This is a genomic window from Bacillus sp. REN16 (assembly GCF_020731355.1).
GTDB lineage: Bacteria > Bacillota > Bacilli > Bacillales > Bacillaceae_L > Ferdinandcohnia.
The window spans coordinates 57,672-115,342 of the sequence record NZ_JAJFZK010000012.1; the positions used below are offsets into that span (position 1 = coordinate 57,672).

56 protein-coding genes, 1 pseudogene and 2 riboswitches (2 of these 59 cut by a window edge) are annotated in these 57,671 nt (G+C 38.6%); of the genes and pseudogenes, 19 read left to right on the top strand and 38 right to left on the bottom strand.

Translation table 11 applies throughout. The features are described 5' to 3' along the window. The 6 genes from LKW28_RS16945 to LKW28_RS16970 form a co-directional block, all read right to left on the bottom strand. On the bottom strand, window positions 1–2,838 hold the 5' portion of the coding sequence (locus LKW28_RS16945) for a PD-(D/E)XK nuclease family protein (RefSeq protein WP_229141564.1). It extends 99 nt beyond the left edge of the window; 2,838 of the gene's 2,937 nt are visible here — the first part of the coding sequence; its start codon is at window positions 2,836–2,838; the stop codon falls past the left edge of the window. An 82-nt stretch (window positions 2,839–2,920) separates the two neighbouring features. Further along, the gene (locus tag LKW28_RS16950; protein WP_229141566.1) at window positions 2,921–3,613 is read right to left on the bottom strand and encodes a copper homeostasis protein CutC; all 693 of its coding nucleotides are present in this window, start codon (window positions 3,611–3,613) and stop codon (window positions 2,921–2,923) included. 13 nt (window positions 3,614–3,626) lie between these two features. Continuing rightward, window positions 3,627–4,127, bottom strand: coding sequence for a DUF1648 domain-containing protein (locus tag LKW28_RS16955; protein WP_229141568.1), 501 nt, complete (start codon window positions 4,125–4,127; stop codon window positions 3,627–3,629). A gap of 78 nt (window positions 4,128–4,205) precedes the next feature. Next, window positions 4,206–5,273, bottom strand: coding sequence for an ABC transporter permease subunit (locus LKW28_RS16960; protein ID WP_229141569.1), 1,068 nt, complete (start codon window positions 5,271–5,273; stop codon window positions 4,206–4,208). Continuing rightward, window positions 5,266–6,150 (bottom strand): ABC transporter ATP-binding protein, encoded by an 885-nt coding sequence (locus tag LKW28_RS16965; RefSeq protein WP_229141571.1) that lies wholly within the window; start codon window positions 6,148–6,150, stop codon window positions 5,266–5,268. Before LKW28_RS16965 ends, LKW28_RS16960 begins: the two co-directional genes overlap by 8 nt. Next, a complete protein-coding gene (locus LKW28_RS16970) occupies window positions 6,143–6,538 on the bottom strand; it encodes a GntR family transcriptional regulator (protein ID WP_229141573.1) in 396 nt (131 codons plus the stop codon). Before LKW28_RS16970 ends, LKW28_RS16965 begins: the two co-directional genes overlap by 8 nt. Before the next feature lie 194 nt (window positions 6,539–6,732). Here LKW28_RS16970 and LKW28_RS16975 point away from each other — a divergent pair, with 194 nt between their 5' ends. From LKW28_RS16975 to LKW28_RS16990, 4 genes are all read left to right on the top strand, one after another. Beyond that, window positions 6,733–7,965 carry an aminopeptidase gene (locus LKW28_RS16975; RefSeq protein WP_229141575.1) on the top strand — a complete coding sequence of 411 codons (1,233 nt, stop codon included), beginning with the start codon at window positions 6,733–6,735 and terminating at the stop codon, window positions 7,963–7,965. Window positions 7,966–8,392: 427 nt separating this feature from the next. After that, window positions 8,393–9,253 (top strand): carboxylating nicotinate-nucleotide diphosphorylase, encoded by an 861-nt coding sequence (nadC, locus tag LKW28_RS16980; RefSeq protein WP_229141576.1) that lies wholly within the window; start codon window positions 8,393–8,395, stop codon window positions 9,251–9,253. Between the two features lie 82 nt (window positions 9,254–9,335). Beyond that, window positions 9,336–10,349 (top strand): TAXI family TRAP transporter solute-binding subunit, encoded by a 1,014-nt coding sequence (locus tag LKW28_RS16985; protein ID WP_229141578.1) that lies wholly within the window; start codon window positions 9,336–9,338, stop codon window positions 10,347–10,349. A gap of 18 nt (window positions 10,350–10,367) precedes the next feature. Then, window positions 10,368–12,296, top strand: coding sequence for a TRAP transporter permease (locus tag LKW28_RS16990; RefSeq protein ID WP_229141579.1), 1,929 nt, complete (start codon window positions 10,368–10,370; stop codon window positions 12,294–12,296). Between the two features lie 54 nt (window positions 12,297–12,350). On the opposite strand, the gene abc-f is transcribed toward LKW28_RS16990, so the two are convergent. Beyond that, window positions 12,351–14,039, bottom strand: coding sequence for a ribosomal protection-like ABC-F family protein (abc-f, locus tag LKW28_RS16995; RefSeq protein WP_229141580.1), 1,689 nt, complete (start codon window positions 14,037–14,039; stop codon window positions 12,351–12,353). Window positions 14,040–14,514: 475 nt separating this feature from the next. Between abc-f and LKW28_RS17000 the strand changes: the two genes are divergently transcribed. Together LKW28_RS17000 and LKW28_RS17005 are read left to right on the top strand one after the other, a co-directional pair. Further along, complete coding sequence (locus tag LKW28_RS17000) at window positions 14,515–15,447, top strand: CobW family GTP-binding protein (RefSeq protein WP_229141581.1); 933 nt, start codon at window positions 14,515–14,517, stop codon at window positions 15,445–15,447. Between the two features lie 101 nt (window positions 15,448–15,548). Next, window positions 15,549–15,743: an alpha/beta-type small acid-soluble spore protein gene (locus LKW28_RS17005; RefSeq protein WP_057996587.1), complete on the top strand. Its 195-nt coding sequence runs from the start codon at window positions 15,549–15,551 to the stop codon at window positions 15,741–15,743. A 74-nt stretch (window positions 15,744–15,817) separates the two neighbouring features. Here LKW28_RS17005 and LKW28_RS17010 read toward each other — a convergent pair whose 3' ends face one another. Next, entirely contained in the window at window positions 15,818–15,973 is a 156-nt protein-coding gene (locus tag LKW28_RS17010) for a hypothetical protein (protein WP_229141583.1), read from the bottom strand. Window positions 15,974–16,145: 172 nt separating this feature from the next. Between LKW28_RS17010 and LKW28_RS17015 the strand changes: the two genes are divergently transcribed. Both LKW28_RS17015 and LKW28_RS17020 read left to right on the top strand, forming a co-directional pair. Then, window positions 16,146–16,331, top strand: coding sequence for a hypothetical protein (locus LKW28_RS17015; protein WP_229141584.1), 186 nt, complete (start codon window positions 16,146–16,148; stop codon window positions 16,329–16,331). 113 nt (window positions 16,332–16,444) lie between these two features. Then, window positions 16,445–16,651, top strand: coding sequence for a spore germination protein (locus LKW28_RS17020; protein ID WP_229141585.1), 207 nt, complete (start codon window positions 16,445–16,447; stop codon window positions 16,649–16,651). 45 nt (window positions 16,652–16,696) lie between these two features. Here the strand turns inward: LKW28_RS17020 and LKW28_RS17025 are convergent, their stop codons facing one another. From LKW28_RS17025 to LKW28_RS17060, 8 genes and pseudogenes are all read right to left on the bottom strand, one after another. Then, window positions 16,697–18,316 carry an ABC-F family ATP-binding cassette domain-containing protein gene (locus tag LKW28_RS17025; protein WP_229141587.1) on the bottom strand — a complete coding sequence of 540 codons (1,620 nt, stop codon included), beginning with the start codon at window positions 18,314–18,316 and terminating at the stop codon, window positions 16,697–16,699. A 200-nt stretch (window positions 18,317–18,516) separates the two neighbouring features. Further along, window positions 18,517–18,861: a DUF4257 domain-containing protein gene (locus LKW28_RS17030; protein WP_229141588.1), complete on the bottom strand. Its 345-nt coding sequence runs from the start codon at window positions 18,859–18,861 to the stop codon at window positions 18,517–18,519. Window positions 18,862–19,098: 237 nt separating this feature from the next. Then, window positions 19,099–20,059 (bottom strand): annotated as a pseudogene (locus LKW28_RS17035) (nucleoside hydrolase). 97 nt (window positions 20,060–20,156) lie between these two features. Further along, window positions 20,157–20,747, bottom strand: coding sequence for a cell wall hydrolase (locus LKW28_RS17040; protein WP_229141590.1), 591 nt, complete (start codon window positions 20,745–20,747; stop codon window positions 20,157–20,159). 243 nt (window positions 20,748–20,990) lie between these two features. Then, complete coding sequence (locus LKW28_RS17045) at window positions 20,991–22,364, bottom strand: aldehyde dehydrogenase (protein ID WP_229141591.1); 1,374 nt, start codon at window positions 22,362–22,364, stop codon at window positions 20,991–20,993. Window positions 22,365–22,514: 150 nt separating this feature from the next. Further along, complete coding sequence (locus tag LKW28_RS17050) at window positions 22,515–23,258, bottom strand: GTP cyclohydrolase II (protein WP_229141592.1); 744 nt, start codon at window positions 23,256–23,258, stop codon at window positions 22,515–22,517. 112 nt (window positions 23,259–23,370) lie between these two features. Next, on the bottom strand, window positions 23,371–23,826 hold the full coding sequence (locus LKW28_RS17055; RefSeq protein WP_229141593.1) for a MarR family winged helix-turn-helix transcriptional regulator: 456 nt from the start codon (window positions 23,824–23,826) through the stop codon (window positions 23,371–23,373). A 90-nt stretch (window positions 23,827–23,916) separates the two neighbouring features. Beyond that, window positions 23,917–24,111 (bottom strand): hypothetical protein, encoded by a 195-nt coding sequence (locus LKW28_RS17060; protein ID WP_229141595.1) that lies wholly within the window; start codon window positions 24,109–24,111, stop codon window positions 23,917–23,919. A 216-nt stretch (window positions 24,112–24,327) separates the two neighbouring features. On the opposite strand from LKW28_RS17060, the gene LKW28_RS23175 reads away from it, so the two are divergent. Beyond that, window positions 24,328–25,005 carry a hypothetical protein gene (locus LKW28_RS23175; protein WP_324255044.1) on the top strand — a complete coding sequence of 226 codons (678 nt, stop codon included), beginning with the start codon at window positions 24,328–24,330 and terminating at the stop codon, window positions 25,003–25,005. A gap of 35 nt (window positions 25,006–25,040) precedes the next feature. On the opposite strand, the gene LKW28_RS17070 is transcribed toward LKW28_RS23175, so the two are convergent. Further along, window positions 25,041–25,895 carry a patatin-like phospholipase family protein gene (locus LKW28_RS17070; RefSeq protein ID WP_229141657.1) on the bottom strand — a complete coding sequence of 285 codons (855 nt, stop codon included), beginning with the start codon at window positions 25,893–25,895 and terminating at the stop codon, window positions 25,041–25,043. Window positions 25,896–26,108: 213 nt separating this feature from the next. Here LKW28_RS17070 and LKW28_RS17075 point away from each other — a divergent pair, with 213 nt between their 5' ends. Further along, window positions 26,109–26,291: a YkvS family protein gene (locus LKW28_RS17075; RefSeq protein ID WP_229141596.1), complete on the top strand. Its 183-nt coding sequence runs from the start codon at window positions 26,109–26,111 to the stop codon at window positions 26,289–26,291. Window positions 26,292–26,332: 41 nt separating this feature from the next. On the opposite strand, the gene rarD is transcribed toward LKW28_RS17075, so the two are convergent. Continuing rightward, window positions 26,333–27,274: an EamA family transporter RarD gene (rarD, locus tag LKW28_RS17080; protein WP_229141598.1), complete on the bottom strand. Its 942-nt coding sequence runs from the start codon at window positions 27,272–27,274 to the stop codon at window positions 26,333–26,335. Between the two features lie 403 nt (window positions 27,275–27,677). Further along, the gene (locus LKW28_RS17085) at window positions 27,678–27,806 is read right to left on the bottom strand and encodes a DUF6254 family protein (RefSeq protein WP_229141599.1); all 129 of its coding nucleotides are present in this window, start codon (window positions 27,804–27,806) and stop codon (window positions 27,678–27,680) included. A 245-nt stretch (window positions 27,807–28,051) separates the two neighbouring features. On the opposite strand from LKW28_RS17085, the gene LKW28_RS17090 reads away from it, so the two are divergent. Then, a complete protein-coding gene (locus LKW28_RS17090; protein ID WP_229141600.1) occupies window positions 28,052–28,651 on the top strand; it encodes a CPBP family intramembrane glutamic endopeptidase in 600 nt (199 codons plus the stop codon). A gap of 179 nt (window positions 28,652–28,830) precedes the next feature. On the opposite strand, the gene LKW28_RS17095 is transcribed toward LKW28_RS17090, so the two are convergent. Further along, entirely contained in the window at window positions 28,831–29,862 is a 1,032-nt protein-coding gene (locus LKW28_RS17095) for a hypothetical protein (RefSeq protein ID WP_229141602.1), read from the bottom strand. A 238-nt stretch (window positions 29,863–30,100) separates the two neighbouring features. Between LKW28_RS17095 and LKW28_RS17100 the strand changes: the two genes are divergently transcribed. After that, entirely contained in the window at window positions 30,101–32,239 is a 2,139-nt protein-coding gene (locus LKW28_RS17100) for an ATP-dependent Clp protease ATP-binding subunit (RefSeq protein ID WP_229141603.1), read from the top strand. A gap of 41 nt (window positions 32,240–32,280) precedes the next feature. On the opposite strand, the gene LKW28_RS17105 is transcribed toward LKW28_RS17100, so the two are convergent. The 3 genes from LKW28_RS17105 to LKW28_RS17115 are packed head-to-tail and all read right to left on the bottom strand — an operon-like array spanning window position 32,281 to window position 34,665. Continuing rightward, window positions 32,281–33,261, bottom strand: coding sequence for a multidrug resistance efflux transporter family protein (locus tag LKW28_RS17105; protein WP_229141605.1), 981 nt, complete (start codon window positions 33,259–33,261; stop codon window positions 32,281–32,283). Window positions 33,262–33,278: 17 nt separating this feature from the next. Further along, a complete protein-coding gene (locus LKW28_RS17110) occupies window positions 33,279–33,743 on the bottom strand; it encodes a GNAT family N-acetyltransferase (protein WP_229141606.1) in 465 nt (154 codons plus the stop codon). A 49-nt stretch (window positions 33,744–33,792) separates the two neighbouring features. Beyond that, window positions 33,793–34,665 (bottom strand): GNAT family N-acetyltransferase, encoded by an 873-nt coding sequence (locus LKW28_RS17115; RefSeq protein ID WP_229141608.1) that lies wholly within the window; start codon window positions 34,663–34,665, stop codon window positions 33,793–33,795. A gap of 134 nt (window positions 34,666–34,799) precedes the next feature. Here LKW28_RS17115 and LKW28_RS17120 point away from each other — a divergent pair, with 134 nt between their 5' ends. Next, a complete protein-coding gene (locus LKW28_RS17120) occupies window positions 34,800–35,099 on the top strand; it encodes a hypothetical protein (protein WP_229141610.1) in 300 nt (99 codons plus the stop codon). Between the two features lie 39 nt (window positions 35,100–35,138). On the opposite strand, the gene map is transcribed toward LKW28_RS17120, so the two are convergent. Together map and LKW28_RS17130 are read right to left on the bottom strand one after the other, a co-directional pair. Next, window positions 35,139–35,891: a type I methionyl aminopeptidase gene (gene map, locus LKW28_RS17125; protein ID WP_229141611.1), complete on the bottom strand. Its 753-nt coding sequence runs from the start codon at window positions 35,889–35,891 to the stop codon at window positions 35,139–35,141. A 120-nt stretch (window positions 35,892–36,011) separates the two neighbouring features. Beyond that, a complete protein-coding gene (locus LKW28_RS17130; protein WP_229141658.1) occupies window positions 36,012–37,706 on the bottom strand; it encodes a M3 family oligoendopeptidase in 1,695 nt (564 codons plus the stop codon). Window positions 37,707–38,061: 355 nt separating this feature from the next. Here LKW28_RS17130 and motA point away from each other — a divergent pair, with 355 nt between their 5' ends. Together motA and motB are read left to right on the top strand one after the other, a co-directional pair. Beyond that, window positions 38,062–38,853, top strand: a complete 792-nt coding sequence (gene motA / locus LKW28_RS17135) for a flagellar motor stator protein MotA (protein WP_229141613.1) — start codon at window positions 38,062–38,064, stop codon at window positions 38,851–38,853. Continuing rightward, a complete protein-coding gene (gene motB, locus LKW28_RS17140; protein ID WP_229141615.1) occupies window positions 38,846–39,592 on the top strand; it encodes a flagellar motor protein MotB in 747 nt (248 codons plus the stop codon). The genes motA and motB overlap by 8 nt, the downstream gene beginning before the upstream one ends. Before the next feature lie 49 nt (window positions 39,593–39,641). Here motB and LKW28_RS17145 read toward each other — a convergent pair whose 3' ends face one another. From LKW28_RS17145 to LKW28_RS17160, 4 genes are all read right to left on the bottom strand, one after another. Further along, window positions 39,642–41,351, bottom strand: a complete 1,710-nt coding sequence (locus LKW28_RS17145; RefSeq protein WP_229141616.1) for a putative ABC transporter permease subunit — start codon at window positions 41,349–41,351, stop codon at window positions 39,642–39,644. After that, entirely contained in the window at window positions 41,348–42,133 is a 786-nt protein-coding gene (locus tag LKW28_RS17150; protein WP_229141618.1) for an ABC transporter ATP-binding protein, read from the bottom strand. The genes LKW28_RS17145 and LKW28_RS17150 overlap by 4 nt, the downstream gene beginning before the upstream one ends. 76 nt (window positions 42,134–42,209) lie before the next feature. After that, window positions 42,210–43,775 (bottom strand): bifunctional metallophosphatase/5'-nucleotidase, encoded by a 1,566-nt coding sequence (locus tag LKW28_RS17155; RefSeq protein ID WP_229141619.1) that lies wholly within the window; start codon window positions 43,773–43,775, stop codon window positions 42,210–42,212. Window positions 43,776–43,935: 160 nt separating this feature from the next. Beyond that, entirely contained in the window at window positions 43,936–44,883 is a 948-nt protein-coding gene (locus LKW28_RS17160) for an aldo/keto reductase family protein (RefSeq protein WP_229141621.1), read from the bottom strand. Between the two features lie 223 nt (window positions 44,884–45,106). On the opposite strand from LKW28_RS17160, the gene LKW28_RS17165 reads away from it, so the two are divergent. Continuing rightward, window positions 45,107–46,339 (top strand): MFS transporter, encoded by a 1,233-nt coding sequence (locus tag LKW28_RS17165; protein WP_229141622.1) that lies wholly within the window; start codon window positions 45,107–45,109, stop codon window positions 46,337–46,339. A gap of 44 nt (window positions 46,340–46,383) precedes the next feature. On the opposite strand, the gene LKW28_RS17170 is transcribed toward LKW28_RS17165, so the two are convergent. From LKW28_RS17170 to LKW28_RS17200, 7 genes are all read right to left on the bottom strand, one after another. Then, window positions 46,384–46,638: an aspartyl-phosphate phosphatase Spo0E family protein gene (locus tag LKW28_RS17170; RefSeq protein ID WP_267498046.1), complete on the bottom strand. Its 255-nt coding sequence runs from the start codon at window positions 46,636–46,638 to the stop codon at window positions 46,384–46,386. A gap of 304 nt (window positions 46,639–46,942) precedes the next feature. After that, window positions 46,943–47,572, bottom strand: a complete 630-nt coding sequence (gene cbpA / locus LKW28_RS17175; RefSeq protein ID WP_229141623.1) for a cyclic di-AMP binding protein CbpA — start codon at window positions 47,570–47,572, stop codon at window positions 46,943–46,945. A 181-nt stretch (window positions 47,573–47,753) separates the two neighbouring features. Beyond that, complete coding sequence (locus tag LKW28_RS17180; RefSeq protein ID WP_229141625.1) at window positions 47,754–48,296, bottom strand: 1,2-dihydroxy-3-keto-5-methylthiopentene dioxygenase; 543 nt, start codon at window positions 48,294–48,296, stop codon at window positions 47,754–47,756. 31 nt (window positions 48,297–48,327) lie between these two features. Beyond that, complete coding sequence (locus tag LKW28_RS17185) at window positions 48,328–48,954, bottom strand: methylthioribulose 1-phosphate dehydratase (RefSeq protein WP_229141627.1); 627 nt, start codon at window positions 48,952–48,954, stop codon at window positions 48,328–48,330. Continuing rightward, the gene (locus LKW28_RS17190) at window positions 48,947–49,609 is read right to left on the bottom strand and encodes a 2-hydroxy-3-keto-5-methylthiopentenyl-1-phosphate phosphatase (RefSeq protein WP_229141629.1); all 663 of its coding nucleotides are present in this window, start codon (window positions 49,607–49,609) and stop codon (window positions 48,947–48,949) included. Before LKW28_RS17190 ends, LKW28_RS17185 begins: the two co-directional genes overlap by 8 nt. Window positions 49,610–49,611: 2 nt before the next feature. Continuing rightward, entirely contained in the window at window positions 49,612–50,850 is a 1,239-nt protein-coding gene (mtnW, locus tag LKW28_RS17195) for a 2,3-diketo-5-methylthiopentyl-1-phosphate enolase (protein ID WP_229141630.1), read from the bottom strand. A gap of 190 nt (window positions 50,851–51,040) precedes the next feature. Continuing rightward, window positions 51,041–51,147, bottom strand: a riboswitch (SAM riboswitch). Between the two features lie 117 nt (window positions 51,148–51,264). Further along, window positions 51,265–52,443: a pyridoxal phosphate-dependent aminotransferase gene (locus tag LKW28_RS17200; RefSeq protein ID WP_229141631.1), complete on the bottom strand. Its 1,179-nt coding sequence runs from the start codon at window positions 52,441–52,443 to the stop codon at window positions 51,265–51,267. Between the two features lie 309 nt (window positions 52,444–52,752). Between LKW28_RS17200 and LKW28_RS17205 the strand changes: the two genes are divergently transcribed. The 3 genes from LKW28_RS17205 (at window position 52,753) to mtnA (ending at window position 56,144) form a co-directional block, all read left to right on the top strand. Next, window positions 52,753–53,541: a carbon-nitrogen family hydrolase gene (locus tag LKW28_RS17205; RefSeq protein WP_229141633.1), complete on the top strand. Its 789-nt coding sequence runs from the start codon at window positions 52,753–52,755 to the stop codon at window positions 53,539–53,541. A 90-nt stretch (window positions 53,542–53,631) separates the two neighbouring features. Next, a riboswitch (SAM riboswitch) is annotated at window positions 53,632–53,789 on the top strand. 104 nt (window positions 53,790–53,893) lie between these two features. Beyond that, a complete protein-coding gene (mtnK, locus tag LKW28_RS17210) occupies window positions 53,894–55,081 on the top strand; it encodes an S-methyl-5-thioribose kinase (protein WP_229141634.1) in 1,188 nt (395 codons plus the stop codon). A gap of 13 nt (window positions 55,082–55,094) precedes the next feature. Further along, entirely contained in the window at window positions 55,095–56,144 is a 1,050-nt protein-coding gene (gene mtnA, locus LKW28_RS17215; protein WP_229141636.1) for an S-methyl-5-thioribose-1-phosphate isomerase, read from the top strand. A gap of 85 nt (window positions 56,145–56,229) precedes the next feature. Here the strand turns inward: mtnA and LKW28_RS17220 are convergent, their stop codons facing one another. Continuing rightward, entirely contained in the window at window positions 56,230–56,718 is a 489-nt protein-coding gene (locus tag LKW28_RS17220; protein WP_229141637.1) for a methylated-DNA--[protein]-cysteine S-methyltransferase, read from the bottom strand. Window positions 56,719–56,830: 112 nt separating this feature from the next. After that, window positions 56,831–57,671: the 3' portion of a methyl-accepting chemotaxis protein gene (locus tag LKW28_RS23270; RefSeq protein ID WP_420708900.1), read on the bottom strand. The gene runs 107 nt beyond the window's last position; 841 of the gene's 948 nt are visible here — the last part of the coding sequence; its start codon lies off the right edge, out of view — the gene reads right to left on this strand; its stop codon occupies window positions 56,831–56,833.

The following is a 57,671-nucleotide window of genomic DNA, read 5'->3' on the forward strand; positions in this document are numbered from 1 at the left end:
GCAAACTTTTTTAAAGTCACAAAATTTACATTCATTTTCATCATCTGTCATGGTAAAATGCCCATGCCCCACAATGGAAAGGAGCTTGTCTAAAATATCTATACCATTAGTTCGTGTTGTTTCCTCTTGCTCCCGTACAAAACGTTTCCCAGCTCCTTTTCGAGTCGGGAATAAATACGAACTCTTTTTTACGGATCCACCATCTATTCCCAAATGGGCCTCAATCGCAAGGGTGTAGAGGAGGTGCTGGAGCTGCCTCCCGCCTTTAAAAAATTCCTTTGTATGATAGCCCCAACTGCTTCCCGTTTTATAATCAATGATATGGAAGGAACCATCTGACAGCTGGTCGACCCGATCAATAATTCCCCTTACATGAACTGTTCCAGAAGGAAGCACGATCACAGCTGGTGCGTCTTCCCCAAAGGAATATTCAAAATACAATGGTTCACCAAGCTCACTATTTTCCTCTTCAACTTTCAAAAAGGTTTCACACGATTCGATAATTTCCTCTGTTTCCAGTCTTTCCGTTCGGGCATTTGGTGCTGGAACCACCGTTTTTACATTGTCCATCCTTTTGTTCGCAATCTTTGTAAGAAGATCAATATGCTTTGTATAGGAAGGCTTTTCACAACGTATTTTGATTTCCTGATAAAATTTTTCGAAAATTTCGTGCAATAATGTACCCCTCGTTTTTGCGTCTAACCACTTCGTAGGATCATAGGATACATCCTCAACCACTCTTAATCGCAACACATTTTCTAAGAAATAGGCATAGGGACATTTCGCGATTTTCTCAAGTTTCCCTGCTGAAATTGTGATATCCGGTTTTTTTCGAGGGTCAAACATGGTCGTATCACTTTCAACTTTTCCCTCGTATACAGTAAACCCGGGTTCCTGCCTCATTTTTTCCGCATAAAGCCCTCTCGTAATATTTGAAAAATCCGCTAAAAAAGCTTCGTCAAGCCGCCCATTTTGAGAGTTTGTGATTTTCTCATACCACCAGTCTTCGTTTTCAAGAGTACCGGCTCGGTTTGCAATTGGCGCTTTCTTTTGTACAGTATTAAAATCGGCGGAATGTTCACCTGTTTGAATTCGATAGCATTGCAAAAATAAGTACGAAGGTGAAATAGCCCGATTTTCATTCATATCGTATCTACAATAACTTACGGTAATTTCATTGTCCGCTGCAGAGGCAAAAAGCTGCGCCATCGCATAAATATCCCTTTTTGATTTTTCTTTTTCAAAAGGCAGAAGTCTCCCTAACCTTTCTCTTTCAGTATCAAGGAGAAGCGGATCCTCCCCTGACTTCCCCGGAAACCGTCCATTGTCCAAACCTACAATAAATAAATGCTTTCGATTCAAATAAAGCCCATTTTTATAACTCGAAATATGTAAATATCCGGGCTTAGGGCGCGATTGGCCAATATGGATGGAGAGAAAATCCTCCTCAAATTTTTGCCATGCATGAGAAACTGCTTCGTTTCCATATGGAAGCAAATCCTCAATCCGTTCAAGTAAAACTTCTTTTGCCGCTTGGTCAAACCCAGATGAAATTTTACAGTAATTCATTAGAAAATACTTGATTGTTTTTAACAGGTCCCCATATAGGATAGTCCCGTCACCTTGGGCAGTTGGCATATGTTTAAACGTGGTGGAAAACCACTGAAAAAGCCAATGATAATCACCGATTCGGTTCTCTGGTTCGGATGCATCATTCATTTTAGCTTGGATTTGTGATAGATAACGTTCTTTTCCCCAGCTAATGTTCGCTCTCCGAAGCAGAGTTGCCCATTTTCTTTTTGAAGGTGCGTCTTCTTCCAAGTCAAGTAAATTTTCCTGAAGAAGCTTTAAAAAGGCCTGTACACTATAATAATCCTTTATCCAATCAAGGATTCCAGCCACCATTTTTCCTGGTTTTGTGAATCCAATCGGTATCCCTTCCCCAAAGGTCACTGGCACTTGTAAGCGCTCTGCAATGTGATACATGGCCGTAGCATATTTGGCGCTTGATGTATAAAAAATGGCAGCCTCATCAAATCGAATGTCTTTTTCCTTGATTCGAAAGAGTACTTCCTTCAACTCCGTTTCTTCCGTTTTTGCTGAAAAAAGGAATAGGCTTGGAACTGTATTTGGCGAATTCTCTACATCAAACAAATAGCTTAATGGCGTTTCGGCACCGAAAACAATCTTTGAAAATGCTGAACTTTCAGGTACTGCAATTCCATGTACTGCTTCTAATGGCAGATGAAAGCAGGTTGTTGGAAGAGCAACTTTTAAAAATTCCATTTGTACATACGTGAGTCTGAGGTTGCTTTGCAGAATGAAGATATGATTTCTAGAATGATATTTTCCTAGGGCATTCTGATAAAAGTCCGCCTCATCGGAAAGTTTATTTTTGTGTAGAAGCTGTTCGTAAGTCTCTAAAATGAGAATCATGTCTTCACCTTTACTAGGTGAGACAAATTGTTCTTTAACAAGTGTGCTGCTTCTGTATCCCGCAAGACGCAGTTTCTTGACTGTTTGATACATGCTTCGGCTAAAGGTTGGTGTGATTTCGACCTCGTGAAAATAGTTTAGGTTATCTTTAAGTTCCGTTAGGAGGGTAAACATTAAATGAGTACCAAGTGCGTCGCTCATGTGGTTATTTTGCAGGTTTGCTGTCGTATCTAGCGCAAGATCCTTGATTGTTTTGATTTTTATATTGATGGCATGATTGTTCTTTTGAGTAAACTGCCTTAAAATTTGCTCGCCAATCATATATGAATCCACAAGTAGAATTTTTTCGGTAAAAAAATGCTGTTTGCATATGGTTTCGAGGTGTTTAATTAGAACTTCCATTGGCTTCACTCTCCTATTTCATAAACACAATTTAGTCAAAATAAAAGGACGCCCAAATTTACATTCAGACATCCTTGTTGTGTTAGCTTATAATCTCTCTTATCTTCTTTATAGTATTCCCATTTATTGGTTCGCTAAACTTCCCATTTACACGTACGGCTGATCCGAAATGGTATTCGGTTGCGTGAACTTTCTCATGAAGCTCTGAAATATTATCTGGTGAGAGGCCGGATCCTAGCATAATCGCCGGTGATTGCATTTCACTTGATAGGGCTAGCATTGCTTTAAGGTTTTCTACACCATCTAATGCCTTTGGTGCTCCTCCAGAGGTTAACACGGTTTGAATGGACTCGCTGTATTTTTGAAGAGTTTTATAAGCTTCAATAATATCATTCGCCTCATCAATCGCACGATGGAAGGTGATCTTCATTCCACCAGCCGTCTTTAGCACTTTTTTCAGAAATGCTTCATCTATTTCCCCATTTTCAGTCAAGGATCCAAACACAATTCCAGCTGCCCCAAGCTCCTTGCATACCTTCACATCCTCTAAAATAACCCGCTTGTCATCTTCGGAATATGTAAATGAATAGCCATGAGGACGAACCATAACATGAACAGGTATAGAGACCGCTTGGACAACATCTTTAATAACACCATAGGATGGTGTTAAACCCCCTTCCATCATCGCGGTTACTAGTTCTAAACGGTTTGCGCCATGTTCCTCAGCTATTTTTGCATCTTCAGCATGTTGAACAATAATTTCGATTAACATCATTTACGTCCTACTTTCATTTTTTACGTAATTTGATCATCCTGTACATATAATAACCCATTGTTCCAAAAATAGACACGAAGAACCCAATCATTGACCACATGCCAAAACCTTCATTTCCTTTGGCGACATTGATCATTTCCCAAGCTCCAATCGTCAAAAAGAAAGTAAGAAAGAAATTCATTGTAATGAGCATTTTTCGTGAGTTTCTGTAAATGCCTTCAGCGTTTTCAGGTGTGACTTCAATAGGATAATTATGAATATGTGGAAATTTACTTAAGATAAACATCATCTTAAATAAAAAAGTGGCGATAATCGGCAGAATCAGGACACTTGCCTTTCCACCCCAACCATCTGGCTCCCCAGCAAAGTTAAAATGTGTTGGTACTCGATCTGGAATTTCGCCCCAATTCACAATGATAAATACATATATTCCTAGTAAAAATAAAATTGAGAGTGACTCTAACATTTTTTCATATAGCGTTTTCGGCAGCTTCAATACCGGTTTTTCAGACATAAAAACCACTCCTTATCATATTTTTTATACGAATAAGGAGCGGTAAAAGTTTCATTTTTGGAACATCCTCGTTGATATTTACTTCTTTCCGAATTGCATTCGAGCTCCTGCTAATTTTGTGAGGACGAAATAAGCAATGATGCCGAATCCAAGTCCTCCCAAGTGATAGGATAAGAGGCTTGGAAGTTCCTTGTACGCAAGAGACGAACCAATTACCATTCCACCTAAGAGGTAGAAACAGATGAAGACACCTGCTTTTAGGTACGGAAAGAGCTCCTCATAAGCCAAGACTTTCCCGTTATTCTCACTTTTGAATCGAGGCGATAATCGCTTAATCAAATATAACGAGATGAAAGTTACAATTATCGGAATGATGATTACAGATAATGAACTTAAAAAACCAGCTTGTTTCCAAACAAAAATTTCATTAATATCACGTTCAAAATCCATTAATAGCAATGGAAATGATAGACTTTCAACAAAGTTATCAAACTTTTGGATTCCGAAGTTTTCCTTAATAAATGAGTTTCCTGTGATCGCGATATAGTGCTGCGCAATACCCTTGATGACTAGGTTATATAGTCCATATGGCAAAAATAGAAAGATCAAACTGAATGCAAGTTGTGAAACATAGCTTGCTCCAATTAAGCCAATAAACAAACTAAACGTATATACGCCAGTTAAAGTTGCAAGTGCAAGTAAAAAGTAATATCCGAGTGCACCTAATGATAGATACTCATTCAGCACAGAATTCCCCAGGATAATCATTGAAATTACCACACTTACACCCAATGCCAATGCTAAATGAAAAACGCCAAAAATCCACTTTGAGAAAAAGATGTCACTTCTTTTATATGGTAATGCCAGCGTAAAATCCAGGCTTTGATTTGTTCGTTCTAAACCGATTAAGGATGTGGCCAATAGAATAGCTGCCAACACTTGAAATAATCCTACTTCTAAAAAGTTTCCAAAGTATAATGCATATGGGTCTGAATTGCCCCATTCGTCCCAGTGTAAAAGCGAATACTCCTCAATGCTTAAAAAATTATTCAGTTTATATGGAAAGTAAAGACAAACCAACCAAAGTGCCCACACTACAAACTTTGACTGCTTATAATTTCTAAGCCAAAGTGCTTTATTAAACAATGTCATCCCCTCCTAATGCCGACACAAACATGTCTTCTAACGACATATGCAATTCCTCCAAAAGTAATGGTTGTTGATCTTTTAAACTTGATATTATTTCTTCGGAATTTCCTTTTATTAAAAAGGTGTTTACACGTCCAATTTGGGACAGAATTTCTATGTTTGGAAATTGCTTGATTTCTTCAGGGATGCCATTTTCTTTAAAAACCACCTGAACTTTTTTATAATGAAGTCTCGCATCATCCATTGTGACGATTGATTCTACCTCGCCATCCTTTAATATAATGAGTGTATCTGCGATTTTTTCCAGTTCATCCAAATGGTGGCTTGAAATTAGAAGTGAAATCCTTGATTCAGACACTTCCTCTAAAAGAAACTGGAGAATTTTTCTTTTTACAATCGCATCAAGCCCATTTGTTGGTTCATCTAAAATAATCAGTTTTGCTCGAGTAGAAATAGCCAAAACGATAAATAACAAGGCCTTCATTCCACGTGAGAAGTTTCGAATTTTCCGCTTTTCCGGAAGATTGAAACGCTGTAAAAGCTGATAAAAATAATCTTTATCGAAATTCAGATAAATCGCTTCATATAAACTCACTAGCTCTTTGATACTGTACCCATTAAATGTTGAATTTGAATCAGGAACAAATACCATTTCCCCTTTAACCTCAGGGTTTCCTACAATATTTTTCCCTTGAAACAGAACCTCCCCTTGATCCGCATCTAAAATGCCAACGAGACTCCGTAAAAGTGTTGTTTTTCCCACTCCATTTCGTCCGACCAAGCCGACAATTGAGCCTTCACCAATTGAAAAGGAAATATTTTTTAAAATCCTTTCTCCCTCAATGCTTTTTGAAAGATTGTTAACATTAAGCATCCCTGTCCTTCCCCCCTAATTCATCGACATATTTCTCAATCCATTCTACAAAGGTTTCTTTATTTATCCCAAGATAAGAAGCTTCTACGAGTAAAAGCTTTAATGATTGTTTGATTTCCTCCACTTTTTCATCATCTACCCTTTTTGGAAGTTGTTTGGAAACAAATGTACCCTTTCCTCTTCTCGTTTCGATAATTCCTTGTCGTTCAAGCTCTTGATATGCTTTACTGACGGTGTTCGGGTTTATAAGTAAGGTCGAGGAAAGCTCACGAACACTTAATAATTTGTCATTCGGCTGAAGGACCTCCTTTAATATGAGTTCCTTGACTTGGTTTACAATTTGTTCCCAAATTGGTGTATTACTGCGTTCATCCAACTGAAAATACAAGCAAAACACCCCTTTCCGTTAACTTATTGTGTTTCAGGTGTATCATATCATGTAGTACACATATTACATTAAACGACATCTACTCTTACGTCAATATACATCTGCCTATTTTTAAAAAAATTGTATTTCGTATGTCGAAGTGCATCTGTTACACTAGAAAGGAAACACTTACATTCGTTTAAAGGAGAATACATATGTCTAAGTTCGAACAAATGCTTGAAAAATATGCTGATTTAGCTGTTCATGTCGGTGTTAACGTCCAAAATGGACAGAATCTTCTTATTAACGCACCTATTTCAGCTGCAGAATATGTTAGAAAAGTCGTCAAAAAAGCCTATGAGGCGGGAGCAAGAAATGTATATATAGAGTGGAATGATGACGCAATTACACGCACACGCTTTGACCTTGCACCAGATGAAGCGTTTCTGGATTATCCCATGTGGAAGGCAAAAGGAATGGAAGAACTTGCGGAAAACGGAGCAGCCTTTTTATCCATCATTTCGTCCAATCCTGATTTATTAAAAGGAGTTAATCCCGAACGTATTGCCAATGCGAATAAAACAGCAGGAAAAGCATTGGAAAAATACCGAAATTATTCCCAAGCAGATAAAGTAAGCTGGTCTGTCATTGCTGTCCCTTCTGAGAGCTGGGCTGAAAAGGTATTCCCAGACCTATCAGCTGAAGAACAGGTCGAAAAATTATGGGATGCCATTTTTCAAGCTACTCGTGTTAATGTGGAAGATCCTGTTCAAGCATGGAAAGAACATAATGCAAATTTACATGCCAAGGTTGAATATTTGAATAAGAAAAAATATCAAAAATTACATTATAAGGCTCCTGGAACTGATTTAGTTGTCGAACTGCCTGAAAGCCATGTGTGGATTGGCGGCGGTGGTGAAAACGAACAAAACATTGAGTTTGTTGCGAATATGCCGACTGAAGAAGTCTTTACAGTACCTAAAAAAGACGGAGTAAATGGATTCGTCAGCAGCACAAAACCTCTTAATTACGGAGGAAGTTTGATTGATCAATTTACAATCACCTTTGAAAATGGCCGAATTGTAAATGTGAAGGCCGAAACAGGTGAAGATATGTTAAAACGTCTTGTTGAGACGGATGAAGGCAGCCATTATTTAGGTGAGGTTGCGCTCGTTCCGCATAGCTCACCCATTTCTCAATCAAAAATTCTTTTTTACAACACACTTTTTGATGAAAATGCGTCCAATCATTTCGCGATTGGTAATGCATATGCCTTTTGCATTGAAGGGGGTAAAACGATGTCACGAGAGGAACTTGCTAAAAAGGGAGCTAACTCAAGTATCACTCATGTCGACTTCATGGTTGGCTCAGGTGAAATGGACATAGATGGCATCACTGCTGACGGCACTGCCGAACCATTATTCCGTAACGGAAACTGGGCATTTTAACATAATTGGCACCACTAGGACGCCGCTCCTTGTGGTGCCTATTTCTTATATTCCATATTTTGGGATGTCGGTGGGGATCCAAGCCCTCTAGGGATGAAATTTTTCCCAGCATTTAGGAAGTTAATGTTCTTAATGCCATCACTTTTGGATAACACTGGAAAAAACCCATTCATAAATCCCGTTTATCCCAACGTTTCTGGATACACCTGGAAAAACCCCATCCATAAAAAACGCACACACCCCAATATCCATCAAAATCAACCAAAAATTTTCTATCTGATTCTATTGATATTGTTTCAAGTTTGTGTAAATATAGATGACAAGACACTTGTAATTACACTCACCTAATTTCATCTATTTTTTATCAAATAATTCTACCTAAGTTTGTGAAATTTTTATCAAACTTATTTTTCTCAGGAGGCAAACTATGAATCAATTAAAATTACGAAAAATGTTACAGGACTTTCTACTAGAAGATATTGGTGAACAAGACTTAACAAGTCAATCCATTTTTCCGCTTGAACAAACGAGCCAAGGTGTGTTCATTGCCAAAGAAAATGGAATCATTTCCGGTCTGGCCATTATTAAAGAAGCGTATCACCTTTTAGATTCAACCATTCAAGTTGAGCTTCGTCTTTCTGACGGAGATCGTGTCTCAGCTGGAGATACAATAGCAACTGTAAGTGGTCCGACCACTCATTTACTTACTGGAGAAAGAGTCATTCTAAATCTCCTTCAACGTATGAGTGGGATTGCAACGGTCACACATCAATGTGTGGAAGCATTAAATGATCCTTCAATCCAAATTTGTGATACCCGAAAAACCATTCCAGGACTGCGAATGCTTGATAAATATGCGGTTGTATCTGGCGGCGGTAAAAACCATCGATTTGGTCTATATGATGGTGTGATGATTAAAGATAACCATATTGCCTATTGTGGCTCCATTACGAAAGCAGTTCAATCCGTACGTGAAAAAGTCGGCCATATGGTGAAAATTGAAGTTGAAACGGAAAGTGCGGAAGAAGTATTGGAAGCAGTGAATGCTGGGGCAAATGTCATAATGTTTGATAATCGCAGCCCAGAAGTGGTAAAGGAATTTGGACAGTTAGTCCCTAAGGGCATTATCACCGAGGCCTCCGGGGGAATTACCTTAGAAAATTTAGCAACCTACTCAGGAACAGGTGTCCACTATATTTCATTAGGATTTTTAACTCATTCCGTTAATGCTTTAGATATTAGTTTACAGGTAAAAGAAGGAAATAAAAAAATGTCTTCTACCAAATGAAGTCATGATTTCCTACTATAAGTCGGTGTCCAAATTCGCCAAGCCAATTTGATCATTAATATAACCTATGGGGGTAAAAGTGATGTCTCGTAGAAATTGGACTTTATCTCTCCTTTTTATACTTACTAGTGTACTGCTAGCTGGTTGCATGTATAAGGCAGAAGCCGGTTCTGTCGATACTTCGGATAAAATCCGTACAACTATTATCGGTGGAAGAACAGGTGGTGCATGGTCTGTTTTTACAGAAGGCATTGCTGAGTCGATTCGTCGAGAAAATAAAGGTTCATTGATTACAGTAGAACCTGGCGGAATCGTTGAGAATCCGGCAAGTGTAGGGATAAATAAAGTGCCATATGGAATCTCATATGCTATGACAGCCTTTTCAGCATACAGTGGAACAGAACCTTATAAACAAGCCTATCCGGATATACGCGCAATCAGTGTTGTGATACCAACTAACTATTACCAACTAATTGCACGCGGGGATGTGGAATTTGAATCATTAGATGAAGTGGTTGCAAAAAAAGCACCAATACGCCTTGCTGTTGACCAAAGGGGTTCTGCTGGTGAAATCATAACACGAGCGATTTTAGAAGAATACGGTGTAACATATCAAGATCTTGTTTCTTGGGGTGGTTCTGTTGATCATTTAAGTGGATCAACAACCTTTGAATTGATGGCGGATAAACGAATCGATACGACGGGAGATGCATTATCCGTTCCCTCTAGTGATATTCTTGAAGCAGCTGCGACAAATGATATGAAATTTATTACAATGGATCAAGATATTCTTCATGCCGCTGCGGAAAAATTAGGATTGGAACTAGGAACCATTCCCAAAGGAAGTTATGATTTCCTAAATCAAGATGTGAATACCGTGTATACTCCTGCAATTTTGATAGTTCACAAGAATGTACCCGAAGAAGAAGTGTACCGAATCACAAAAGCCATATATGAAAATTTTGAATACTTAAGCACAGTTCATAAAGAATTTAAAAATCTATCAGACGAAAACTTTAGTAAAGTTGGGAAGATCCCTCTTCATCCAGGTGCAAAGAAATTTCTACAAGAAAAAGGATTAATTCACGAATTTTAGAAGGGAGTTCCTAACGTGATGGACTTTAAAAAATATATAACAAGTGCCTTCACAGAAGGTGAAAAGCGCCACTTAACAGGACCCCCTTTAAAAATATTTGTATGTTTCGCATTTATTCTATCGGTATTCCAAATTGGGTCCGTTATTTGGGGGAAATTAGATCAGATTCAGTTACTGTCGGCGCACTTATCTTTTATCCTTATCTTATCTTTTATGTTTTATAGTTTTTCAAAAAATAATGGAAAAAGCATTTCGCCAACAATTGTAGATTATATCTGTTCTTTTTTAGCTTTTGGGGCGGGAATTTACTTTAACATCCATGCCGAACGGATTGCCGAACGGATTCCGATTGTTGATCCATTAACATCAATGGATATTTTAGCCGGTTTTGTATTTGTCATATTAAGTATTGAAGCTGCACGCCGGACGATTGGAATTCCGATTGTCATCATCGTATTCATTGGGGTCGGGTACGCTCTTTGGGGCCATCATTTAGGTGGGCTCATGTGGCATCGGGAATTTTCCTTTTCAGAAGTAGTTGAGGATTTAGCTTATAGTTTTAATGGTTTATGGGGTTCACCGATTGCAGTAGCGGCAACATTCGTGTACATGTTCTTATTGTTTGGGTCCTTTTTACAAAAAGCAGGTGCGGGTGAGTTCTTCTTTAAGCTGTCATCTGCTTTGGCAGGTCGATCCCGAGGTGGTGCTGCGAAGGTAGCTGTATTGGCGAGTGCATTTTTTGGAATGATTTCAGGCAGCCCAACAGCGAATGTCGTGACGACAGGCTCGTTTACCATTCCGGTTAGTAAACGCTCTGGTTATAAACCTTCCTTTGCCGCTGCTGTTGAAGCTGCTGCATCAACAGGAGGCAGCATCCTGCCTCCAATTATGGGATCCTCTGCTTTTTTAATGGCAGCTATTACCCAGATCCCTTATATTTCAATCGTTATAGCAGCGATTCTTCCGGGAATTTTATACTATCTCTCCTTACTTGCGATGGTTCATTTTGAGGCAGTACGATTAGATTTACCAAAAGCGAAAAAAGAGGATATCCCTAAACTCTCGGACGTGTTAAAAGAAGGCTGGTACTACTTTATTCCACTCGTTGTCTTGCTCGTTTTTCTTTTAAATGGGTATAGCGCATCAAGAACTGGCTTTTATGGTGTATTGGCGATTGTCATGGTAAGCTGGTTTCGTAAAAAAACGCGAATGGGTTTTAAGCAAATTTTCGAGGCATTGGTTGATGGTGCAAAATCCTCCATTCCAGTTGCAACCGCATGTGCAGCCGCTGGTTTAGTCATTTCCGGGATCATGTCAACAGGTCTCGGCGGAAAGTTAACGAGTGTTGTACTTGGCTTAACAGAAGGTATGCTCCTTCCTACTTTACTTCTAGTTATGTTGATATGTATTATTTTAGGAATGGGAATGCCTGTGGCGGCTGCTTATATTCTAACCGCAATGTTAGCTGCTCCCGCATTGATGGAGTTAGGTGTATCCCTAATGTCAGCGCATTTATTTATTGTTTATTTCTCAATATTTTCTGCAATTACACCACCCGTTGCCGTAGCCGCCTATGCAGCAGCTGGTATTGCCGATAGCAACCCAAATCAAGTAGGGCTGGAAGCGGTTCGTCTCGGAATAGTGGGCTTCATCGTTCCATTTATGTTCGTGCTAGAACCAGCATTATTGCTTGATGGTTCACCACTTGAAATCATCGCTGCGTTCCTTACCGCTATTATAGGAGTTGTTTCATTAAGCGCGGGAGTCATCGGCAGATTTCAAACCAAAGCGACCATACTGGATCGCATTCTCTTGATCACAAGTGGTCTATTGCTCATTTATCCTCATATCCTATTCAGCGGTTTGGGTATTATCTTATTTATTTTCATTTTTGTTTTTCAGAAAAAGCGTCAAACTCCATACACCCCTATCCAAAAAGGGGCCTAACATAGGAAAGTTCAGTGTTTGGTTGACACTGAACTATTTCTCATTTACGGCTTCTTACAGTTCTCTTTTCTTTTTCATTAAGTCTAGTAGTTTTTTGTCTAATTCATTGTATTTGGGGTCATCACGGGTTAACAATGACAATTGCCCAATCGTCGCACTAATCTCATTGTCGATTAAAAGCTTTTCTTCTTCCTTGTTTTGTTCAGCGACCGGTTCTATCTGAACCCTTTGTTGGTACTCCCCTAATCCCATTTCAACCCTTTTAATTTTATGGTTTTCAAACACAAGAAGTTTGTCACACATTTTTTCAAGAAAATAATAATCATGGGAAACGGTTAGAATTGTACCATCAAAGGACTGTAGCATTTTTTCAAATGATTCCCGACTTGCAAGATCGAGATGGTTGGTCGGCTCATCTAATAGTAATAAATCGACTTCATCCAATAACAATTTAACAAGTTTGACCCTTGTTCGTTCACCTAAGCTTAATGATGAAATGGGCTGATTGATTTTATCGGCATTAAACCCAATGTTGGCGAAAATGGTTCTTGCTCCACTAATCTCGTTTTTCACGGTGAGCCCAAGGTATCCAAGAGTGGTCATCGTTTCATCCAAGTCAGTAACATCCTGAGACAAATAACCAATTTTCAAGGAATGACTTTTCCAAAGCTCTCCAGCAGAAAGTTCAGATTCTCCCGTCAGTACTCGAAGCAATGTAGTCTTCCCACAACCATTTTCACCAAGAATGCCAATCCGCTCTCCAAACGTCACATAAAAATGGCTTTTATGAAACAATAGCCTCTCACCAAAACTGATCCCTCCATTTTTCACTTCAACAATTCGTTTCCCTCGCTTTTTAATCGGCTTAAAATGAAATTGGGGTTCTTCCTTTTCCTTTGGCTTTTCGACTTTATTTTTTTCGAGTTCTTTTTCAAGGCGCTTCATTTTAGACTTAATTTGTTTATCCATTTTCTTTGCCTTCACTCGGTAGAATTCCTTAAAGCCCTCTTGCTTTGTCGATTGGCGATGCGCTTTGTCTGACCAATTTTGTAAATTACTCATTTGGTTTTCTATCTTATCTTTATGCTTTTGTTGCATGTCATAGTGATGGAGCTGGCTTTGATACAGCCTTTCCTTTTCCTTATAAAAATGGGTATAGTTGCCTTGGTAAATGAACGATTCACCGTCCTCAATTTCAATGATCTGACTCACTGTTTGATCAAGAAAATATCGGTCATGGGAGATGACAATAATCGCACCCGGGAAAACTTTCATTTCCTCAATCAGCCACTCTACTCCTTTAAAATCAAGATGATTTGTCGGTTCATCAAGCAATAAAAGATCTGATTTTGATGCCCAAACCTTCGCAAGTGATAGCTTTGTTTTCTCCCCACCGCTTAAATGTGCTCCGCGATTATCATCCCAGGATTGAACCTTCGTTAACCCAAGCTGACTGGTTTGCTCTAAAATATCTCCTGCAATCATAGCATTTTCAAGATCAAGCAGCGCATCTTCAGCAGACTGTTTTACATAGCCAATTGAAATCGGTCCATTTGGCATCTCAATATTTCCTTTATCCATCTCTATTTTTCCTGTTAGGATGTTTGCAATTGTCGTTTTCCCGGCTCCATTATTCCCAACAATCCCGATTCGGTCTCCCCGTTGGACATCAAATTCAATATGATTCAAGATAACCTTATCACCGTAAATTTTGTGGATTCCGCTCAATTTTAAAATCGTCATAAAAAAACCTCCCTAGATTGTATCTAGAGAGGACGTATTTTTCCCAATGCAAAATACACCAAATGTATTGAATACAAATGGACATGGAAAAGGGCATACGAATCCTATTCTCTAGATACAAATTTTTCTTTAGAGGATGTTCAAAAAGTCTGGCGAAAATGACACATCGAATTTCTGCGTTGGCTTGCTTCTCCGTTCCTCAAGTATTAACTGCATACGCTCCGGTACTCAAAGCTGCACCGCCTTGAAATTCTTGGTCCTTTTCACCCTCCTTTTGAACACTCATTTTGTTGAAAAATCGGTACGAAAATAAGATTAGTTATCCATTGCCCCTTACCATTCCTTTCGAGTTTTGTTAGTTCTAGTATATGTGCACGGAAATAAACTGTCAAATCTATATGATACTTACTTCTTTTCGTTATCCACCATTATTCGTTATAATAGGAATAGTCATATTAAAGAATGAGGAGTTTTTATGGAAAAAGTTGAGGTATTTATTTTATCTGGATTTTTAGGAAGCGGGAAGACCACTTTATTACAAAATATACTTACACAGGAAAAAGAATTAGGTCGTAATGTTGCTGTTGTGATGAATGAGTTGGGGCAAGTTTCCATTGATTCAAACGCAGTTTCGGAAAATACGCCCCTTAAAGAATTATTAAATGGCTGTGTCTGCTGTACAATTCAAGGCCAGCTTGAGGTCCATCTGCAAGGGCTTTTACAAGAACATGATCTTGATGCCATTTATATCGAAACAACGGGGGTTGCTCACCCAATTGAAGTATTAGATGCGTGCATGTCCCCCTTATTTGCTGAACAATTATTTGTCCAATCGATTGTGACCCTTCTTGATGTGAATCGTTGGAAGGAAAGAGACCATTTAAGTGCTCAGCTGCAAATGCTCTTACGCGAGCAGATTCGTCATGCGGATGTGCTTTTACTCAATAAAATTGACCAGCTGTCAGAGATGGAACAAGGACAAATGCTCTTTGAAATCCAGTCGATCAATCGTGATGCAAAATGTTTGTTAACGAAATATGCTGCCGTAAAGCTTGATGATCTTCGCACATTTAAAAAGGCTGTACGAAAGCCGCATGAGCGTGCCCATGTTCATCTTGATTTAAAGCTAAAAACATATGTGCACACATTTACAAATCCACTTGACCTTGATATATTCGAGGATTGGCTTAGAAGGATGCCAGATACGATATACCGGATTAAGGGCTATTTAAAGTTTACCCATTCAAGTAACACTTATCTGTTTCAATACTCATATGGAACACCCATTTACTTAAAAGAGCTCATGAATTACAAGCCAACATTGGTATTTATTGGTGAAAAATTAGATCCACAATGGATGAAGGCAGAAATGAAGAACCTTGAAATTGACAGCTTAAAGGCTGAATAACCGATGGTCCTTATTCCCAAGCATCATTTCCACAAATCGTGGAAACTTAAAAATGAGTAATCATATGGTTACTCAAAAAACTTTGTAGGGAGTGATGTATCATGGCAAGAAACAAACTATTGGTTCCAGGTGCTGAAAATGCTCTAGATCAAATGAAAGAAGAAATCGCCAATGAGTTTGGAGTTCAGCTTGGTGCAGATACGACCGCACGTGCTAACGGCTCCGTTGGAGGCGAAATGACGAAACGTCTCGTTGCAATGGCACAGCAACAACTTAAAAATGGTTCGCAACAATAACCATAACAACGGGGGGCCCTTATACGAGGGCTCCTTTTCGATTTATTAATCCACAAAAAAAACCGTCACTTTACCTAAAAGTGAACGGTTTTTTGATCATCTATAATCTTTGTCGGCATCATCACAGTTGGATTTTCCTTTGCCTCAATGGACCTTACTCCAAATAAAATCATTCCCACAACTAAAAGTGCAAACAACAACACAATGATACAATTTTTTACTAATGCCATCTGTCCCACCCTATCCTTTTTAACCCTATACTTTATTTGCTTTTTTCCAACAAAACTATTCTATTCACGATTATCGTTTTTATTCCCGAATATTAAAAAATGATTAAATCATTTTAGATTTCCTCACTTTCCCATTAGTGGGACATATAGTGAAATAAAGGGGGGAAATCACTTGGATAAATTTGTATTATTATTTGTAGCGTGTATTTTAGCAGGCTTTGCTCTTATTAAAGTAACTGCATATGACACTGTTCTAACTAGTTTACATTCCGTATTCACCTTAGTTGGCGCCATTACAATTATTGTCTTTTCATTCGTTCTTATTTTCAAAGGAATTTTAGCTTTATTAGGGAAGTGATAAGCCATCTAGGGCTTATCCTTTTTAGTTTTTTAGGGGTTTGTACCTTTCACATTTCCACAGGTGCCATATGCTAGTACTAAGACGATTTTTATAGGGCAGGTGTAAAGCATATGGCTTCTATCTTTTTAGGACCGATTGAAATTAATAGCAACGAGGGTATTATTATTACCGGAAATTCCTTTTATGTCTCACCTACATCAAGTAGTAAAACATATACTGGCTCGGGGTCATTTAATACGGGTATCTACATTACAAATCATAATGGTGTGAGCACTTCGAACACCTCTGACCCAGATGTTATCGACTCGAATATTTGAGACACATAAAAACCGTCCTCCACCAGGGGAAGACGGTTTTTCATTTTATGCATACATCGCTTCTACTTGTTTTTGAAGTTCAGCATTTTCAAGGTATTCGTCATATGTCATTTGCTTATCAACAAGACCATTTGGTGTAATCTCAATAATACGGTTTGCAATTGTTTGAACAAACTGATGGTCATGTGAAGTAAATAAAATAGATCCTTTAAATGCAATTAAGCCATTATTTAATGCAGTAATAGACTCAAGGTCTAAGTGGTTTGTCGGGTCATCCAGCAATAATACGTTTGAGCCACTTAGCATCATTTTTGAAAGCATACAGCGTACTTTTTCTCCTCCGGAAAGAACACTAGGCTTTTTCAATACTTCTTCACCAGAGAAAAGCATTCTTCCTAAGAATCCACGTAGAAAGCTTTCACTTTGGTCATTTGGCGAGAACTGTCGTAGCCAATCCACTAAAGATGGCTCATCTCCCGCGAAATACTTAGAGTTGTCCTTAGGGAAATATGCTTGTGAAGTAGTTATTCCCCATTTGAAGGTACCACTATCTGCTTCCATTTCGCCCATTAGGATTTTAAACAATGTAGTAATTGCAATTTCACTTTTTCCCACAAATGCAAGCTTGTCGCCTTTGTTTATAATAAAGCTTACATTATCAAGCACCTTCACACCATCGATTGTCTTTGTTAAACCTTCAACGCGTAAAAGGTCATTTCCAATTTCACGCTCAGGTGTGAATCCAACGAATGGATAACGACGTGACGATGGTCTGATATCATCAAGTGATATTTTATCTAATAATTTTTTTCGAGACGTTGCTTGTTTAGATTTTGATGCATTTGCACTAAAGCGCGCGATAAAGGCTTGAAGTTCTTTAATTTTTTCTTCTTTTTTCCGGTTTGCATCTGACGCCATTCTTGAAGCGAGCTGGCTTGATTCATACCAGAAATCATAGTTTCCTACATAGATTTGAATTTTTCCATAATCAAGGTCGGCCATATGCGTACATACTTTATTCAAGAAATGACGGTCATGGGATACGACAATTACGGTATTTTCAAAGTTAATTAAAAATTCCTCTAACCATTGGATCGCTTTTAAATCCAAGTTGTTGGTAGGCTCATCAAGTAATAGTACATCTGGCTTTCCAAATAAGGCTTGCGCTAGTAACACTTTTACTTTCTCAGAGCCAGTTAGTTCTGCCATTTTTTTCGTGTGAAGGTCCTCTGAAATACCTAACCCTTTTAAAAGGATAGCAGCTTCTGATTCAGCTTCCCAACCATTTAACTCTGCAAATTCTCCTTCAAGTTCAGCCGCTCTCATGCCGTCCTCATCAGAGAAATCTGGTTTCATGTAGATTGCGTCCTTCTCCTGCATCACTTCATAAAGACGAGCATGTCCCATGATCACTACTTTAAGGACCTCATGTTCTTCATATTCAAAGTGGTTTTGCTTTAGGATTGCAAGGCGCTCACCAGGCGTCATGTGAATATCACCTGTTTGTGCTTCAATTTCACCAGAAAGAATTTTCAAAAAGGTAGATTTTCCAGCACCATTTGCCCCAATCAAACCATAACAATTTCCCGGTGTAAACTTTATATTAACATCTTCAAAAAGCTTGCGATCGCCATAACGCAAACTGACATTTGTAACTGTAATCATGTATTATAAATCCTCCATTTCATTTCACTGCTAATGATTATACCATTTTAATAGAAACAACTCTAGTTCTTGACTGAATGACATTGCGTTTTTAGTCTTAGTACTTTTAGGAAAAAAATAAAAATGACCCCTTCTACAGGTTTCCTGCAAAAAGAGTCGATTAGAATACAACACGTTTTTCTTTCTTCATTTGTTTTAAATCAAATTGCATCATTCGTCTTATTGTTCTCCTGTTCTTGATTTGTTTGCGGCGGCGATTCGCTTGACGTGTTAACTTGTCTGACTAAATCAACCCTCTGCATGATCCTTTCTCCCCCGTAACCCGCTAAAATCGAAAGGAATACTACTCGAAAAATCGATTCCGTGTCACTTGAAGCTACGACTAATACTGCCGCAACGGTTCCAATAATCATTTCTTCTAAGAAGCCGAGGTATATGAAGCGTTTTGTAACACGAGGTTTTTCGATTTTCCCCTGTTTTTTAGCATGTCCCAACAACCCCATAGAGCCACCAATAAAGATTGCTAGCATGAGATGTAACAACATGTCATCACCCCCTAAAGTCCAGATTTTGTAATGCTGACCTTAGGCAATAACAAAAGCGCAAGCGCCTTGCTAGGCGCTGAAGCTAGACTATAAAGAGAAGCTTCCTTATTAACATTATATGCCAAACGTGGATAAGAAAGCTTGGGTATATTTTCCGAAAATTACAAATTTTCCGTTATTACTATTTTACCATTTCTTTCAAAAACTCGCCTCGAGCTCCGAAAGGACTACACATTCCTACCTATTAATGTCCCCCAAAGTCATCACCTGAATAAACTCAGTAATGAATTTTTCATAATCAAGTCTTAATGCAATTCGATCTATTGTTTCTGGAGGTTCCTTATCTGGATTCGCACGAAAATCGGCGACACTCACCCCTTTTAAAAATCCCGGTCGTTTCTACATTTACTCGCCGATGTGCATATTGGAAAAACGATGGGTTCACGATGGCACTTAGGGCAACAACATCATGTAATGGTGTTCCTTTAATTCCAGGCATGCTTTTCTTGTAGAATTCATAATAATAATCGAAAATCGGACGAATTAAATGACGGTATGGATTTTTGGTTCCCCTGCGAACAATTGTATCAACTTCATCCGAAGTTAGGATAGCTTGGATTGTAATATTCAGTGGATGAATGGCAAGGTTTTGTGCTTTCTCACAGACAAGATTTGAGGCTATTGGATCCCCATGAAAATTCGCCTCGGCCTCGGCAGTAACATTGCCAGGAACAAAAAATGCACCTCCCATTACATAGATTCCCTTCACTTTATTCACGATCTCATCGCCAAGGAGAAAAGCAATGGCAAGCGATGTTGACCGCCCTACATCGACGATATAAACTTCATTTTCATATTTTTTTATTATTTTAAAGATCTCATCAAAATTTAATAACTCAGCTGTTGGCAGTGTATCAGGCGGTTGAATTGGACCAAGCCCTTCCTCCCCATGAATTTCAGGATAAAAAGGAGTATACTCCCCATTTAATGGTCCCTTCGCCCCCGCGATAATCGGAATATCTCTTTTTCCAGCAAGGGATAATAAATATGCCACATTTTGAACAGCTTGTTCTTGTTCCACATTTCCATAGCCAGGTACAATTCCGACAAATTCAATATTTGGATTAAGTAACCCATACATGATCGCAATTGAATCATCAATTCCCGGGTCTCCAAAAAACAACACCTTTGCTGCCATACATTTCGCTCCCTTCCATATTTTCGTATAATATTCACTATATGTTTTTAAAGATGAAAAAAACACCCACTTCGAAAATGGGTGTTTTTAAACAAAATTATTTTGCGAATCGGTGATTACCAATCACAGTTGTCACTTCTCTTGACATCATATATGAGTTTGATGATTTGTCCGGATTGAAGAAAAATAAGGAACCTTTCCCTTGGCCACGGAACGTAATGGCTTCATCAACAGCACGTTTAGATTCTTCATCAGCAGGCTCATTAATTTGACCATTTCCTACTGGACTAAATGCATATGAACCACCTGGTGTTTTTTCATAAATAACTTCTTTAATCGAATCTGGGAATTCTGATGAATCAACTCGGTTTAACACAACCGTTGCCACTGCAACCTTACCTTCATATGGTTCACCCTTGCTTTCCGCATGTACAAGTCGTGCAAGTAATTCTTTCTCTTCATTTGTCACTGAGTTGGGGATTTCAAGCTCTTCCCCCGGATAGATCAAATCACTCGTGCGATTATTCACTTCCTTGAGCTGTAATACAGACACACCATATTTCATACCAAGATTCCAAAATGTATCACCGGATTGTACAGTATGAGTTGCTGCCGATGCACTCACACTTGATGCTAATAATGATAATGTTAATGCAGTTGCAAAGCCAATCTTTTTAAGGTTTCTCATATTAATATTCCTCCTAGTAGTCGTCGTTTTTGTCTCTACTAGAAGGTTAACAGCTGTAATATTTCGATTCACCGTCCAAAAATTGGTAGAACCCGAAAGCCTTTGGGACACTTTGTTTAAAAATATACCAGGAAAAAGAATCCACAGCTGCATTTCCACCTAAATTTTGGACATAAAGGAAAAATACGGATTGAATTTTACAAACATCTCAGAGAAGTAATAAAAGTTTTTGCCCGCTTACGGCTATTTCATAATCATTTTTATCAGCTTTAATCCATACTTTGTCGTCGGATAACGCAATGGCAAATCAAAACGTGTAGTTTGCTTCATAATCCCTTTTTCATGCGAGAATACATCAAAGCTGCCCTTTCCATGATATGCACCAATCCCACTTTCACCAACACCCCCGAACGGGAGATGCGGTGAAGTAAAATGATAAACCGTGTCATTTACACAGCCTCCGCCGAAGGAAATCGACTCGAGCACCTTATTTTGTACTCTTTCCACCTCCGAAAATATATACAATGCAAGTGGTTTGGGCTTCATATTGATTTCATTGATGACTTGTAAAATGTCCTCATATCTCATCACGGGTAAAATCGGCCCAAAGATTTCATCCTCCATAATTGGATCTTCCCATGTAATATTAGACAGAACCGTTGGTGCAATCAGTTGCTTTTCCGCTTCCGATTCCCCGCCATAATAAATCGTTCCACTATTGTATATAAACGTCTTAAGACGCTGAAAATGCCGTTCACTTACGATTTTGGTAAACTGACTTTTTTCATTAAGCGCATTCCCATACAATTCATCAATTGCTTCTGTTAATAGCTTCAAAAATGCGTCCTTTACCTCATCATGGACATATACATAATCTGGAGCCACACAGGTTTGACCAGCATTTATATACTTTCCCCATGCAATTCGCTTTGCCGCATAATGGAGGTTTGCATCCTTGTGGACGATACATGGACTTTTTCCGCCAAGTTCAAGGGTTACGGGGGTTAAGTGTTTTGCTGCGGCCTCCATAATCACCTTGCCGACTGCAATACTACCTGTAAAAAAGATATAATCTGTTTTTTCATTTAGTAAGGCTGTGCTCGTTTCTGCCCCGCCCTCAACAATTGCGATGTATTCCTCTTGGAAATTTTCACGTACTAGCTTTGTCAGTAATTCCGAGGTTTTTGGTGTTAATTCTGAAGGCTTTAAAATGGCACAATTGCCAGCAGCGATAGCTCCAATCAATGGTGCGAACGCAAGTTGGAACGGATAATTCCAAGGTGAAATAATCAGTACTACCCCATATGGCTCCGGATAAATATAATTTTTACTGCCAAAGCCCGTTAAACCCGTTTTAACCTTTCTTGGTTTTGCCCAGTTTTCAATATGCTTCAAGGTGTAGCGCAGTTCCTCCAAGACGAAGCCAATCTCAGTTGTATACGACTCAAACTCCGATTTATTTAAATCTGTATGTAAGGCAGCCATAATCTCTTTTTCATGTGTCCTAATTAGATTCCGAAGTGTTTTAAGAGCCTCGACCCGAAAGGCAACTTCCTTCGTTTTCCCCGAAAAATAGAACTCCCGCTGCTTTTTTATTAACACACCATAGCTTTCCACCACTGGTCCCCCCATTTCAACAAAGACTCTTTTATATAAATAGTACAGGAATATGCAAATCTCCTCTATTTTTTATCAAAAATAAAGATAATACTACTCAAATACAAAAAAGGTAAGCCACGATTTAAGGCTTACCATTGTATGGAACAATTAAATTGTTGTGATTTTTTCTTTTACCGGGATATGACCTGATTTCTCAACTTTTGTTGCTAAATACTTTTCGTTGTATTTAGAGATATCCCCCCAAAGTGGGATATGCGTGTCAGATAAAAGACCATATTCCTGCAATGCAGCTAATTTTTTCGGATTATTTGTAATTAATGTAACTGGCTTCGCACGTAAATCCGTGAGGACACGAATCGCATCTTCATAATTGCGGCTATCGTCTGTAAAGCCCAATGCAAGATTGGCCTCCACAGTATCAAGACCTTCTTGCTGAAGGATGTAGGCAAGTGATTTTGAAAATAAACCAATCCCTCTTCCTTCATGATTAGCTAAATAAAATAAGGCACCACTGCCATTTGAAACAATCATCCTCATCGATTCCCGCAATTGGAAACCACAATCACAGCGCTTGCTCCCGAAAATATCACCTGTATGGCAAATACTATGCATACGAATAAGCGCATCATTGGCCGTTTCAAAATCTCCATATACAAGCACAGAGGATTGTTGCATGGCTGCTAAGTTTGTTTCGGATAATGACTCTAATACATCACTAGTACTCATTTCGTCCTCAATTTTTAACCAAGTATACCAATTAAATGTCACAATTTGATCATCTAACTGAACAGGTAATGTAATAGGACCAACTAAGCAAATATCCTGTTCTCCTGGTTTTTGAATCATTTTCATTCTATTTAAAAGAAGGTCTTTAACCTTTTCTGAAACCATACCCATTCTCCCTTTCTTACTACTGCTACTATTTAGAATTCCTCTCTTCTTTGTCTTGAAAGTATAGTATTTTTATAAAAGGGAGGTCAAGTAATATACATTTCTTTCTTATTTAAGAAAGTTTATCTGCGTGAAAACCTAGCTTTTTCAATAGAACAATCATTTCTTCTTTTTCAGAATCAGACAGAACCCCGACAATTTCTTCAATTGCCTCCTGATGCTTCGGAAAAATGGTATCCATAAATTGTTTCCCCTCTTCGGTAATGGATGCCCAAGTGACACGTCGATCCTTTGGACAAGCATTTCTTTCAAGGTACTTCTTTTTTTCTAATTTATCCACAACATAGGTTATACTTCCGCTCGATAACAAGACCTTCTTACCAATATGCTGAATTGGCTGGTCCCCTTTATGATAAAGAAGCTCTAACACCGCAAATTCAGTTAAGTTTAATCCGTATCCTTTAACATCCTCTTCAACCCGCTCATTCACTGTTCGGAATGCTCGAGACAGTATGACAAAAAATTTCAAGGAGAGGTTAGGAACATTGATTGCTTCATTTGCTTCCATATTTTCCACCCTTTTCATTATCTTGAATCCAAGACAATTTTACTAAATTATAACGCCCTTTGTCAACTTTGGACTATGACTATTTTCCTGTTAACTCCTAGCAACTTCCAAATATTGATATAACACATCCCCACCATGCATGGCAATTCCGCGAAAATGCTTGAAGTCTTCTCTTTTAACCAATGTAGTTCGAAACTCCAAAAACTGATCATTTTTCACTAAATATTCACTAAGTTCTCCATCTCTTAGTTTATTCAAAATTTCATTTACAAATTGTTCATCCATTCATTCCACCTCTTTGTTAAATTATAGTAGTTCGAAAAATAAGAAACAAGGCTAACACCCATTTATACCGTAAATCCACACATTATATCGCTTTAGGCATATGATGTGGGGAAAATGTCTAGTAGGCATTTATTACGGAGCAGAAAATTATAAATAAAATTTTGGGCATTCACTCAATTTTTTAACTAAGTTACCGACAAAAGAAAGGTGAATTCTATGAGTAATAATCAGAACCCGATGTTTATGAATCCGAATATGTATGGTGGGCAGCCAGGCGTAGGGTTTCCTCAGCAAGTACAAGGTGGCTATCCATACCCTGTCCAACAGCAACAAATGATGGATGATGATTGTGGCTGTGGACACGACGATGAGGCGGTCATGCCAGCCAACTTTAATCCGACTGGACCCGGAATGGCTACGAATATGATGGTTCCACATGGACCACATGGACCTGGCTGCACCCGCGGGCAACAACATGACCCTATGGCTGTACAAGGAATAATGGGCGGCTTTGACCCTCAAGGACCAAGTGCTGGACCGATGATGGGTGGCTTCGGACCTCAAGGACCTGGGGCTGGACCCATGATGGGTGGCTTCGGACCTCAAGGACCTGGGGCTGGACCCATGATGGGTGGCTTCGGACCTCAAGGACCTGGGGCTGGACCCATGATGGGTGGCTTCGGACCTCTAGGACCAGGTGTCGCACCTGGCACGATGAGCGGTTTTGGTCCTCAGGGACCTGGTAATCCGGGCATGATGGCTCCTCAAGGGTACGGAATGGCACCAAATATGATGGCACCGCATGGTCCTCATGGGCCGGGGTGTACATGTGGGCAACAAGGCCCAATGGGTGGATCTGGAATGATGGGCGGCTTTGGTCCCCAAGGAAGATAGATTCATAAGCGGGTGTCTCTATGAGGCACCTATTCTTATGCATTCAGCCACTTCTGAAACCTATCAAATTGAACACTTGCATCCTTTAGCCCAAGTTCATATAAATTGGATAATTTCACAGGATTTCTTTCAACACGACCTACCTCAATTGGTTCAGTTGGACTAAACACAAAAATCCTGCCTGCCTTTTCTTCTTGATCTAAATAAGTAAGTGTTTCATTATAAAGCTTATATCTTGTTTCCATTGCTTTTACCAAGTTCGGAAATTGCTTGAATGTTCGTCTGACAATCCAGGTCATATTTGATTTCTTTTTTGAATATCCACGATTTCGAGTTAAAATCACCACATTTTTTGATTGGCCGTCCTGCTGTGCTTTTACCAAAGGAATCGGATCTGTGATGCCCCCATCCAATAATTTTTTTCCCTTGAATTCAATGATTGGTGCAACGAATGGTAATGAGCTTGAAGCCCGAATTACCTTAAGCATGTCATTTCCATAATCCTCTTTTTTAAAATATAACGGTTCACCAGTTTCGCAATCTGTTGTCCCCACAACAAATTCTTCTTTTGATTGATAAAAAGCATCATAGTCATAAGGAACATGCTTATTTGGAATCTCATCAAAAATGAAATCCATCCCGAATAACTGCCTATGTTTGACCATATTACGGAGTGATAAATAGTTTGGGTGATTGACAAAATCAATATTTACCGTGCGATTTCTTCCTGTTTGTCTAGAAAGATACGATGCTGCCATACACGCTCCAGCAGATACACCAATACAATAGGGAAAATATATATTTTGCTTCATGAAATATTCAAGGATTCCCGCTGTGTAAAGACCACGCATTCCTCCACCTTCTAAAACCAATCCAACATCATTCACTATTTTTCTCTCCCTTCATCATAGGTTTCTAAATAAATATAAAAAAGATTTAAAGGCTTGTCACATTTTTTACAAAATTTTATCATAAAATATCTATGAAAACGCTTTACATAAAAACAAAAGTAAGGCAAAATATAAAAAAATGGTTTTTTTGTAAATAAAAGCACTTTAAATGATCGATTTTAAAGTTTCATAGAATGCGATGGAGGGTGACATATGAAGATTGCAGAAATTGGGGATATCATTGAGTTCAGAGAAGGCCTAAAGGGCATCGTGGAAAAGGTGAATGAAAACTCGGTTATCGTAGATTTAACATATATGGACAATTATAGAGATCTAGAATTAGAGAGTCGCACAGTTGTTAATCATAAAAACTATAAAATTGTTACAACAATCTAATGCAAAGGGAGCTGATTCATTAATCGGCTCCCTTTTTTGTATTAAGCACCTAATGATTTATTTTTCATAAATTTAGGTTGAAGTGATGTTAAAAGCTTTGTTTTGGAGAATGAATAGATTAATAGGGCCATCCAAATGCAAATGAACGTAATAAAATGAACCTTTGTGAAATGCTCATGATATAAAAACACTCCCAATAGAAGGCTTATTGTTGGTGAAATGTATTGAAGAATACCAATCACAGAAAGTGGAATTCTGTTTGCTCCAGCTGCAAACCAAAGTAATGGCAAAGCTGTTATAACCCCAGCCCCCGCTAGTAATAGCTGCACATCAAAGGTTGCTCCCGAGAAAGAATCCACTCCCCCATTATAAAGAACTCCCAGATAAATGAGGGCAATTGGGGCAACCACCATCGTTTCCATCGCCAAGCCAGTCAACGAATCAAGCTTTGCAAGTTTCTTTGTTAACCCGTAAAAACCAAAGCTTAATGCAAGTGTAATGGCAACCCAAGGAAAACTTCCATATTGGATAGTTAAAATGAGCACTCCGATACCGGCTATGGCAAATGAAACCCCCTGCCAAAACAATAGACGTTCTTTAAGAACAATGATCCCTAATAATACGCTGACCAATGGGTTGATGTAATAACCAAGGCTAGCATCAATTATGTGATCTGTGTTAACCGCCCAAATATATGTAGCCCAATTGGCTGTAATGAAGATGGATGAGGCCACAATCCCAATAAGTTTGAATTTGTTTTTAACAATATCCTTAAAGTTTGTTACTAATTGCTTCCCTTTCTTTGTAACTAGTATGAGCATTAGCACAAACATAAGGGACCAAATAATCCGATGTGCGAGAATCTCAATTGCCGGGATATGGTCAATTAACTTCCAATAAAGAGGTAATACTCCCCATGCAATATAGGCAATCGTGGTGTACAGGATTCCTATTTTATATTCCCTCAAGTCATCTTGACCCATAATGAACCTTCTTTCCAATTCAAATTGTTATCATTTGTTAATTATATTTCGGCTCTCGATTTTTCTCAATGAAAATGAATTGGAAATTGGGAGTTATGAGGGAGTTGGTGGTGCTTGTCGTCTGGAAGTACACCACTTTCCATTTTTGGGGATGTTTGTGGTGCTCTAGGTCTTCTCAGAGTACATTATATTCCATTTTTTAGGATAGCGTTGGTGCCCAAACCATCTAGGGATGCACAATTCTCCAGCATTTAGGAAGTTCGTGGTCTTATGCCCTCACTTTTAGATATGGAAATAGCCCATCCATAAACCTCTTTTATACCACCACTTCTGGATATCTTCGGAAATACCCCATCCATAAAAATGCACACGGCCCCATATCAAGGGTGTGTGCACGGCCTTCTTACGAATCTTTTGTATCTTTCCCTGCTTCCTCAGCCAGCTGTTCGAAGGATTTCACTTTTCCATGGGGATTTTGTGATTGCTTTCGAACTGTCCATTGACGCTCTTGTTGACGTTTCGATTGTGTCATAATAATCTCTCCTTACCTTTTCAATTAACTCCTCGGCGTAATTACGTTCAGATTTTAACTTGCTCAAGCATAGTTTCAGAATCTGTGACATCCGCCGGAAACTCTAACTATACTCAGTAAAGAATCAGCAGAATATAGTTAAATCATCATCATTAGGATGAGTCCCCGCCAGATATTTATTCTAAAAAAATCAGCCTCATGATAAAATGAACAACGACACAATCAAACAAAAGAGGCCTACAAAAATGCAAAAAAAGTTTTTCCTACTATTAATATTTGTCCATATCCTACTAGCGTTTTGTTTTCTATCCGACCTTTCATTTTGGGTCATGTTTACAATAACCTTTACCCTCTTGTCCATTGCAGTAATCCGATATGGACAAATGGATTCCAAAAGCTTTTCATTACTCAATATAACAATCGCAGTACTTTCGGGTCTTCTTATGTACGGACTCTTTTGGATCGGGAAAACAGGCTCTGCAATGCTATTCCCTACCCAATTAACAGATGTTGCCGCCCTATATACGAAGGTTCAGCCCCAGCTCGCTTGGCATTATTTTGCGCTTTTTCTTATAGTCATCCCAGGTGAAGAACTATTTTGGCGAGGCTATATTCAGAAGAAGATTGAATCAGAGGTTGAAAATAAGCTACTGGTCATCGTCATATCCTCACTTTTATATATGTCTGCAAATATTTATACTCTTAATCCACTATTTCTGCTTGCAACATTTGCTGGTGGAATGGTTTGGGGAGCATTATATATGTGGAATCGGAATATCTTATTAACAATCCTATCCCATCTCGTGTTCAACCTATTTTTGCTCGTGCTTTATCCTATCTTTTAAAACCAAGGAGATACAGTCATGAGAAAACGTAAAAAAAGGAAATCGAAGGATAGTAAATATACCTTCTCCGATTTCCTGTCCGATGTGTTCATCGCAATACCTGAAATTCTCTTATTTCCATTTCGAGTCCTTTTTTACCTATTTAGGATTCTCTTTAGAAGCATATTTGATTTCTTAAATTAACGTTTCATTGGTCTTGCCAGCAGCACTAATAAAATCAAGCTCATATACCCGAACAATGGATATAAAAAGGAGATTAGTGATCCATAGCCTAGCTGGCTAATGACGTAAGCAATGGACAAAATTCCGAACACAATCACAATTGATGGTAGTTTGATCACATTTTTTAATTGCCGCTCAAGCCCAAATAGATTTCCAATTACAGAGGTGAAAATTTCCCCATAAATCACAATGATGTATAGCCAATAAAAGGCAGCCATAAAGTTTTTCATAACCTCAGCCATTGGAATCTCATAGCTATGAACATTTGGAAGTGCTGACAATGAAATATGACTGGTTACTAAAATTAGACACAGTGCACCACCGCCAATCAACCCGCCCCATCTTAATGTTTTTTCATGCTCCATTTCCTTAGCAAGTGGAACTAAAACCGGCATTGCCATGGTTAGATTGAATGCTGCATATAAAAAAGGCGAAATCATCCATTTAAAGCTTGTTGCCCCTAGTTCTGGCTTACTTAATAGACTTGTTGCATCCGTAAAAATAACTTCCACTGCTAACACAACACTAAAGAAAATCATGATCGGCACAACAAACATGTTCACACCGAACAACCCTTTAACCCCATATGTTAATACAAAAATAGAAAGTGCAATTGTTGCAAAAATCCCTAACTGATAGGACATCCCTAATTGCTCACTAAAGACTGCGCCGGCTCCTGAAAGCATGACCGAGGTTACACCTATTAAGACAAGAAGCATCAAAGCGTTCACAATGAAGCCAAATTTTTTTCCAAATAAATATTCATTAAATTCCTTATAAGAATCTGCTTGAATTCGATTTGCAATAATCATGATTCGTGTCCCTAACCATATAAATAAGAACCCACTAATTCCAATTCCGAACAAACCGTATACTCCGTATTGGGTAAAGAATTCAACAATTTCCCGACCCGTCGCAAAGCCAGCTCCTACGATTGTTCCAACATAAACAGCACCGATTTGAAATGCTGCCCCCCAGTTCCCTCGCACAAATAGCCACCTCATTATTTATCTGTTATTTGATGTATATGTACAAGTTCTAAAATTAAGACGAGCTATTCTTTCAAAAAACTGTGGAAAAAGTTTCTAGTACTTATCACTTGAAAGTCAAAGATGGTCAAAGTATAATATTGTCATAAGGTCAAAGATGGTCAAACGACATCATAAGTGACCTATTTTAATTAATTTAATGGTCAAAGAAAGTCAAATTTCAAGGAGGTAGTTGTTTATGCTTTGTCAATCATGTAATACAAACGAGGCTACTATTCAGTTACACGTACAAGTGAATAACAACAAGCGACAAATTCAACTTTGCAGTGAGTGTTATGCGAAGGAGAAGAACAACATGAAAATACCTTCAGGAATGAACGGTTTCCCTAACTTCTCATTTGAAGATTTATTTAAAGGCAATGCCTTCGGTCAACAAATGGGAATCAATCAACAACAACAAACACAGCCAAAACAAGGTGGAAATGGCGGAGGTCTTCTCGATCACTTTGGTCGAAACCTTACTCAAATGGCGCAGGCTGGTCTTATTGACCCAGTCATTGGCCGTGACGAGGAAATCCACCGTGTCATTGAAATTTTAAACCGCCGTAATAAAAATAACCCTGTTCTAATTGGGGAACCAGGGGTAGGTAAAACTGCAATTGCAGAAGGTTTAGCCCTACAAATTGCTGAAGGAAAAGCACCTAACAAGCTTTCAAATAAACAGGTATATTTACTAGATGTCGCATCACTTGTAGCGAACACTGGGATTCGCGGTCAATTTGAAGAAAGAATGAAGCAACTAATTGCTGAGCTTCAAAAACGCAAAAATATTATCTTATTTATCGATGAAATTCACCTCATCGTTGGGGCAGGTTCTGCTGAAGGTTCAATGGATGCAGGTAACATCTTAAAACCAGCCCTTGCACGTGGTGAACTTCAACTCGTCGGTGCAACAACCTTAAAGGAATACCGGCAAATTGAAAAAGATGCTGCATTAGAACGTCGTTTCCAACCTGTTAACGTGGATGAACCAACAGTTGACGAAGCGATACAAATCCTTGAAGGAATTAAGGGTAAATATGAGGATTTCCATGGTGTCAAATATTCAGATGAGGCAATTCATGCATGTGTAACATTATCACATCGTTACATTCAGGACCGCTTCTTACCAGATAAAGCAATTGACTTACTTGATGAAGCTGGATCAAAAATGAATTTATCGTCTGGTGGCACAAATCCAAATGATATCGAAGAAGAGCTTGCAAAAATTGCAGCTGAAAAAGAAAAAGCTGCTGGAGAAGAAAACTATGAATTAGCAGCAAAATTAAGACATCAAGAAATTCTACTTGAAAAGCAATTAAATCATCCAGAAAACAAAGAAGAGCATATCATTGATGTAGCGAATATCCAACAAATTATCGAAAAGAAAACAGGTATCCCTGTTGGTAAGCTTCAAGAAAATGAACAACAAAAAATGAAGCATCTTGCGGAAAAACTTGCAGAAAAGGTGATTGGACAAGAAGAGGCCGTTTCGAAGGTTGCGAAAGCTGTCCGTCGCAGCCGTGCTGGGTTAAAAGCTAAAAATCGGCCAATCGGTTCCTTCCTCTTTGTTGGGCCAACTGGTGTCGGTAAAACAGAATTAACTAAAACACTTGCAGAAGAATTATTCGGTTCGAAAGACGCTATGATTCGACTTGACATGAGTGAGTACATGGAGAAGCACTCTGTGTCAAAAATCATCGGTTCACCTCCAGGATATGTCGGTCATGAGGAAGCTGGCCAGTTAACTGAAAAAGTACGTCGCAACCCATATAGCATCATCCTATTAGATGAAATTGAAAAGGCACACCCTGACGTTCAGCATATGTTCCTTCAAATTTTAGAGGATGGCCGTTTAACAGATAGCCAAGGTCGTACTGTAAGCTTTAAGGATACAGTGATTATCATGACAAGTAACGCAGGTGTTGGTGGACCTAAGAAAATCACTGTTGGCTTTGAAAAAGCTGAAACAGATGTATATAAGGAAACATCGATCCTTGATTCACTAGGTTCCTTCTTCAAGCCAGAATTCTTGAACAGATTTGATGCAATCATTGAGTTCAAACAACTTGAAAAAGAACACTTACTACAAATTGTCGACCTAATGCTGCATGAGCTTGAAGCAACGCTTAAAGAACAAAATGTTTCGATCGCTGTTGACGATCAAGCAAAACAAAAATTAGCTGAGCTTGGTTACCACCCTGCCTTTGGTGCACGTCCATTACGTCGTGTCATTCAAGAACAGCTTGAAGATCAAATCACAGATGTTCTTTTAGAAAATGATGACCAAACAAGCTTGAACGTAACAGTCGAAGATAGCAAGATTATCGTAAAATAATACTCCATTAAAAATGCAGAGCCTCTTTAGCTCTGCATTTTTTATATTGATTTTGACTCCAATTCATTTATTTTTATCGGTGTCTTTCGATTTGAGAACATGCTATGCAGTGCCATTCCCCCTGCAATCAGCAAGAGCCCTATGAACGAATACATAGTTGGAAGAGGTGCACTTAATAAGAAAACCTCACCAAAAATGACAAATATAATCTGGGTTGCCTGGGTTGCTTCAACTGCTGCTAACTTACTCTGATCATGCTTTACAAGCTCAGTTGCAAAAAAGAAAAGCACGGTCGCAATAATCCCAGAGGAAATTCCCACGATAAAAGATTGAAACACCTGTGATATACTTGGTAACCCAACTGATGCAGCACCGAAGCCTGCAATAACCAACCAAAACGGAGTTGAAGCAAGAGTCATTCCAAGAACACGTTGAAAGGTATCAAAATCATTTTTACAATGCTCCATCATTTTTCGATTGCCTAAGGGGTATGCAAATGCCGCCACTACCACCGGAAGAATTCCCACTAGGAGCATCTCCATTCCGATGTCTCCATATGCTTCTTGAAGCTGAATCAAGACAATCCCAATAAAAATAATACTAGAAAAAATAAGACCTTTAACAGGGATTTGTTCACGGACCTTTTGCACACCGGATTTCGTTTCAACTGTCTTATGAAAAAAAGGAACAACCAGTAAGCCAGCAATAATAACAAATTGCCATGTTCCTGCAACCAACCAACCTGGACCCGATGCGGCTGCAAATGTAAGCGGTGCATAAAACAACCCGAACCCAATCGTACTCCAAAGAATCCATTTAATGGGATTCATTTTTAGCTCCCGTAGCAGCTCCTTCATATTCCCTCTAAGCAGAACGATCCCGATTAAAAATGGCAGCATAAAAAAATACCGCAATGAAGAGCTCCACAGCCAGCTTCCACCAGAAAGCTCCATTGAGCGATTTAGAATAAAAGTTACTGCAAAAAATAGTGACGAGACCATTCCAATTAGTATCGCTTTCAAATCGCTTTTCTCCCCCCCTAGACTTTAAAACAATAGACATCTTCATCAACAAAGCCTTTTATAATTTCTCCCGTTTTTGTAAACCCCGCTTTCGTATACACACGGATGGCTGCTTTATTTGTTGGAATAACCGATAAGTAAATCTCATCACAGTAGGGCAGTATCCTAATCATTTCTGAGATAATTTCTTTCACAGCTAATGTTCCGTAGCCTTTTCGCTGATATTTATAATCAATCATGATTCTGCAAAGTTCAAACCGATTTCGTTCATTTTCGAGTCCAAACATGGTAAATCCAATTAACTGGGTTCCATCATAAATTGCCTTCGTTACCCAATCTGGTTGAACTTTTGCCTGGGCTAGTGAAAAAACATTCGAGGCAATCCATTTTTCGAATAATGTAAACTCCTTATCCTCTGATTTTAACTGAATGACATCAAACAAATTTTCCATCGTGAGATCACGTAAAATGATTTTTTTCATTTACCTCCCCCATTTTAGGTACCACGATTGGTAAAAATATTCTAATAATTCATTTTATCATAAAGACTTGCTCTGCTTTTACATTAAATCCTGCTTTTTTTAATAAACCCTGTAAAATATTATTCGACACTGAAATATTCGCTGCTGTTCTTGCAACATTCAGGTTTGTTTGACCAAATACCATTTTTAGAAGTCCCTTTACAATGGCTTCCTTTTCCTTATGTGATGGCTCGGCCTCACATTGAAAGAGACTAATAGATTGAAGCTTACCTTCCTCATTAAACATCCTTTTAAAGATTGCATATCCAACAATCCCTTTGTACTCATCCAAAGCAATAATTGATTCGCCATCACGCGCATTATTCCATTGTGTTTGCCAAGGAACCATTGCTTTATAAAATGGGACTTGTGCTGCTTCAATTGGAATTCCTCTTTTAAAAGTTAATTGATTTTCTTCAGATATAAAAGCATCGGTTGATAATTCATCTGTAAGTTGCAAATGAACTAATTCATCTACAATTTTATAGCCGACTTTTTCGTATAAGGAAATCGCCGTCACATTTTCTTTAACAGCTTCAAGTGTGGCAATCTCAACATCTTCCTCTTCATAGATTGCTAGAACAGTATCAATAAGTTTCTTTCCAACACCTTTTCCCCGGTATTCTGGATCAACCCCGGTTCCACCATTCCAAGACACCTTTTTACCATTAATTTTTCGAATCCCGTTTACTATCAGTCCCACTGGCCGATCTCCATCATAGGCAATGACTGAAAGCACCGGAGAAAGCCCTTCCAAAATCAGTCTTCTCGTAAAAAGATCGACCGTTGTTGTCATATTAAAATAATATCCCTCAAACCCTTTATTCCAAGCAACTACCGCATCTTGGAGTGTACATTCAGATAGCCTTTTTATCGTAATCATGTGTTTCTCTCCTCCTCTAAAAGAAGTCATATAGTTGATTTATTTAACCATATTTCAGGGAAACCTACAAGTAATTTTTGGAAGTGTGTCATCTACCACTTTTTAACCTCATATACATTATTGAGGTGGAAAACATGTCCATTATTCCGAGAATATTCTTATTTCTGTCCTTTATCTTGTTATTTTTAAATGGGACAGCTTTGGGGTTTATTTTGTATAATCTTAGGTTCGATACGTTATTTGGGTATGTCTTTTTTGTTTTTACGAGTTTAGTGGGGGCTGTTTTTGCGTCGATTGCTGAGGAATCAGGCACGACAAAGGCGTTTTATTGCAGATACTGCTTATACGGAAATTTACTAATCATCGTTTTTCCGCTTTATTTTCATTGGGTTGCGCATTCCATTTTTCCAAAACTAATCGACATCATTCTATAACTAAAAAAGTGCCACATTCATTGTGACACTTTTTCCATTTTATGCATCTTGATCTGTTAAAATAATTGGGCCATCCTGGGTGACAGCTAATGTGTGTTCATATTGTGCAGATAAACTGCCATCTATTGTACGTGCGGTCCATCCGTTTTTGTCCATAGTTGACTGCCATTTACCGACATTCACCATTGGTTCAATGGTAAACACCATTCCTTCCTTTAAACGCAATCCTTTGTTTGGAAGACCATAGTGTAATACCTGTGGTTCCTCATGCATCGTAGGTCCAATTCCATGTCCAATGAAATCACGAACAACGGAAAATCCTTCGCCCTCTGTATAGGATTGAATGGCGTGACCAATGTCCCCAAGCCGGTTGCCGATTACCGCTTGTTCAATCCCTTTATACATGGCTGTTTTTGTCACATCGAGCAGCTTTGCGGCTTTTGGTGAGATTTCACCGACACCATATGACCATGCAGAGTCTGCAAGTGCACCACCAAGGTTTACAACCATATCTATTGTCACGATGTCCCCATTTTTTAATGGTGTCTTTCTAGGAAAGCCGTGACAAATTTCATCATTAATAGATGCACATGTTGCATATTTATAGCCCTTATAGCCTTTTTGTTCAGGCGTAGCTCCATTCTTTTTAATAAAATCCTCAGCAAAGCTGTCAATCTCAAGACTTGTAATTCCTGGTTGAATCAGTTTGCGAATTTCCTTATGGCAGGCGGCTAAAATTTGTCCCGCTTCACGCATTAATTCAATTTCTCGTTTTGTTTTTAAATGAATCATGAAAACACCCTCAATTTCAGTTTGATGCTTTTATTATATCCTTATTAAAGCATTTTTGCATAAACTAACATTTAATTTGAAAATTTAAAAAAGGCTGTGGTTTCCCACAGCCTTAGTTTTTTACAATTGTTTGTCGTCAACGCTATTAAGCCATGCTTCAATTTCACCAACGACTGATTGAACAGTTCCTTCTTCGAATGGAGAAAGCAAATTTGCAACCTTCACTAGCTCAATGAAAGGCTTGCATCCGCCCTGTTTACAAAGGTGAAGATAATCTGCCCATGCTTTGTCATGGTTTTCTCTTGATTTTTTCCAGAATTGGAACGCACAAATTTGTGCCAATGTATAGTCGATATAGTAGAATGCAGTGGTGTAAATATGGCCTTGACGCTGCCAGAAACCGCCTTCTTCTAAATACTCATTGCCATCATAATCGCGTAGAGGCAGGTATTTTTTCTCAATCTCTCTCCATGCTTTGTTACGTTCAGCAGGCGTTGCTTGCGGATTTTCGTATACAAAGTGTTGGAATTCATCCACTGCCACACCATACGGTAAGAATAATAATGCCTCACTTAAATGTGAAAACTTATATTTATCTGTGTCTTCTTTAAAGAATAACTCCATCCATGGCCAAGTGAAAAATTCCATACTCATAGAATGAATTTCGGCTGCTTCATATGTTGGCCAATTGTATTCCGGAAGTTCGAAATGTCTGCTTGAGTAGACTTGGAAAGCGTGACCTGCTTCATGTGTTAACACATCAATGTCCCCAGAAGTACCATTAAAGTTTGAGAAAATAAATGGTGCTTGGTAATCGCTAATGTATGTACAGTAGCCTCCGCCGGCCTTCCCTTTCTTAGCAACAAGGTCCATTAAGTTTGTATCAATCATATAATTGAAGAATTCTTTCGTTTCTTCAGAAAGTTCTTCATACATTTTCTTCCCATTTTCAATAATCCATTCCGGATCTCCTTTAGGTACAGCGTTACCAGACTTAAAACTGAATGACTCGTCATAGTATTTTAAGCTATCAACACCGATGCGTTCTGCTTGGCGTTCACGCAGCTTCACTGCTAGTGGAACAATATGTTCCTTCACTTGTTTTCTGAAGTTTGCAACCATTTCAGCATTGTAATCGGTTCTTGATAATCGTACATATGCAAGCTCAACGAAGTTTTTATAACCTAGTTTATGTGCAATGCGCGTACGAACCTTCACAAGCTGATCATAAATATCATCGAATTTTTCTTGATGCTCCTTAAAAAATGCAAAACGAACTTCATTAGCCTTTTTACGCATTTCGCGATCAGTTGATTCCGTAAACGGCTGTAATTGAGCTAAAGTACGTTCTTCGCCTTCAAACATAATTTTTGCTGAGGCAACGAGCTTCGTATATTCAGATGAAAGCTTGTTTTCTAATTGGAGATCCTCCACTACCTCAGGTGAGAACGTTTTTAACTGTGTTTCGGCAAAATCAAATAGCTGCTTGCCCCATTTGTTTTCTAAATCAGTGCGGAATTTTGAATTGACAAGAGCTTCGTAGTACTTTGTTGTTAAGCCCTGTACCAAAGGTTGAATTTCATCAAGATAATCTTGTTCTTCTTTGTAAAATTCATCATTTGTATCCACTGTATGTCTGATATAGCAAATATTAAAAGCTGTATCGACAGTTCGTTGGATTTCAATAATTTCTTTCATTGCTTCATCCTGTTCAGAAGATGTTGCGGCATTTTTAAATGTTTCTAATGCGACATTAAATGTTTGCTCCACTTCCTCCAAGTTAGGACGAACATACTTAAAATCGTTAAAATTCATAAAAGTTCCCCATTTCAATAAGAAATTAGAATATGTATACTCTTTCATTGTAAACCACTCCTACATAAATTTTCCACTACGAAATATTCCTGATAATTTGATAGGTTTCGCTAAAATTTTCACATTGCTTGTCGATATAAAGAATAGTAGAATGTTAGTTTCGAAATATATTATGTTTATTTGTGTCTGCGATGTGATATTTGCGTCAATTAACAAATATTTGCGTCGTTTCACACGGATTTGCGTCTACGACCATATATTTGCGTCATTTTTCGTGAATTTGCATCATTCAACAAATATTTGCGTCTCTTAACACTAATCTCATAACAACGTATGAAAGTATAGGTGATACAATTTGGATAAATCGTCATTAATAGGTGTCATACTCGGTTTTATAGCTGTCTTCGTAGGTATGGTTTTAAAAGGAGTTTCTTTTTCCGCCCTACTCAATCCCGCTGCCTTTTTAATCATTATTTTGGGAACCATTGCCGCCGTTACAATTGCATTTCCAACCAGTGAATTAAAAAGGGTGCCACAGTTATTCGGGGTGCTTTTTAAAGAAAAAAAGATGTTAACTGTTGAAGAACTGATTCCCATGTTCTCGGACTGGGCCACTGTTGCCCGTAAGGAAGGGCTCTTAGCACTCGAAGTAAAAGTAGCTGAAGTCGAAGATTCATTCTTGAAAAACGGATTAAGTATGGCAGTCGATGGCCAAAGTGCTGAATTTATTCGCGATGTAATGTCTGAAGAAATTGACGCAATGGAAGAACGTCATTTATCCGGGGCTTCCATTTTTTCTCAAGCCGGAACATATGCGCCAACCCTAGGGGTATTGGGTGCTGTTGTCGGGCTTATCGCAGCTTTAAGTCATATGGATAATACGGATGAACTAGGGAAAGCAATTTCCGCCGCATTCATAGCGACAATGTTGGGGATTTTCACCGGATACGTGTTATGGCATCCATTTGCAAATAAATTAAAACAAAAATCAAAACAAGAAATTAAAATCAAGGAAGTCATGATTGAAGGTGTATTATCTGTTCTTGAAGGTCAATCACCAAGAGCAATCGAACAAAAGCTTTCAATGTATCTATCTAAAAAAGACCACGGGAAGGTTCTGACTGAAGGTGAAATGATAGATGGCTAGAAAAAAACGAAAGATAAAACATGATGAGCATATGGATGAATCATGGTTGGTGCCATATGCCGATATTTTAACACTATTGCTTGCTCTATTTATTGTATTGTTTGCTGCAAGTAATGTGGATGCTCAGAAGTTTAATTCGCTCAAAAGCTCTTTTAATAGTATCTTTACAGGTGGGACCTCCTTTCTCGAATACGAGAGTCCGGAGCCGGTTGAAATCAAGACAATTACACCTGTTAAGGACAAAGACAAGGAAAAAGAAAAACAAGAGAGAGAAGAGCTGCAGGAATTACAAAAAAAGATCAATGGCTACATCGCTGATAATGGGTTAGATTTAAGCCTTAAAACCCGTTTAGAAGATGAAGGGTTACTCGTTACGATTCAGGACGGAGCTTTCTTTAATCCTGGAAGCGCAGATGTAAGACCAGAGGATGTTAAGTTAGCTCGTGAAATTTCTGAGCTATTGGTGATGAACCCACCCCGCAATATCATTGTTAGTGGGCATACCGATACTGTTCCTATGAATAATCATGAATTTAAAAGTAATTGGCATTTAAGTGTCATGCGCGCGGTAAATTTTATGAGTGTTTTATTAGAAAACAAAAACCTAGACCCTCGACTTTTTAGTGCACGTGGAATTGGTGAGTATGAGCCAGTTGCAACAAATGAAACAGCTGAAGGAAGAAAACTTAATCGACGTGTTGAAATTTTAATCCAGCCGAATGTCGAACAGCCAAAATAATTGATGAAGGACATTCATATTCGAATGTCCTTCTCATTTTCAGATTTGATTAACGTAACTTTCGTGCACCTTCCTGCACCATTTCGATTTTCACTCCGCGGTCCAGTTTTCCTGCACTAAGAGCGATTGTAGCTACAGCAGTCCCAATCGAAATTAGTGATACAAAGAAGACGGCTACAATCAACGTAAGTGCCGGCGAGTTCGATTTCATTTCTAGTAAAAAGGATACAATTTTAAGGATAAATCCAAAAAAACCGCCTGCCTCTGGGAGAAAATCACTCACCTCAGTGGGGATGACGAGAATTCCAAATGGGATAACAGAAATAAACAAATAAATATATGACAGAATCATAAGCAATAGCCCTGGTACAAATTTTATTCGATTTTGGGGATTGGCTGGATTATATTTCGCCCCAAATGTCCCAATCCAAATCCCAATACCGCTAATCCCAATCGATACAACTGCATTGATAATGACACCAATAAAAGAATAAAAAATTGACCAATTAAGTAAAATCCCAATCGCAATTTCAATAATCGAGAGTATAATCCATGGCAGTAGCCAGCTGATCCATAGCTTCCCAAGTGCAATTTGCGAGCCTTTTAGTGGGAGCATCCGCAAAATTGAAAGAGATTTCCCTTCCCTCGCAATTGCTGCTGCAGACATGGAGCCATTAAACATTGCATAGATAAACAAAAAGATTCCTTGTGTAACCATCCAAGTAATATCGCTGTACTCTCTTAAATCTGCAATATTTACACCACTACTTAAAAAACCAAAAATACCGAATATCGCAAAGAAGCCAATCGGCATGAAGACCATCCATTCCCGAAGGTCACGTTTAATTGTTTTCCATTCCTTTATACCAACCGCAATGACTGGATGGGAAAGTGAAGCACCTCTTTCCCCCTTAACCTTTTTCTTTTTACCGCCTTCACTTAGACGGATCCACCCTGTTCGAAAGCCTTTTTCTACTAAAGCTGAAGAAAAAAGAGCAAGAAGTGCAGCAACAAGGATAAATAAAACCAATGGTAATAAAAGTCCCGCTGAACTTATTGTTGCTGATGCAACCGCATCCCCGCCCCAGCTGAATGGTAGCCATTTTGGAAATGCAGGCAATTGTGTGATCGTCTCTTTTCCAATGGGTTCATCATAAAAGAAATTAGGAATTTGAAATAAAACATAGATAAATAATCCAGAAAGTGCACTCATAACCGTCATAAGTTCATTTGCACGACTTGCCGGTATAATTTGAATTAAACCTAGGTTAAATAAATAAGCTAGGGATAAACCAATAACCATATTTACAAAAAGAACAAGGAATAAAACCGGGTAATATAAAAAGCCCACACCTGCATGAATACCGTATGTCAACAGTGGTATGAAAGCTAACATAAATACAATAAGCGGGACCCCTACAAAGCTTTGGATATATTTCACCCAAAAGATGCTGCGAGTTTGAATAGGCAAAGTGAATAAAAAGGAAAGATCACTTTCCGAGTAAAGACTTTTAAATATTTGTGGAATCCCCATTAATAAAATCATCGAAATAGACATGAGTATGATATATGGGAAAATTCCCTCGATTACATTAGGTTTTATAAAATCGGAAACTTCCCAAGCCATCTTCGAAAGCAACGCAACAAAAAAACCCACGACAAGCACTGAAAGCGCCAAACCACCATATCCTTTTGCGCCCTTTGAACGAATTGAATTAATAAACATTCTCCATTGAACATGTAGTAATTTCTTCGTCATTTCAACTCACCTTGCTCCTCTTTTGAAAGCTCCTGAATGAATGCCTTTGCATCCTCATCACCTGTTAATTCAAGGAAAATATCTTCAAGGCTTGCATCACTTCTACCCTCATGCTCTCTCAATTCTTTGATTGTTCCAAGAGCAATGACATCTCCATCCCGAATAATTCCGACACGATCACACATTTGCTCAGCAATCTCAAGGATATGGGTCGTTAGGAAAACAGTTGTCCCCTGATTACAAATTTGACGCAAATGATTTTTTAACGTTCTTGCACTCTTTGGATCGAGACCAACAGTCGGTTCATCAAGAAATAGAACATCGGGATCATGGATTAACGCCCCACATAAGGCAATTTTTTGTTTCATGCCATGTGAATATCCTTCAATTAATTCTTCTGCTCGATCTGTTAAGCCATACATTTGTAATAGTTCCTCTGCTTTCTTTTTAAAATCATCCTTTTGGATTTGAAAGACCGAGGCTACAAATTGGAGGAACTCCCAACCCGTTAATTTTGGATAAAGATTTGGTTGATCGGGAACATAGGCAATTTTCTTTTTTGCTTCGATTGGAGAATTCCATACATTAATACCGCCAATTTCGATTGAACCATTTGTTGGTTCCAATAGGCCTGTCATCATTTTTATTGTCGTCGTTTTTCCCGCACCATTTGGACCAAGAAAAGCAAATAACTCTCCTTGTTGTACAGTTAAATTTAGATTTTTTACGGCTTGATAACTACCGTAACTTTTCGATAGATTTGTTATTTTAATAGCTTGCATATTGATATCCCCTCGCCCGTCCATTTTTGCTATATGTTTTTATTTACGATTCTTGTATGGAAAAGTTTCAAGAAAATTACCAAATCACCTTCCAATTTTCATCAACCGTGGCTTCAATTGTTCCTCTTTCAAGGATGTAATTTGCAATCAACTCCGACATATCAAGGGGGATATCCTTAATAATTGGCTTATCCTTGAACATGATATATTCCCCGCCGCCACCTGCTCGGTAGTTATTCATGACCACATCATACTGACCATCTGGTTGAATGGGTTCACCTTTAAAGGTTAACTCTACAACACGCTTTCCAATTGGCTTTGAAATATCGAAAATATAGTCAATTCCTTCCCACATATCATAATTGTAATGCTGCGGCTTTGGTGTTGTGAAAGAAGGATTTACGATAACTTCACCATTTTCAACCATAAAATAGCTTGCACTTCTTTCAAGTGCCTCCTTCAAGTCCTTCCCACAAATACGGATGACCTTTAGCGTGTTTGGATAAATATAATTAGATACGATGTCTCTCATTGTAATATTTGAAGGAAACCCCTTTGTGACATTGTTGAAAAAAGCTGTGGCTGAAATAGATACCTTCGCAACATCCAGTTGCACTTTATTTATAAATTCAACAAGCGCATTGTCTTTAAGACGTGCTTTTAACGGATCATCAATTGTCATATTACCCTTTACCTGACCGATTGGTTGATCCAACCAATCTTGTGCATCAGATTCGTAATCATATACTAATTGAAGGGAGCTTTCATCCGTTTCGAGCTCATCAACTAAAATAAGTTCAGGCTTTGAATCGGAAATGGCCCACCTGCCATTATTTTTTGTTAGTGTAAAACTGACTTTTCCAATTGCTTGGCCATTGAAACTCGGCTGCACGATAGGCACACCGTTTATTTTTCCTGAAAGTGACCGGTGTTGGTGGCCGGTTAATAACAGATCAATACCTTCAATTTCCTTAACAATCCGGTACCCCTGGTTTTCCCCTGTCTGCTTTTCAGTAGGTTCGCCTGTCTCAAGATTTGCTTCAAACCCACCATGGTAGGAAACAATCATTACATCCGGATTTTCCTGATTATGAATTTTTTCCACCCATTTTTTTGTTGATTCAAATGCATCATCAAATGTTAATCCTTTAATATGTTCAGGATTCTCCCAGTTTGGGATATAGTGAGTAGTTACACCTAGAATCGCAGCCTTTATTCCATCCTCAAGCTCAATAATGGTATATGGTTTACCAATAAAAGGCTCCCCATCTTCATCTAAAATATTTGCAGAAAGCCACGGAAAATTAGATTCATATATCGCTTGTTGTAATACTTCCATTCCATAATTGAATTCATGATTTCCAATTACTGCAGCATCGTAATTTAAATCATTTAATAATGTAATCATTGGATTGGGCTTATGACGATTGGAACGTACATAGTGATATGTAAATGGCGTTCCTTGGATTAAGTCTCCATTATCTACAACGATTGTGTTCCTATTTTTTCTTCTCTCCTCTTTAATGACCGTTGCAATTTTAGCAAGTCCTAGTCCAACAGCCTCATTGTTCCCATAATTAATCGGAAAAATATTACCGTGAACATCACTTGTTTCAAGAACTGTAATTGTAAGAGATTTCATCTTTGTTACCTCATTTATATAGGATCAATTTTTAGTATACACAAATTAACGAATTTAGGAGAGAACGAAATTGTAATCTTTTACATAAAAAAGCACTTCCCAGTTAAAAGAAGTGCTGATTACCTATTTTTCATGTCAGTGGATTCGGCTATTTTACAATTTACACGGTTAAGATAGCTTCAATCCTTTTAATTTCGTCAAATCCCAGAACAAGCTCCGAGCCTCTCGCATTTGACTCAATTTGTTCCGGATTTGTTGCACCAACAAGAGTACTTGCAATATTATGCTGTCTTAAAATCCATGAAAGGGCTAATTCAGGTAAAGAAACGCCTAATTCATTTGAAAATTCCTCAAGCCGGTCTAACTTCGCTGATACAATTCCATCAATGATGTTTTTCACCCATGTATTCACCTGAGAGTTTGCGCCCCTGCTTCCAGAAGGAATTGTGCCACCTCTATATTTTCCTGTCAATACACCTTGGGCAAGCGGAGAATAAACTACCTGTGAAATTCCATTTTTTTCACAGACCGGGATAATTTCATCCTCTATATCGCGATGAAGCATATTATATTGAGGCTGATTGACAATTATTCGATCTAATAAATATTTATCAGCAATCCCAATCGCTTCTTGAATTTGAGCTGCACTCCACTCGCTTACACCTACATATAAAATTTTTCCTTGTCGAATTAAATCGTCAATTGCGCGCAGTGTCTCATCCAAAGGAGTATCCTCGTCATAACGATGACAATAAAACACATCCACATAATCTAAATCCATACGTTTTAAACTTGCATGTACTTGCTCGATGACATGCTTTCTAGACAATCCCCTATCGTTGGGTCCATCCCCCATTACTCCAAATGCCTTTGTTGTTATACAATAGGATTCCCGTGGGTATTCTTTTAACGCACTTGCTAATATTCGTTCCGCTTCTCCCCGCTCATACACATTAGCAGAATCAAAAAAATTTATACCAAGTTCATACGCTTTATGAACGGTTTTCGCTGCCATTTTTTCATCTACCGTTTTACCAAAAGTAAGCCAACTTCCCAAACTAATTTCACTAACCTTAAGCCCTGAACGACCTAATTTTCTGTATTTCACTCTTATCATCCTCCTTACTTGCGATTACAGTCTTACCATTAAACTTATCAGAAATTTCAAACAAGGTAAAGTGAATGTAGGAAAATTCGTGATGTGTTAACCTGCCTTGATTTTCCTTATTTTATTTTGAACTTTTGCTTTACAAAAATGGAAAAAAGGTTTTTCATAGAGGAAAGGATTAAAATGATCAAGAGGAAAGTCAGCAAAGGGGAATAAAATAAAAATGCTCGCGGTAAAAACACAAGCTGCTCGTCCAGAACCAGATACGAATAAAACAATATATGGAATCTTATTTATAATTGGATTTTGTCACATGCTTAATGACTCCATCCAAGCCATCATCCCGGCAATGTTTCCAATTTTAGAACGTTCCATGGGATTGTCATTTACACAACTTGGATTAATTTCCTTCGCCTTGCAGATTGTAGCATCTGTTGCGCAACCAGTAGTAGGCTGGTATACAGATAAAAAACCAATGCCATATGCTTTACCAATTGGGTTGACCTCCACCTTTTTTGGTGTAATTGGATTGGCATTAGCTCCTAACTTTTCAACTATTATTCTGTCTGTCCTATTTATTGGTGTCGGATCTGCCGTGTTCCATCCTGAGGGCTCCCGCGTTGCCTACATGGCAGCCGGTGATCGACGCGGATTGGCACAATCCATTTATCAGGTTGGCGGAAACTCCGGGCAGGCGCTTGCACCTGTCATTACCGCATTGATCCTCGTACCACTTGGACAATTTGGGGCAATTTGGTTTTCGTTAGTTGCAGCACTCGCTGTTGGTTTACTAGTGTATATCGCAGGCTGGTATGCTCGGACTCTTAAAACAATTGAGATACAAAAGAAGGTAAAGAAAGCAATATCAACAGTACCGCGAAACACGAAAGCTATTAAACTAGCATTAGTGGTACTTGTACTTTTTGTTTTTGCACGTACGTGGTATATGTCAAGCATCACTAACTTTTACTCATTTTATGTCATCGAAAAGTATGGATATACCATTTCACAAGCGCAGATTTATATTTTCCTATTCTTAGCAACTGGTGCACTGGGAACCTTCTTTGGCGGACCACTGGCTGATAAGTTTGGAAAACGAAACGTCATTATCGCCTCTTTATTGGGCACAGCACCATTAGCTCTGATTCTGCCGTATGTCGGGCCACATGTTGCGATTGTGCTAGTGACAGTGATCGGATTTATTCTGTTATCAAGCTTCTCTGTATCCGTCGTGTATGCACAAGAATTAATGCCAGGAAAGATCGGAATGGTGTCTGGATTAATTGTAGGTCTTGCCTTTGGTATGGGAGCGATCGGTGGCGTTGCGATTGGCTCTATCATTGATGCAATCGGATTAACACCAACCATCATCATGATGGCCTTCCTCCCTCTGCTCGGATTCATGGCCTTCTTATTGCCAACCGATAAAAAATTAAATGAATGGAATAATGCTTAATTCGTTTGCAAAGGACGCTCCCCGAGCGTCCTTTTGGTTTGTATTTATGATTTGAAGCTGACTTTTTGAAGTGCGAAAAATAACATGACTCTCTTTAAAAACTGACGAAAAAGTGAATGGTTTCGTTCTGCTGCTTCTGCTCGTTGATAGATATTTATAAGTTCATCAAGTTCTTGACTGCATTCAATTGTTTCATTACTTGTAAACCCCGTACTATTAGCGATTATGATCATTTCTTCTCTTTTTCTATCAATTTCCTCTAATAGTATCTGTTTGTAATCTATACATCTGGTTTCCAAAACTTCCACTCCTTTATTCACACGTTAGAAGATTCTAACGCCGCATACAACTATCGTATGCCAACCAATACTACCTTTGGTGCATTCCTAGTTGCTACTCTATGAATTATTACAAAATCTACTATTTATGTAAATAGATTCGCAAAAATAGACATTTTTTTCTTTAAAAAATTTACAAAATTGTGTACTAAATCGCTTCCATTCCGCATTTCATGTTTTTTCGACACTTAAAATATACAGGAACCGACATATTTTTTTCATAAAAAAACCTATGGGTATTACACCCATAGTCCTAAACATCTTCTTATTTAATTCGGTCGATATGTGTAACGCGAAATTCCTTTGCTTCTAGTTTTTGTTTAACCTCTTGAATCTTATCTTCACTTAATGATCCTGGTAGATTTAAAATAATTCGGCGGAGATACTTTTCACCATTATCTAGCGTAAGCATGCCGTCTATATTAATATCCCGTATAAGCGTAACAAGCTCTTTGATCGCTCCTTTATGCTCGATTGTGGCGATTGTTAATGTATATCCTCCTGTTTTCATACCAAACGAATCCTCAAGAACATCCATTACATTTGCATGTGTAATGATCCCCTGAAACTCGTTTTCCGCATTCAGCACTGCAATAAATGGTAGGCGGCGAATCGTTAAGAACGTCTTAAAAAAGGAATCCTCCTCGTAAACAAACGCATCCTTGCTTTCAACAAGTGCAGATATATTCGCATTTGCTTCCCCATTTTTTTCATATAAGTACTCTAAAATGTCCACTTTATATATTAATCCTTCAAATGCTGTACCATTTTCCGACAATACCGGCACTGAACGAAATCCAGATTCATTTAAAAGTTGAAGGGCTTGTTGAATTGTAAATTTGTTATCACAATATTTTACATCTGATTTTTGGACAAAATTATAACGAATTTTCATTTTCTCCACTCCTCAATTTATATAGAAGAAAAACGTAATCACCTTTATTATATGCATTAAAAAGTGAGTATTCCAATGAACAAAAATGTAACATATCCTCCAAGGAAAGTAAAGAATTTTCTTACTATTTAGATAAAAAAAGAGACACCATGAAAATGCTCCATAGAGTCTCTCTTTTTCCTTAGTTTTGTGCGAATTCTGGGTCTTGGATTGGATGTGCCACCCAACCATCTGGATCAATAAATAATCGTACTGCGACCACTTCACGATCATCCATAAGAGTGAAGAAGTGAGGAGTCTCAACAGGTACAGAAATAACATCGCCAGCTTCTAGTTCAACATCAAAGTAACCAGTGTCACCGCTGCCTTTTATGATAAAAATTCCGTGTCCGGCTACGATTGCACGAACTTCATCCTCTGTGTGAACATGTACTTGTTCAAATTTTTTTAAAAGTTCATCCAAATTTGGAGTTGCATCTGATAATGCGATTACGTCCCAGTTTTGATATCCATTACGTTCACCAAGAGATTTGATTTCATTTTCATAAATGGAAAGGATTTGTTCTTTTTGTTCATCATTGATTTTGCAGTTCCCTTTTAATTCGGCTGGTAGTTTGCTAGTATCCCAATGCTCATAAAGGACACCTTGATCCTGCAAGAATGCGGCAACCTTTTCTTGACCTTCTAATCTTTCACCTGTGTTACGTAATTTAATATTTGCCATTTTCAACACCTCTATTTTATTTTTATTCTATTTAAACCCTTGCTATTAAGGGGTTTAATGCTAATAGTTTCAAATGATAGCTAAAAAGGAATTCGTATGCCTCAAGATGTTTTTTTGCCTCAAATGCATTTTTAGCCCAAACTGTGATACCGTGATTTCGAATTAAGACTGCACCAAAGTCACTGGTAACATGCTCACTAAAATTTCGAGCAAGTGTCGGAATATCAGCATCATTTTTGATAATTGGAATTCGCACTTCTGCATCTTCATCCCATAATCCAAGGGCCTTAATAATTTCCTGACCTTTAAAAACAACCTCTCCCCTATCGGCATAGACCTCCGAAATAACATTGTTATCAACAGTATGGACATGGAGACTGCAGCCCGCATTTGTTTTGTTATAAATTTCAACATGTAAAAGGGTTTCTGCCGAAGGCTTTAAATGAGTAGGAGTAACTGGGTATCCCGCTCCATCCACTAATAAGAAATCCTCATCCGTTCGTTTTTTCTTATCCTTGCCACTTGCTGTTACCAGGAAGGTTGTCGGATGGTCGGATACCTTGATTGCCAAATTTCCACTGGTCCCCATGAACCAATCACGACTTGCAAGTTCATCCTTTATATCTGCAAGCTCTGTCCATTGTTTAATCTTAAGCATGGGCCACAATCTCCTTTTTCAAAATCCCAATTACATCAAAGAAAGAATAGAATGGAGAATGTTCAATCCCCAATTCTTCACATTTTTCAATTAAGAAATCCCTAGCAAATACCTTATCCGCAAGCTTTGCAGCTTGAAGATCAGTAATTGAATCGCCAATCACGATTTTAAAATCATCTTGATTTGAAAGCTTACGGATCAAGCTCGGCTTACAGCAGCCACATTCATTTGTGCACTTGGCGTCACAGGTATGTGGCCATAGAATTTCAATTCTTTCATTCGAAAAATCAGATTGGTTGCAGTAAATTTGTTCCTTAGCAATGAGACCTTCCAGCAATGGCTCAACAAAAAAGTCAATCCCCCCACTGACGATGTATAAAGGAATTCCTTGTTCTTTCGTAAATGCCACAAATTCCTTAAATCCTTCTCGAATTTCAGCGTGTTTCACGATGTAATCGGTAATATCTCCCTTCCAGTCTGAAGGCAAAAGGGAAAACATTTTACCCACACCCTCTTGTATCGGGATTTCCTGCGAAAGCACTTGATCCTTAATTTTCTCCCATCCTGCTGGGGCGAACTTTTTCATAATGGCTATAATGTTGTCGGTATTTGTGATTGTGCCATCAAAATCACAGAAGATTATTGGTTTGTTCATTGTTATACCTCTTTATATCCCCATAAATCAATTGCCTGCTTTAGCTCTGGGCTATTTTGCGCAAATTCAACAAGTGTACTTCCAGCAAGTACGGCTTCGACTGCCGTCTGAAACGCTTTTCCACCACCAATGGCACCGTCTGGATGTCCATGTACGCCACCACCAGCATTAATCACACTGTCTTTCCCAAAATCATTAATAAGAAGTGGCACTAAGCCAGGATGAATGCCAGCAGATGGTACTGGAAATGAAGGCTTAAAGGATTCATCAGTTTTTGTTAATTCTGCTGCAATCGCCAGGGTTTGTTCTCTTTCAAGAGCCACACTGCCATATGGTGAAGGGAATAGGACAAGGTCTGCACCAGCATACCTCAGTAATTTGCCAAGCAGTAATTGATTTGAGAACCCATAAAATTCGGATGGTGTGAGCGTACCACTTACGGCTGGATGAGCCATTAATGGAATTGATATTTCCGGATCCTCTGCAAGGCTTTGAAGAACATCAAGACCATATGCAAATACATTAAACAATAACAGGTCAGCACCAAGCTCTACAGCCTTCTTTGCCTTTTCCCTTAAATCGAAGATTCTGCCGGTTAAGTTCACAGCATAAAGGGCACGATGACCAGTTTCAGTGTAAACTTGCTTCAATACTTTTTTACCCTCTGTAATTCTCGTTTCAAAAGGAGTTAAAGGGTTCTCAAAAAGGATTTCATCATCCTTGATGATATTGACACCACCCAGCGCCTGCTCACGAAGCTGTTCCTTAAGATACTCAAAGTCTCTTCCGATTACCCCTTTAAAAATACTCATCACTAGCGGTCTGTCAAACACTCCTAGTTTTTCGCGGATGCCGGTAATTCCAAACTTTGGTCCTGGAAAGGTTGCTTTTAATTCATCTGAAAACTCCAAGTCTAGCAATTTCACTTCTCCATCAAGAGAAAGCTTCCCGAAAGCAGTTGTTAAAATCGCAGGTAGATCAGCACTAAAATTTGCGCTTGGGTAGGCAATTTTGATCAACCCTTTCTTTACTTGCTTTCCCAGATATCGACTTGCCCGATCATCCTCACCCAATGGCTCAACACTTACTACTTTCCCTTTATGCTTTTTCAGTTGTACCTGCTCAAGTTTCGGTAAAGTCGTCCAAGAGCCGATTGTTAATCCAAGTGCGATTCCTTCAGCTTTTTTCCCTAAGTTGTCACTGGTATCATGTACTAAATATGTAGCAATCACTTCACTCATGTTTAACCCTCATTTCTATTTGAAAAGCGCAAGCGCCTTGAACAGCCCCGACAAGCACAAGAAAAGACAGCGAGAAGGTTGCCCTTTGACCTTCTTGATGGATTGGCTTGTGACCTCGAGGGGCTAGGCGCTGGAGCTAGACATAAAATAAAAAAACCCCTTCATAAGAAGAGGTTAGCAAACTAACATCTTCTTATCTCTCAGCTTTGCGCTGCAAGAATTAGCACCGTGCTTACGATTTGTAAGTCGGTTGCCGGGCTTCACTGGGCTAGTCCCTCCACCTGCTCTTAATAAGAAAATAGATTTTATTTAACATGTTGGGCCTCATACAAAGCTCAACCTTTAATTTAATTTTTTATGAAACAGAATTTAATTAGGATTATGACAGGAATTATTTTTCTTGTCAAACGTTTTTTATTTTTCGAACAAATTCAATTTTTTGATACGGTTTGCTGCTTCAACTAATCTATCTTCATCCGTTAAAAAGCCTACTCGGACATAACGATCTCCGTACTCCCCGAAGCCAATTCCAGGTGCGACTGCAACGTGGGCTTCTTCGAGTAAGTGGTCAGCAAAGCTAACAGACGTGTATCCTTCCGGGACTGGCAACCACGCAAAGAAGGAACCAGCAGGTGCCTTGACATCCCATCCAATGTCTTTAAGTGCACCGATAAATGCGTTGCGTCTTGATTCGTACTTGTCCACTAGTTCTTTTACACAGTCCTGTGATTCGGTTAAGGCTGCTGCTGCTGCTGCCTGAACTGGACTGAACAAACTAACATACATATGGTCTTGTATCAGATTTAAGGCTTCAATGACGCTTGGATTTCCGACGGCAAAACCAACTCTCCAGCCCGCCATATTATATGTCTTTGATAGTGTGTAAATTTCAATCCCGATATCCTTTGCGCCCTCTATTTCCAAGAAACTAATTGGTCTTTTGCCTTCAAATCCAATTGCTCCATATGCAAAATCATGAACTACACAAATATCATGTTCGTTTGCAAAAGAGATCGTCTCTTCAAAAAACTCCTTTGTTGCAACAGCACCGGTCGGGTTATTTGGATAATTCAAAAACATAATCTTTGCTTTTTCAAGTTTAACCGGATCAATTTCCGAGTAATCAGGTAAAAAGGCATTTTCCTCTTTCAGTGGCATATAGGCCATTTCAGCCTGGGCAAGTTCAACACCAGACCAATAATCGGGATAACCGGGATCAGGAACCAATGCAACATCGCCTGGATTTAAGAGGCATTGAGGTATTTCTACCAATCCTGCCTTCCCGCCAAAAAGAATAGCGACTTCGGTTTCTGGGTCAAGCTCCACTCCGTATTCACGTTGATAAAATTCGGCAGCTGCTTTCTTTAAGAATGCATGACCCCGAAATGGAGAATATTTATGAAATTTTGGCTGATCAGCAGCATTTTTTAACGCCTCTACAATATGTTGGGGCGTTGGCTGATCTGGATTGCCTTGACCCAAATTTATGACATCATGGCCTTCGGCAACGACTTTGTTAACCTTTGCAACAAGTGATGCGAAAAATTGTTTCGGTAAGTTTTGCAGAATTTTAGATTGTTCGAAATTTTTCATATGTACACCTTCTTCAAAATACTTGAAATACTAGTCTAAAATCATATATTGTTAGAGTTAACTTGTAAATAGGATGTTCAAAATGTCCGGTGAAAATGACACATCGAATTTCTTCGTTGGCTTGTTTTTCCGTTGCTCACGTATTAATGGCATACGTTCCGCTACTCAAAACTACGCCGCCTCGAACTTTCGACGCACAGGATGTGCTAGTGTCGACAATGCCACAGGACGTGGCGTTCTTGTCGACTTGGTCCTTTTCATCCTCCTTTTGAACAGATATAATTATCACTTTCACATGGAGGACTCTAAATGAATCTAAAAATTGCATGTATTCAGTATGATATTCAATTCGGAAAACCGCAAGAAAATTTTGACCTTATTACCAAAGAAACTGAAAAAACAATGGCTCAGGATGTGCCCGATATTATTATCCTGCCTGAACTTTGGACAACAGGATATGACTTAACAAGATTAGATGAAATAGCCGATGCTAACGGGAATGAAACAAAAGCATTTATGAAAAACTTGGCAAAACAATATTCTGTTAACATAGTAGCTGGCTCTGTTGCAAAAAAGACTGAACAAGGAGTAACAAATACAATGTTTGTCTTTAACCGAGACGGAGAAATAATTGGTGAATACAGTAAGCTCCATCTATTTCAGCTCATGGATGAGCATTTATACTTACAAGCTGGCGAAGTAAAAGGTGATTTCATGATTGAAAATATTCCTGCTGCTGGTGTCATCTGCTACGACATTCGCTTTCCTGAATGGATTCGCGCACATACAACTAGTGGCGCAGAAATTTTATTCGTTGTAGCTGAATGGCCACTGCCTCGCATTGAACATTGGCGCACATTACTCTTAAGTCGTGCAATCGAAAATCAATGCTATGTTGTTGCATGTAACTCAGTTGGAAGCAATCCAGATAATGTGTTTGGCGGTCATTCGATGATTATTGATCCTTGGGGAACAATCATCGCCGAAGCAGGTATTGAAAGCACAACTTTAGTAGGTGAAATCGACCTAAGCAAGGTCCAAGAAGTCAGAAAGCAAATTCCAATTTTCCAGGATCGTCGCCCAAATTATTATCAATAAAAAAAGTAAAAATTGATTGACAATTACGTGTATTCGTTGTTATCATACTCATCAGTATCAACTAAAAATTTAAATAACATTTAACTTGATCTCTTATCAAGAGCAGGCAGAGGGACTTGGCCCGATGAAGCCCAGCAACCGACCATAATTCCATCGTAAGGTGGGGCGCTATTTTTTAGCGCCGGGGAAACCCGCAAGGCACGGTGCTAATTCCAGCAGAAAGTATTGATCTTTCTGGCAGATAAGAGGTTTGATGCCGTGTCTTCAAGCCTCTTTCAAATGAGAAAGAGGCTTTTTAAGTTTTTCGAAAAGCCTCCAACAACAATAAAACTTATTACTGGAGGTATACAGAATGGCAATTTCACATCAATCAATTTATGAACCATTAACAGAAAGTACCGCAGTGGCCTTGGCCAACCGACTCGGTTTATTTGAAAAAGGATCCGTATTAAATTGCAAGGAAATTGGAGATGGAAATTTAAATTTAGTTTTCCATATAACTGATATAAATAGCGATAAAGGAATCATCATCAAACAAGCATTACCTTATGCAAAGGTCGTTGGTGAGAGCTGGCCATTATCCCTGAAACGGGCAACCATTGAAGCCAATGCATTATTAACTGCTGCTGACTATGTACCGGAACTTGTACCAAAGGTTTATTATACAGACGAGACGCTAGCCATTACTGTGATGGAAGATCTCTCCCGCTTACAAATTTCTAGAACTGGACTCATTGAGGGTAAAAACTTCCCTCTTTTATCAGAACATATTGGGACATATTTAGCAAAAACCCTATTTTATTCATCTGATTTTGGTCTGGAACCAACTAAGAAAAAAGTTCTTGTGCAAAAATTTATTAACCCTGATCTATGTAAAATTACAGAGGATCTAGTTTTCACAGATCCATTTTTCGATATTGATACAAATAGCTTTGAAGAAGAGCTGCGAAATGATGTTGAGCAAATTTGGGAAGACCAACCGCTTAAGCTTGAAGTTGCAAAGTTAAAACAAAAATTCTTAACTCAAGCAGATGCCCTATTACATGGAGATTTACATACAGGAAGTATATTTGCAAGCGAGACAGAGACTAAGGTAATCGATCCTGAATTTGCCTATTTTGGTCCACTAGGTTTTGACCTTGGTCAATTCATTGCAAATCTTTTATTAAATGCTATTTCAAGAGATTCCGTAAACCGCGAGCCTCTCTATCAACATATCGAAAAAACGTGGGAAGTGTTTTCTCAAAACTTTTCTCAAGCATGGAAAAATGATGCTGTGGAACTATACCGTGATACTGAAGGGTATTTGGAATATGTACTTGAGCAAGCTTTTGAAGATGCAATTGGATTTGCAGGCTGTGAATTAATTCGCAGAACTATCGGGCTAGCCCATGTTGCCGATTTGGATGGAATTGAAAACCTAGAGAAGAGAATCTCAGCGAAACAATATGCTCTTCGTTTAGGTAAAGAGTTAATTCATAATCGTAAGTTTATTAAAGAACTTGGAGTTCTACGTAACTATGTAGACTTAAACAGCTAAGGAGTGACACACCATGACTATCACAAAAACAGTACCACAATCTGTTCAGTGGAATGAAACCTTTATCAAACTATTAGATCAAACAAAGCTTCCACTGGAAACAGTATTTATTGAGCTTTTTACAATCGAGGATGTATGGGATAGTATCGTTTCTTTAAAAGTACGAGGCGCTCCGGCAATCGGAATTACGGCGGCGTTTGGATTAGCTTTATCAGCAAAGGGCTATGAAGAAACGAATCTATTAGAATTTAAGGAAAAACTACTTAAGGAGAAAGATTACTTGGCGGGTTCACGACCAACCGCTGTTAACTTGATCTGGGCGTTAAATCGCTTGGTTACCAGCATTGAAGCATCAACGTCTGTGAATGAAGCAAAAACCACACTCATACACGAAGCCATTCGTATTCAAGCTGAAGATGAAGCGGTTTGCCGCCTAATCGGTGAACATGCCCTAGAACTTTTTAAGGATGAGTTTAAAGTTTTAACCATTTGTAATGCAGGTTCCATCGCAACTGCACGCTATGGCACTGCACTCGCGCCTTTCCATCTAGCGGCAGAACAGGGCAAAAATCTAAAAGTGTATGCTTCAGAGACACGACCAGTTTTACAAGGAGCGCGCTTAACAACATGGGAATTGCTGCAATCAGGTGTTGATGTAACTTTGATTACAGACAATATGGCTGCTCATACGATTAGGGAAAAAGGAATCGATGCCATTATTGTAGGCGCTGACCGGATTACAGCAAATGGTGATACCGCCAATAAAATCGGCACCTTTAATTTAGCGATCTTAGCGAAATCATTTGGTATTCCATTTTATGTAGCGGCACCTCTTTCCACGTTTGATGTGTCACTAGAAAGCGGAAAAGAAATTCCGATTGAAGAACGAAATCCCGAGGAAGTTACTCATTTAAATGGGGTTCTTATTGCTCCAGAAGATGTTCAAGTATACAATCCAGCATTTGATGTCACGCCGAATGGCCTAATTACAGCCATCATAACGGAAAAAGGGATTATACAAGGCGATCTTGAGGCCGAGATTAAGAGTTTGTTTGAAAAATAAGAAGTTATAAGGAAATCCAAGGTCAGGATACACTGGATTTCCTTATAATATATAGAGTCCAACAATTTTGGCTAATAAACAATCTTTAAAGCACACCTTCTAACTCCAGCAGCTTTTCTTTTAAGTCCGTTCTTGTACCAGTATAACCTGTTAATGATTTGTCCTTTCCTATCACGCGATGACATGGTACAACAATCGGAATCGGATTTTTTCGGTTGGCTTGTCCGACTGCACGAACGGCTTTTGGATTATCAATCGCATTTGCGATATCTGCATAACAGCGAGTTTCTCCGTAAGGTATGTTTAAGAGTTCATTCCAAACCTGCTCCTGAAATGCTGTCCCGCTATACTTAATTGGGAAGCTGAATGTCTTGCGGTCACCTTTAAAATATTCATCAAGTTCACTTTTGATTTTAACAAGTACAGCATCATCCGGTGCATAAATCGCCTCGTATTTATTACAAGCCTCTACCCAGTCATCTTCAGACAATGAAATATCAAGTAATTCTGTTTCATTAGCAAGTATATAAATTGATCCGAAAATATCCGTTTGCATGTCACAAAATTTATACATCGAGCAGCGCTCCCTTCACTATTATTTATTTTACAAAACCTTATTACATTTTGGTAGGTTGTAATTTGCAAAAATAGAGCCAGTGCCCATCAAGTGCACTAGCTTATTACTTTTACAGTTTAAATTTGCTGATCATTGTGTTCAGTCTGCCTGCTAGATCTGAGAGTAATTCGGAGTGATCAGAGATCGTCTCCATTGAACTATTTGTTTGCTGAACAGATGCAGAGGTTTGCTCAATTCCTGCTGCTGATTGTTCGGAAACGGCTGCAATATTATCAATTGATGAATTCATCTCAACCGTATTGCTTGCGATTGTATCAAGGCTTTCGGAAATGCTCTGGATACGCTTAACCATAACGGTAACTGCATCGTATATATCCTTAAATGTTTGACCTGTCACTTGAATTTGCTTAGTCCCTTCATCCACCTGACTATACCCATTTAGTAATCCCTGCGCAACAGAATTAGATTCTTTTTGAATACTATTAACAATATTAGTGATGTCTTTAACAGAATGAGAGACTTGCTCCGCAAGCTTTCGGACTTCATCTGCGACAACAGCGAATCCCCTCCCATGCTCTCCAGCACGGGCAGCTTCAATTGCGGCATTAAGTGCTAAAAGATTAGTTTGATCCGCAATATCACGTATGACCTTGACAAGAGTCGAGATTTGTTTCGTTTGTTCATCAAGCCCTTTTACTTTTTCCACGGAGAATTCCATAATGTTATTAATTTTATTCATTTGCTCTGTTGAAGCCTTCATAAATTCATGACCTTTTTCTGTCATATCTAATACTTTTTGTGATGACTCATTAATTTGACTTCCACTTTGATTAGCTGTTTGTATTTTTTCAACATAGTCCTCCATCATTTTCGCTAAATGAGTTGAAGAATGTGCTTGTTCCTCAGCACCTGTTGACAGTTCCTGGACGGTAGAAGCAATTTGCTGACTC

What these genes read in the sequence shown, in the direction of transcription:
- LKW28_RS17030 (WP_229141588.1), bottom strand. Translation starts at nt 18,861, where the DNA reads ATGTTGTTACATCTCATGCTAGCAATCTTTATTGGTGGCTCTATGGGG.
- LKW28_RS17115 (WP_229141608.1), bottom strand. Translation starts at nt 34,665, where the DNA reads ATGATTACGATAAAAAGGCTATCTGAATGTACACTCCAAGATGCGGTA.
- LKW28_RS16990 (WP_229141579.1), top strand. Translation starts at nt 10,368, where the DNA reads ATGGACTTTAAAAAATATATAACAAGTGCCTTCACAGAAGGTGAAAAG.
- mtnK (WP_229141634.1), top strand. Translation starts at nt 53,894, where the DNA reads ATGGCAATTTCACATCAATCAATTTATGAACCATTAACAGAAAGTACC.
- LKW28_RS16985 (WP_229141578.1), top strand. Translation starts at nt 9,336, where the DNA reads ATGTCTCGTAGAAATTGGACTTTATCTCTCCTTTTTATACTTACTAGT.
- LKW28_RS17130 (WP_229141658.1), bottom strand. Translation starts at nt 37,706, where the DNA reads ATGAATTTTAACGATTTTAAGTATGTTCGTCCTAACTTGGAGGAAGTG.
- LKW28_RS17005 (WP_057996587.1), top strand. Translation starts at nt 15,549, where the DNA reads ATGGCAAGAAACAAACTATTGGTTCCAGGTGCTGAAAATGCTCTAGAT.
- LKW28_RS17120 (WP_229141610.1), top strand. Translation starts at nt 34,800, where the DNA reads ATGTCCATTATTCCGAGAATATTCTTATTTCTGTCCTTTATCTTGTTA.
- LKW28_RS17085 (WP_229141599.1), bottom strand. Translation starts at nt 27,806, where the DNA reads ATGACACAATCGAAACGTCAACAAGAGCGTCAATGGACAGTTCGAAAG.
- mtnW (WP_229141630.1), bottom strand. Translation starts at nt 50,850, where the DNA reads ATGAGTGAAGTGATTGCTACATATTTAGTACATGATACCAGTGACAAC.
- LKW28_RS17060 (WP_229141595.1), bottom strand. Translation starts at nt 24,111, where the DNA reads ATGGATGAACAATTTGTAAATGAAATTTTGAATAAACTAAGAGATGGA.
- map (WP_229141611.1), bottom strand. Translation starts at nt 35,891, where the DNA reads ATGATTCATTTAAAAACAAAACGAGAAATTGAATTAATGCGTGAAGCG.
- LKW28_RS17150 (WP_229141618.1), bottom strand. Translation starts at nt 42,133, where the DNA reads ATGCAAGCTATTAAAATAACAAATCTATCGAAAAGTTACGGTAGTTAT.
- LKW28_RS17010 (WP_229141583.1), bottom strand. Translation starts at nt 15,973, where the DNA reads ATGGCATTAGTAAAAAATTGTATCATTGTGTTGTTGTTTGCACTTTTA.
- rarD (WP_229141598.1), bottom strand. Translation starts at nt 27,274, where the DNA reads ATGGGTCAAGATGACTTGAGGGAATATAAAATAGGAATCCTGTACACC.
- LKW28_RS17055 (WP_229141593.1), bottom strand. Translation starts at nt 23,826, where the DNA reads ATGGAAGCAAATGAAGCAATCAATGTTCCTAACCTCTCCTTGAAATTT.
- LKW28_RS17220 (WP_229141637.1), bottom strand. Translation starts at nt 56,718, where the DNA reads ATGTATAAATTTTGTGACATGCAAACGGATATTTTCGGATCAATTTAT.
- LKW28_RS17040 (WP_229141590.1), bottom strand. Translation starts at nt 20,747, where the DNA reads ATGAGAAACCTTAAAAAGATTGGCTTTGCAACTGCATTAACATTATCA.
- abc-f (WP_229141580.1), bottom strand. Translation starts at nt 14,039, where the DNA reads ATGACGATTTTAAAATTGAGCGGAATCCACAAAATTTACGGTGATAAG.
- LKW28_RS16955 (WP_229141568.1), bottom strand. Translation starts at nt 4,127, where the DNA reads ATGTCTGAAAAACCGGTATTGAAGCTGCCGAAAACGCTATATGAAAAA.
- cbpA (WP_229141623.1), bottom strand. Translation starts at nt 47,572, where the DNA reads ATGAAAATTCGTTATAATTTTGTCCAAAAATCAGATGTAAAATATTGT.
- motB (WP_229141615.1), top strand. Translation starts at nt 38,846, where the DNA reads ATGGCTAGAAAAAAACGAAAGATAAAACATGATGAGCATATGGATGAA.
- nadC (WP_229141576.1), top strand. Translation starts at nt 8,393, where the DNA reads ATGAATCAATTAAAATTACGAAAAATGTTACAGGACTTTCTACTAGAA.
- LKW28_RS17025 (WP_229141587.1), bottom strand. Translation starts at nt 18,316, where the DNA reads ATGATTACAGTTACAAATGTCAGTTTGCGTTATGGCGATCGCAAGCTT.
- LKW28_RS17155 (WP_229141619.1), bottom strand. Translation starts at nt 43,775, where the DNA reads ATGAAATCTCTTACAATTACAGTTCTTGAAACAAGTGATGTTCACGGT.
- LKW28_RS17145 (WP_229141616.1), bottom strand. Translation starts at nt 41,351, where the DNA reads ATGACGAAGAAATTACTACATGTTCAATGGAGAATGTTTATTAATTCA.
- LKW28_RS17190 (WP_229141629.1), bottom strand. Translation starts at nt 49,609, where the DNA reads ATGAACAAACCAATAATCTTCTGTGATTTTGATGGCACAATCACAAAT.
- LKW28_RS17165 (WP_229141622.1), top strand. Translation starts at nt 45,107, where the DNA reads ATGCTCGCGGTAAAAACACAAGCTGCTCGTCCAGAACCAGATACGAAT.
- LKW28_RS17205 (WP_229141633.1), top strand. Translation starts at nt 52,753, where the DNA reads ATGAATCTAAAAATTGCATGTATTCAGTATGATATTCAATTCGGAAAA.
- LKW28_RS17020 (WP_229141585.1), top strand. Translation starts at nt 16,445, where the DNA reads ATGGCTTCTATCTTTTTAGGACCGATTGAAATTAATAGCAACGAGGGT.
- LKW28_RS17090 (WP_229141600.1), top strand. Translation starts at nt 28,052, where the DNA reads ATGCAAAAAAAGTTTTTCCTACTATTAATATTTGTCCATATCCTACTA.
- LKW28_RS23175 (WP_324255044.1), top strand. Translation starts at nt 24,328, where the DNA reads ATGAGTAATAATCAGAACCCGATGTTTATGAATCCGAATATGTATGGT.
- LKW28_RS16950 (WP_229141566.1), bottom strand. Translation starts at nt 3,613, where the DNA reads ATGATGTTAATCGAAATTATTGTTCAACATGCTGAAGATGCAAAAATA.
- mtnA (WP_229141636.1), top strand. Translation starts at nt 55,095, where the DNA reads ATGACTATCACAAAAACAGTACCACAATCTGTTCAGTGGAATGAAACC.
- LKW28_RS17110 (WP_229141606.1), bottom strand. Translation starts at nt 33,743, where the DNA reads ATGAAAAAAATCATTTTACGTGATCTCACGATGGAAAATTTGTTTGAT.
- LKW28_RS17100 (WP_229141603.1), top strand. Translation starts at nt 30,101, where the DNA reads ATGCTTTGTCAATCATGTAATACAAACGAGGCTACTATTCAGTTACAC.
- LKW28_RS16975 (WP_229141575.1), top strand. Translation starts at nt 6,733, where the DNA reads ATGTCTAAGTTCGAACAAATGCTTGAAAAATATGCTGATTTAGCTGTT.
- LKW28_RS17185 (WP_229141627.1), bottom strand. Translation starts at nt 48,954, where the DNA reads ATGCTTAAGATTAAACAATGGACAGAGCTTGCAGATATAAAGGATGAA.
- LKW28_RS16965 (WP_229141571.1), bottom strand. Translation starts at nt 6,150, where the DNA reads ATGCTTAATGTTAACAATCTTTCAAAAAGCATTGAGGGAGAAAGGATT.
- LKW28_RS17180 (WP_229141625.1), bottom strand. Translation starts at nt 48,296, where the DNA reads ATGGCAAATATTAAATTACGTAACACAGGTGAAAGATTAGAAGGTCAA.
- LKW28_RS17075 (WP_229141596.1), top strand. Translation starts at nt 26,109, where the DNA reads ATGAAGATTGCAGAAATTGGGGATATCATTGAGTTCAGAGAAGGCCTA.
- LKW28_RS17000 (WP_229141581.1), top strand. Translation starts at nt 14,515, where the DNA reads ATGGAAAAAGTTGAGGTATTTATTTTATCTGGATTTTTAGGAAGCGGG.
- LKW28_RS17050 (WP_229141592.1), bottom strand. Translation starts at nt 23,258, where the DNA reads ATGGTTTCAGAAAAGGTTAAAGACCTTCTTTTAAATAGAATGAAAATG.
- LKW28_RS17200 (WP_229141631.1), bottom strand. Translation starts at nt 52,443, where the DNA reads ATGAAAAATTTCGAACAATCTAAAATTCTGCAAAACTTACCGAAACAA.